This window comes from Streptomyces sp. NPDC096046 (genome assembly GCF_040303285.1).
Lineage (GTDB): Bacteria > Actinomycetota > Actinomycetes > Streptomycetales > Streptomycetaceae > Streptomyces.
The window spans coordinates 34,151-81,962 of record NZ_JBEOSZ010000036.1 but is presented as its reverse complement, the minus strand read 5'-3'; the positions used below and the strand labels follow the sequence as shown (position 1 = coordinate 81,962).

Below are 47,812 nucleotides of genomic sequence, written 5' to 3'. Positions count from 1 at the left end.
GGTGGCTCCGCCACATGACCGTTCACGGCGCACGCCGATCGCACGCACCGAACGCCGCTCCTTCTTCCACGTAGATCCATCAGAAGCCCCCTAGGCCGGAACCACCCGCAGGGCGGCGGTGACGACCGCACCGGCGCTCCCTCCGACACCTCCACCGGGTACCCTCACGGAGCCCGCTCGCGGGCCGCTTCCCCTGACGTCACGCAGACGACCTGCGCAAACCCCTGGAGACTGACGACGATGGCCGACCGGGTCACGGTGATCGGATGGGACGGTTCGCCGCTGACCGCCGCGGCGAGCGCCGCCCTGGGTGCCGCCACGCTCGTGGCCGGTGCCCCCCACCACCTGGCGCTCCCCGAGGTTCCCGTCGGCGCCGAGCGCATCCGCCTCGGCAGTGTCGCCCTCGCCGCCCGCCGCATCGCCGGCCACCGCGGCACGGCCGTCGTGCTCGCCGACGGCGATCCCGGATTCTTCGGTGTGGTACGCACCCTGCGCGCCCCGGAGTTCGGGCTCGAAGTGGAGGTCGTGCCCGCCGTCTCCTCCGTCGCCGCCGCCTTCGCCCGCGCGGGCATGCCCTGGGACGACGCACAGGTGGTCGTCGCACACCCCCGCACACTGCGCCGCGCGGTGAACGTATGCCGCGCCCACACCAAGGTTTCAGTCCTCACCTCACCCGGCGCCGGCCCGGCCGAACTCGGTCTGCTTCTCGAGGGAGTCCACCGCTCCTTCGTCGTCTGCGAGGAGCTCGGCACCGCGCGCGAACGCGTCTCCGTCGTCACCTCCGACAAGGCCGCCGACCACACTTGGCGCGACCCCAACGTCGTCATCGTCCTCGGCGGCCCGGCCCGGCCCGGCACCGCGGGGGAGGCCGGCGGCTGGATCTCCGGCCGCGACCCGTCCGCCGGACCGCGCGGCTGGACCCTGCCCGCCGACGCCTACGGCGCCGACCTCGGTGAGGGCGAGACCCAACTGCTGCGCGCCTCCCAACTCGCCCACCTGGGGCCCCGCCTCGGCGACCTGGTGTGGGACATCGGCTGCGGCAGCGGCGCCTTCGCCATCGAGGCGGCCCGCGCGGGCGCCGCAGTCCTCGCCGTCGACGGCGACCGGGCCGCCTGCGCCCGCACCGACGCCGCGGCCCGCCGTCTCGGCGTGCAGCTCCAGATCGTGCACGGCACCGCCCCGCACATCCTGGAGAACCTCCCCGAACCGGACGTCGTCCGCGTCGGCGGCGGGGGAGCGGCCGTCGTCTCGGCGGTCGCCGACCGCCGCCCGCAGCGCATCGTCACACACGCCGCCACCCGCGACGCCGCCGAACTCATCGGCCGCGACCTGACCGAGCACGGCTACGGCGTCGAGTGCGCCCTGCTGCAGTCCGTCGAACTCGACACCCGGGCCTGGACGGAGAAGGAACGGAGCGTCGCGTTCCTGCTCAGCGGCGTGCTCCCGCGGCGCGGTGCCTGACCCGGCCGACGTCCCCGTGATCGGGTTGTCGTACCGCGCGCGGTAGGCTGGCCGATCGCTGCACCGCACATGGACGCCCGGCGCTTCGTCGGTCAATGTCCGGAAAACCCGCCCGTTTTGGGGGGTGTGTGGTACGGCAGAACCGGAGGACGCGCAACGTGGCGCAGTCCACAGCGGAACCGTCGCGGATCAAGCTGCCGTGGGGTGGTTCGACCGCGACAATGCCACTGAGGGGCTTTGTCGCCTTTTCCGGACGGACCGTTCGTGCCGCTGGGGACGCACGCTCGTTCTTCACTGCGGGGCGGTCGGTGCGCCGTTCCGGGCGAGCTGGTCGTAGGAGCACTAACCGATGGGCGAGGGGTACGCATGACCGACACCGGCCAGGTCCCGGGCGAGGGACTGCCGGAGAGCGCAGGCATGGTGGAGCAGCCGGGCGCCCCCGCGCACGGTGCGTACACCTACCTCTCCGAAAACACCGTCGAGGACGAAGACCTGCTTCTCCTGCCGGGCGCCCAGGGCGCCTGGGGCAACGAGGTCCCTCCGCCCGCCCCGGAGCCGGTCCTCGAGACCGTGCACCAGCCGGGTCCGCACGAGATCTCCGGCCGCGACAGCGGATCGGTCGACCTCGGAGGCGTCCGCCTGCCCGACCCGCCGCCGATCCCGCCCATCACCCCGCGCCGGCCGCTGCACCTCGGCCCCCCGCTGCCCGACAGCTCCGCCAGCCCGGTCCGCTCCCTCGCCGACCGCGGCCCCGCCGACGCGCCCGTACGACAGCCGGCGTCCTCCCCGGCGGGCCCCGAGTACCTCGACGGTCCCCGCGCCCCGGAGACACCCTCGGCTCCCGCCGCGCCCCGGGGCGCGCAGGTCACGCACCCGGCCCAGGTGAGCGCCGGGGCGGCGCCTGCGGAAACGGTTGTTCCGGCGACGGAACCGATGGGCACCGCCCAGGCGGTCGCGACCCCCGCGACGACGGAGACGAGCCACACGCCGCCGCAGGCTGCGGCCGAGGCCGCCCGTGCCGTGCCCATGGAGGGCATGAGCGTCGGGGAAGACCCGGCAGAGCACCGGACGGCCACGGCCGAGGACGGTCAGGCCGCCCCCGCGGCGGTCGCGGGCGACCCGGTGGGGATGGGCGCGAGGGCGTCGGAGTGTCCGGCCGCCGCGTCTGAGGCCGGACACCTCCCTGCGGCCGAACCCGCCGTCGCGGGTGACCCCGCCGGTGCGAGTACCGGTCCGGACGCGGACCGGACGGCCGCCGCCGCCGAGCACGTCGTGCCCGCTCAGGCACAGGACCCTACGGACACGGGTGCCCTCCCGGCGGAGGCCGCCCCCGGAACCGCCCGGGCGGCCGGGGCCGAACACGCCGTTCCCCGGCAGGGCGTGGTCGGCGAGGGTGACGCCGCCGGTGTCATGGCTGGTGCGGACGCCGTCCAGGGTGCCGAGGCCGGAGCCGTAGCGGCTCCGGGAGCCGAGATGTCGCCGGCCGCGGAGTCGGCGCCGGTGGCGGAGGACACCTCCGAGGCCGCCGGCACTTACGGGCCGGAGGCGGCAGGCGAACAGGTTCAGTCGGCCGGGCCTGTGGCCGTAGGCGAACATGCTCAGTCGGCCGGGCCTGTCGCCGCAGCCGAACAGGTCCCGTCGGCCGCCGCCGAGCAGGCCGAGGCCCCGGCTCCCGCCCCGGAGGCCGGCCGGGTTCCCGAAGCGGTCCCGTTCCCGGAGGCCGCCTCCGGTCCGGAGCATGCCGTCGGGAATCCGTCCGAGGCCGCCGGTGCGCAGGCCACCGCCCCGGTACCGGACGGAGCGGTTTCGGACGCCGTCGCTCACCCGCCGGTGGCTGCCCCCGAGGCCGTTGCGCAGACGCCGGCGGCGGACGCTGCCCCCGAGGCTGCCGGACCGGTTCCTGGTGCTACCGCTCCCGTGGCTGCCGCACCGGTTCCGGCGGCGACCGCCGAGGCTGCCGCACCGGTTCCGGACGCCACCGCCGTGGCTGCCGCACCGGTTCCGGCGGCGACCGCCGAGGCTGCCGCACCGGTTCCGGCGGCGACCGCCGTGGCTGCCGCACCGGCTCCGGCGGCGACCGCCGCCGTGGCCGCCGCACCGACCCCGGATGCCACCTCCGCCGCCCCCGTGGCCGCCGCACCGGTCCCGGAAGCCACCGCCGTCGCCGCACCGGCCCCGCACGCCGCCCCTGACGCTGCCGTACAGGTTCCGCAGGCCGCCGCCCCGGAGGCGCAGGCCCCCGTACCGGCCCCGGGCCTGACCGCTCCCGAGGCGGGCGCACCGATCGGTCACGCCACCGCCTCCGTCGCCCCCGAGGCTGCCGCACCCGCGCAGGCCCTCCCCGCTGAAGAGCACGCTCCCCAGACCCCGGCGGCATCCGACGGCGTGCCGACCGCACGGCAGCCAGAGGTGACGGCCCCTCAGTCCCCTGCTCCCGGCGTCGAAGCACCTGGCCAGATCACCGCCGCACCGGCCTCTGTGCCGGAGGCGGACGGCCGGGAAGTGGCTGCTCCCTCCGCCGAGGCAGCCACCCCGGCCCCGGCCCCGGTTGCCGACACCACCCCGCCCGCCGACACCACCCCGCCCGCCGACGCGCCCGCTCCCGACGGGCCAGAGACCGCCTCGCAAGCCCCCGCCCCGGCTCAGCCCCCCGCGGCGCCGGCCCCTGACGAGGCCCTGGCCCCCGGCGAGCCCTCGGCCCCAGGCGATGCCCCGGCCCCCGTACCCCCTCAGGCACCGGAGGCGTCCGTGACCGATCCCGCCGCCGGCGCAGCGGTCCCGGCTGACGACCCCGAGGCGATCGCGGCCGCCCCCGCCGCCGGACCCGTGACGCCCGACCCGGCACCCGGCACCCCGGCACCCGCCGAGGACGTCACCGTCGTACCCCCGGCCCCCGCCGCTGCTCCGGTCGCGGAAGAGTCGGCCGGGCAGCCCGTGCAAGGCCCGCAGCAGTCCCTGCCCACGCCGCCCGAGACGCTGGAGCCCTCCGCACCCATGACCACCGTCCCGGCACCCCCCGACGGGGACGCCGAACTCGCACAGAACGCCGACGACCTGGACACCCGGGCCGCCGAACAGGAAGACCTGGCCGACCAGGAACGCCGAGAAGAGAGCGCGGCCGCAGTGGCAGAAGCCCGACAGTCCACCGGCCCCGCCGCCCCCGGCTACGACCCCGCCGAGCGCGAGGCCGTCCTGAAGGTCATGCGCGAACGCCGCGACATCCGCAACGGCTTCCGCAGCGACCCGATCCCGCACGAGGTGCTCCTGCGCGTCCTGGAGGCCGCCCACCACGCGCCCTCCGTGGGCCACTCGCAGCCGTGGGACTTCGTCGTCATCCGCTCCGCCGACACCCGGCGGGCGATGCACGAACTGGCCATGCGCCAGCGTGACGCCTACGCGAAGTCCCTCCCCAAGGGCCGGGCGAAGCAGTTCAAGGAACTGAAGATCGAGGCCATCCTCGACACCCCGGTGAACATCGTCGTCACCGCCGACCCGACCCGCGGTGGCCGCCACACCCTCGGCCGCCACACCCAGCCCCAGATGGCCCCGTACTCCGCCGCCCTGGCCGTGGAGAACCTCTGGCTCGCCGCCCGCGCCGAAGGCCTCGGCGTCGGCTGGGTCAGCTTCTTCGACGAGCGCGAGATGGTCCGTGCCCTCGGCCTGCCCGAGCACCTCGAGATCATCGCCTACCTGTGCGTCGGCTACGTCGACGAATTCCCGGACGAGCCCGAGCTGTTGCAGGCCGGCTGGTCCAAGCGCCGCCCGCTGTCCTGGGTCGTGCACGAAGAGACATACGGCCGCCGTGCCCTGCCCGGAGAGGAACCCCACGACCTGCTCGCCGAGACCGTCGCGCAGATTCGCCCGCTGGACGCCAAGGCGCTCGGCGAGGCGTGGGAGCGCCAGAAGCGTATGACCAAACCGGCCGGTGCGCTGGGCATGCTGGAGATCATCTCCGCGCAGTTGTCCGGCCTGTCCCGCCAGTGCCCGCCGCCCATCCCGGAGCCCGCCGCCGTCGCCGTCTTCGCGGGCGACCACGGTGTGCACGCACAGGGCGTCACCCCCTGGCCGCAGGAGGTCACGGCCCAGATGGTGGCCAACTTCCTCGGCGGAGGTGCCGTCTGCAACGCCTTCGCCACCCAGGTCGGCGCCGAGGTCTGCATCGTGGACGTGGGCGTCGCCGCCGACCTGCCGGCCACCCCGGGCCTGCTGCCCCGCAAGATCCGCGGCGGTACGTCCGACATGACGACCGGGCCGGCGATGACCCGCGAGGAGGCCAGGCAGGCCATCGAGGTCGGCATCGAAACCGCCCGCGACCTGGTCGCCGCCGGTAACAAGGCCCTGCTGACCGGTGAGATGGGTATCGCGAACACCACCGCGTCCGCCGCCCTGATCGCCGTCTTCACGGGTGCGGACCCGGCCGAGGTCACGGGCCGGGGCACCGGCATCAACGACGAGACCCTCGCCCGCAAGACCGAGGTGGTGCGCCGGGCCCTGGAACTCCACCAGCCGGACCCGGCCGATCCGATCGGCGTGCTCGCCGCGATCGGCGGCTTCGAGCACGCGGCCATCGTCGGCCTCCTCCTCGGCGGCGCCTCCCTGCGGACGCCGGTCATCCTGGACGGTGTCAGCGCCGGGGCCGCCGCCCTGGTCGCCCGCGCGATCGCCCCGGAGGTCCTGGCCGCGTGCATCGCGGGCCACCGCAGCGCCGAGCCGGGTCATGTAGCGGCCCTCAACAAGCTGGGCCTGCGGCCCCTGGTCGACCTCGACCTCCGCCTCGGCGAGGGCACCGGCGCCCTGCTCGCCCTCCCGCTGGTGCAGAGCACGGCCCGGGCGATGCACGAGGTGGCGACGTTCGACTCGGCGGGAGTGACGGAGAAGTAGGGCTTTTCGTCGTCCGCGTGGGCCGGCGGGCGGGCGTTCCGCAGGACGGGGCGCCCGCCCGTCGCCCGCCCACCGGCGCGGGGTCCCGGTGCCCAGCCGGCGGACCACCCGAGCCGCCCTCCCTCCTGCCCAGTAAAATCCGCACGTCAGGGCACTGAACACCGCCGTAACAGGAGCCGCACCTCATGGCCGAACACCCCGCCTACCCCGTAGGCCTCCGCCTCACCGGCCGCCGCGTGGTCGTCCTCGGCGGCGGCCAGGTCGCCCAGCGCCGCCTTCCGGCCCTGATCGCGGCGGGCGCGGACGTCCTCCTCGTGTCCCCCGAGGCCACCCCCTCCGTCGAGGCGATGGCGGACGCCGGCGAGATCACCTGGGAGCGGCGCCCGTACGCGGAGGGTGACCTCGCGGACGCCTGGTACGCCCTGATCGCCACCAACGATGCCGAGGCCAACTCCGCGGCCTCGGCCGAGGCGGAGCGCCACCGCGTGTGGTGCGTCCGCTCCGACGACGCCGACCGGGCGACGGCCTGGACCCCGGCCACCGGTCACAGCGAGGGCGTCACGGTCGCCGTCCTCACCACCGACGCCAAGGGCCGCGACCCCCGCCACACCGCCGCCATCCGCGACGCGGTCGTCGAGGGCCTGCGCGACGGCACCCTCGTCGCCCCGCACCACCGCACCCGCACCCCCGGGGTGACCCTGGTCGGCGGCGGCCCCGGCGACCCGGACCTGATCACCGTGCGCGGCCGTCGGCTGCTCGCCGAGGCCGACGTGGTCATCACCGATCACCTCGGCCCGCGCGACCTGCTCGCCGAACTGTCCCCGGGCGTCGAGGTGATCGACGCGGCGAAGCTGCCCTTCGGCAGGTTCATGGCCCAGGAAGCGATCAACGACGCCCTGATCGAGCACGCGCGCAAGGGCAAGTCGGTCGTCCGGCTCAAGGGCGGCGACCCCTTTGTCTACGGGCGCGGCATGGAGGAGGTCCAGGCGCTGGCCGAGGCCGGCATCCCGTGCACGGTCGTGCCCGGCATCTCCAGCTCCATCTCCGTCCCGGGCGCCGCCGGCATCCCGGTCACCCACCGGGGCGTCGCCCACGAGTTCACCGTGGTCAGCGGCCACATCGCCCCCGACGACGAGCGCTCCCTGGTCGACTGGCCGTCCCTGGCCAAGCTGACCGGCACCCTGGTGATCCTCATGGGCGTCAGCACGATCGGCAAGGTCGCCGAGACGCTCATCGCGCACGGCAAGTCCCCGGACGCGCCGGTCGCCCTGGTCCAGGAAGGCACGACGGCCGGCCAGCGCCGCGTCGACGCCACCCTCGCGACGGTCGCCGAGACCGTACGGAGCGAGGACGTGAAGCCCCCGGCCGTCATCGTCATCGGCGATGTCGTCAAGGTCGGCCCCGAGACTCCCGCACCCCGCAAGTAACCCCGGGTAACACAACCTGTACCCAGCCGTTGGCACCGCACCCAGGACAAGGCAGTATCACCCTGTGGCCGATCTCATCACCGTCGAGGATCCCGACGACCCGCGTCTGCGCGACTACACCGGCCTGACCGACGTGGAACTGCGCCGCAAGCGCGAACCCGCCGAGGGCCTGTTCATCGCCGAGGGCGAGAAGGTCATCAGAAGGGCCAAGGAAGCCGGCTACGAGATGCGCTCCATGCTGCTCTCGGCCAAGTGGGTCGACGTCATGCGCGACGTCATCGACGAACTCCCGGCCCCGGTCTACGCCGTCAGCCCGGAGCTCGTCGAGCAGGTCACGGGCTACCACGTGCACCGCGGCGCACTCGCCTCCATGCAGCGCAAACCCCTGCCCACGGCCGCCGGTCTCCTCGGAGCCGCCCGCCGCGTCGTCGTCATGGAGTCGGTCAACGACCACACCAACATCGGCGCGATCTTCCGCTCCGCCGCCGCCCTCGGCATGGACGCCGTCCTGCTCTCGCCGGACTGCGCCGACCCCTTGTACCGCCGCAGCGTGAAGGTCTCCATGGGTGCGGTCTTCTCCGTGCCGTATGCCCGTCTGGACACCTGGCCCAAGGGCCTGGAGTCGGTCCGCGAGGCAGGCTTCACCCTCCTCGCCCTCACCCCCGACGAGAAGGCCCGGCCCCTCGACGAGGCAGCGCCGCACACCATGGACCGCGTGGCCCTCATGCTCGGCGCCGAGGGCGACGGCCTGTCCACCCAGGCCCTGGTCGCCGCCGACGAGTGGGTCCGCATCCCCATGTCCCACGGCGTCGACTCCCTCAACGTGGGCGCGGCGGCGGCCGTGGCCTTCTACGCCGTGGCCACCGGCCGGCCACAGGTTTAAGGGGCCCGTGTGGAGCAGCGCGAGGCCGTCGTCGCCGTCCTGCTGCGCGGTGATCGCCTCCTCGCCGTGCGGCGCGGACCGGCGGTCGTCCGCCCCGGCTACTGGCAGCCCGTCAGTGGCAAGGTCGAGCCGGGGGAGAGCCAGGAGCAGGCGGTCGTCCGGGAGGTGCGCGAGGAGGTCGGCCTCACCGTCGTGCCGGAGGCGAAGGTCTGGGAGTCGGAAACCGACGACCGCCGCTTCCGTCTCCACTGGTGGACCGCCCGCGCGGACACCGGCGAGGTGGTCCCCGACCCGCGCGAGGTCGCCGAGACCCGCTGGGTCACCCCCCGGGAGTTCCTCGCCCTGGATCCGGTCTTCGACGGCGACCGCGCCTTCTTCGAACAGATCCTGCCGCAGCTGTAACCCCCCACTGACCAGCCGACCCTCACCCCACGCCGGAGGCTTGCGGTTGGAAGTCCTGCGGCCGGTGTCCTGCGGCATGGAGTCCCATGGTCTGAAGCCGCGCGGCACGGAGTCCTGCGGCCGGTGTCCTGCGGCATGGAGTCCCATGGTCCGAAGCCGCGCGGCACGGAGTCCTGCGGTCGGAGCCCTGCGGCACGGAGTCCCACGGTCTGAAGCCCTAAGGGGTCCTTTCACTATGAGCGTCCGATCAGGGCACGTGGTCTGGTGCCGTGCATCGCAAGGCGCCGAGAAGCCCTCGTAGCGGAGCTACTAGGGCGTTTCGGCAACGCGGCGAGGTGCGGTGCCAGGCCGCGCGACCCGGACGGGCATAGTGAAAGGACCCCTAAGTGCCGTCGCCCTGCCGGACGTGCTCCTGTCGTACGACGCCCCCGTCGCCGCCGAGCCCCCGGGCCGGGCCCTGGCAGCCCTGGACCAGGGCGATGCCGACCGCCACCAGCAGCGTCACCACGACGAACACGAACAGCCGCTGCCGCAGCAGCCGCGGATTGGCGGGCCGTAGCCCGGTCCCCGTGTTCCTCGGCCCCTGACGCCCGGTGCCGCTGTGTGGAGCGGGCCGGCTGCCGCCGGCGGATCGCGTGCCCTCGCGCCCGGTGGGCGTCGGCCGCGACCCGGACCGCGACGGGGCGCCGCCGCGCGCGGCGCCGGGCCCGCGCATCGGGGCCCTGCCACGGCTTCCGCCACCCGTCGACCGGTTCCCGCCCCGCGTACCGGCCCCGCCCTGGGAGGGCGTACCGTCCGGCGACGGATGGCCGTCCCGGGACGGCGCGGAACCCCGCGGCGGGGGAGTGCCCCGGCCCCGCTGCGCCCCGGACGCGCCCGCGCCCTGCTGCCCCTGCGGACGGCGGGTCCGCTCGGGGTAGGTGTCGGCGGGCCGCTCGGTCTCGGCGCCGCGTGGCGCGGGCGGCCGGGCCCCGGCGAGGTCCTGCGACTCCCGGGCCGCGATCTCCTTGAGGCGCAGCGACAGTTGCAGAGTGCTGGGTCGCTCCTCGGGGTCCTTCGCCAGGCACGCCCGGACGAGCGGAGCCAGCGCGTCGGGCACGCCGTGCAGCTGCGGCTCCTCGTGCACGACGCGGTACAGCATCACCTCTGAACTGCCGTGCCCGAACGGCGAGTCGCCCATCGAGGCGTACGCGAGCGTGGCACCGAGCGAGAACACATCGGTGGCCGGCGTGACGGCGGCCCCCCGCACCTGCTCCGGCGCGAGGAAGCCCGGCGAGCCGACGGCCGTGCCGACGTGGGTGAGCGTCGAGGCGCCGGTGGCCCAGGCGATGCCGAAGTCGATGATCCGCGGCCCCTTCGGAGACAGCAGGATGTTGGACGGCTTCAGGTCCCGGTGCACCACCCCGGCCTCGTGCACGGCCACCAGGCCCTCCGACAGGGCGGCACCGACGGCCGCGACATCGGCGGCGCCGAGTGGCCCCTCGGCCGCGACCTTGTCGTGCAGGGAAGGGCCGGGCACGTACTGGGTGGCGAACCAGGGGCGGTCCGCGTCGAGGTCGGCGGCCACCAGCCGGGCGGTGCAGCCGCCGCGGATCCGCCGGGCCGCCGAGACCTCGCGTGCGAATCGGGAGCGGAACTCCTGATCCTCCGCCAGGTCGGGCCGGATGACCTTGAGTGCGACCCGTTGCCCCTTCTTGTCGGAGCCCAGGTAGACCACGCCCATCCCGCCCGCGCCGAGCCGTCTGTGAAGCCTGAACGAGCCGACGACGCGCGGGTCCTCGCGCCTCAGGCGCATCATCGCCATGTTCATCCCCGCTGCCCGGTCCTGTGACGAGCCACAGCTTACGTTTCCGCGGCCGCCCGCGCGCAGAGGCCGCGCCCTCTCAGGGTGATGGATTGTCAGTGGTGAGTGGGAGACTTGAAAGGTGGTCAGGGAGGGCGCGAAGAGGCGGACGTCGCGCAGTGGATGCTTCCAACCGCTCGTCGCAGAAGGGGGATTGATCCTGTGAAGGGTGATCGTGTGGAGATAGTCGTGGATGCGGGGGACACGACGCGCACGTACGAGGTGGTGGCGAGCAGGGCGGGCCGCAGGGTGGAGACGGCCATACGCCGAGGTGTCGTGGAAGTGAGCGAAGTCACGCGTAGCGGGACGGTCGTGCGTACCGCCCGCTTCATGGCGAATCGGGTGCTGGCCCTGGTGGAACAGCCGATTCCGCGGGAGGAAAGCCCGGGCAAAGCGGAATGAGCCGGGCGTCCCGTGGGGGAAGACCCTGAGACCCGCGTCCCCGTCTCCACCCAGGGGAGTACATCGCAGGTGACGCCTCATCCTCCGGGAGGCCCGGCAATCGGTACGAGGGCATGACGCCAGGGAAGGGCCGGACGCCTAGATTTGAGGTCAAGCGGCGGGTGCAGCACTCGTCCCCCGAGGTCAGACGCCCGCCGCTGCAAACGACAACGGAGAACGGTCAGGAGAGGGACCATGGCCCAGACGGCTCCGCGGACGCTGTTCCGCGAAGAGGGACGCAAGGTGTACGCCGCCGCGTTCCGCCGCCGGCAGGGCCGTCGCCACCCGGTGGTGGCGACGCTGATGGCCCTTCCGCTGGCGGTCCTGCTCCTCCTCGTCTTCGACGGGTGGGAGACAGTGGCCATACAGGCGTCGTCCGTGGGCGAGATGCTGGGGCGCTGAGCGGCGACCCCAGGCCCGGAAGAGCGGTCCGGGCGGGGACATCCCACCCATGAAACCCCGTGGGGACGGGGGTGCGGCGGACGGCAAAAAATGCCGGCGCAGCTGGGGAGCTGCGCCGGCATTGCTTTTGTCCGGCAGGTGCCAGGTGCCAGGTGCCAGGTGCCAGGTGCCAGGTGCCGGGTGCCGGGTGCCGGGTGCCAGGTGCCAGGTGCCAGGCATCCGGAACAGGCGGTTCCCTGCGGCCGAGTCCCCGTCCGCGCGTACTCTCACTCGGTGAACTCCGCCCCCGGCCCGCTCCTGGCCGACCTCACCGCCAAGGCCCGAGCCACCGCCCACGCACGCGCGTCGGCCTGCCCCTGTGGCGCGGCGACGCTGGCCGACCGCCCCGACGGCCTGGTGGTACGGCACGCGGACACCGTCGCGAAGGCCCACCCCCCGGGCACCGACCCGGCCGAACTCGCCGGCCGCCTCACCCTCGCCGGCCGGCACCCCGGCATCCTCCTGCCTCCGCTGGACCCGGTCCCGGTCGCCCTGCACGGCCGCCTGGTGACGTTCTGGCCGTACGGCGCCCCGGTGGATCCCGAGGATCCCGACGCCGCACCCTGGGAAGCCGCCGCCGCACTCCTCGCCCGCCTCCACCGCACCCCGGCGCCGCGGAACCCGCCCATGATGCGCGGCCCGGCCAAGGCGGCCCAGGCCGTCGCCCGGCTCCGCGAGGCCGGCCCGCACCCCGCGGCCGCCTCCGTCCTGCGTGCCTGGGCCACTCTCCCGCCCTGGGCCCGGGCCGAGGCGCCGATGCCACGGACCGGCACTCTCTGCCACGGCGACCTCCACCTCGGCCAGCTCGTACGCCACCCCGCCCCGGCGGGCCCCTGGCTGCTGATCGACGTGGACGACCTCGGCGTCGGCTCCCCCGCCTGGGACCTCGCCCGCCCCGCCGCCTGGTACGCCTGCGGTCTGCTCCCGCCCGACGTGTGGGCCCGCATCCTCGCCGCCTACCGGGAGGCGGGTGGCCCCGCCGTCCCGGCCGAGGGCGACCCCTGGCCCGCTCTGGACGTCCCGGCCCGTGCCCTCACCGCGCAGACCGCGGCCCGGGCCGTCGCCAAGGCGGTCGCGGCCGGCCGGCCACTGGACGAGGTGGAACAGTCGCTCGTGGACGCCTGTGACCGAATGGCCGCCGTCCCGCCGCAGTTGGCGCAGGAGCACGCGAAGTAGGGTGCAACCGACCACAGCGGGACAGAGTCTGTCCTTGCGAGATGTGAAGCAGGACCGACCGGCGAGGAGTTGAACGACCATGCAGTGTCCCAAGTGCCGTGCGCCGATGCACACGTACAACCGCAACGGTGTCCAGATCGAGCAGTGCAGCGGCTGCCGCGGGATCTTTCTCGACTATGGCGAGCTGGAGTCGCTGACCCGTCTGGAGGCCCAGTGGTCCCAGTCCGCCCCGCCGCCCCCACAGGCCTACCCGGCCCCACAGGCCCCACAGGCCTACCCGGCCCCACCGGCCCCCGCCTGGGGCGCTCCGCAGGGCCATCACCACGGTCACCAAGGCCATCATGGTCACCACCGCAACAAGAGCTTCGGGCGCATGCTGTTCTCGTCCTGATCCGCGACATCACAGGAGCCCCCGGCCGCGAACGGCCGGGGGCTCCTGTGTGCTGTGGACGATACTGGGATTGAACCAGTGACCTCTTCCGTGTCAGGGAAGCGCTCTCCCGCTGAGCTAATCGTCCTCGGGACCATGACCACTGAGAGCAGCGGAGCATGGGCATAACGTGCGCGATACTGGGATTGAACCAGTGACCTCTTCCGTGTCAGGGAAGCGCTCTCCCGCTGAGCTAATCGCGCGGGTCGGGATCCTCGAAAGATCCAGTGGACGATACTGGGATTGAACCAGTGACCTCTTCCGTGTCAGGGAAGCGCTCTCCCGCTGAGCTAATCGTCCTTGGAGGTGGAGACGGGATTTGAACCCGTGTAGACGGCTTTGCAGGCCGTTGCCTCGCCTCTCGGCCACTCCACCAGGAGTGCAGGGGGCCGGGAAGCCCCCTCTTCCTTCGAGCGGACGACGAGGTTCGAACTCGCGACCTCAACCTTGGCAAGGTTGCGCTCTACCAACTGAGCTACGTCCGCCTGTCGTTTCGGCCCGCTCCCGCGGCCCGGCGACGTGTTGAACTCTAGCGGATTCCCGTGCCAGGACAAAAACGCGTTTGCGCAGCGTGCTGCGCTTGCCCTGCTCAGGCACGTCACAGGGGCGCCCGGGGAGACATCCCCCGGTCACGCGAGGGACACCGGCCATAGACTCGACCGCGTGCTCGACCTCCCTCCTCTCGCCCGTTTCGGCGACCGTGTCGCCACCGGGCTCCTCGATGTCACCGACGACCCCGAGGCCCTGGAGTCCAGCGGCTTCTGGGCCGTCTGCGCCGACTTCGAGGGGCGTCTGACCTGCGCGCGCTTCGCGGAGGTACGGACGGCGGACGTGCCCGCCGCCGTACCCGGCGCATGGTGCGGACCGGCCGCCGGTGACTGGACGTCCTCGCTCGACCGCGCCGCGTACACGGCCGCGGTGCGGCGGATCCGCGACCACATCGCGGCCGGCGAGGTCTACCAGGCGAACCTGTGCCGGGTGCTGTCCGCGCCCGTCCTTCCCGGCGCCGACGTGGACGCCCTCACCGCACTGCTGGCCCGCGGCAACCCGGCCCCGTACGCAGGAACGATCCGCCTGCCCGGGCACGGCGTGGAGATCGCCACCGCGTCCCCGGAACTCTTCCTGCGGCGCGCGGGCCGGATCGTCGAGTCCGGGCCGATCAAGGGCACCGGCAGGACCGAGGCGGACCTGCTGGAGAAGGACTACGCGGAGAACGTGATGATCGTGGACCTCGTCCGCAACGACATCGGGCGGGTGTGCGCCACGGGCAGTGTGACGGTGCCCGATCTGTGTGCCGTCGAGAAGCACCCCGGGCTGGTCCACCTCGTCTCGACGGTCCGGGGCGAGCTGGCGGACGGGGCAGGCTGGGCCGAGCTGCTCGGCGCCGCCTTCCCGCCCGGCTCGGTCACCGGCGCGCCCAAGTCCAGCGCCCTGCGGATCATCGACGCCCTGGAGACGGCGCCCAGAGGGCCGTACTGCGGCGGGGTCGGCTGGGTCGACGCCGACCGAGGGACCGGTGAGCTGGCCGTCGGTATCCGCACCTTCTGGATCGACCGGGCCGACGGCGAGCTGCGGTTCGGCACCGGCGCCGGCATCACCTGGGGCTCCGACCCCGAGGGGGAGTGGCTGGAGACCGAGCTGAAGGCGGCCCGGCTGCTCGCGATAGCGTCGGGCACGTACGCGGTGAGTGGAGAGGACCTGAGGTGAAGATCTGGCTCGACGGTGGCTTGCAGGACATCGAGTCCGCCCGTGTCTCCGTCTTCGACCACGGGCTGACCGTGGGCGACGGCGTCTTCGAGACGGTCAAGGCGGTGGACGGCCGGCCGTTCGCGCTCACCCGGCACCTCGACCGGCTCACCCGCTCCGCGCGCGGCCTCGGTCTGCCCGACCCGGACCACGACCAGGTGCGCCGCGCCTGCGCCGCCGTCCTCGACGCCAACCCCGCGCCGCTCGGCCGCCTCCGCATCACCTACACCGGAGGCCACGGCCCGCTCGGCTCCGACCGCGGTGAGCACGGCCCGACCCTCGTCGTCGCCCTCGGTGAGACGACCCGCCGCCCCGACTCCACCGCCGCGGTCACGGTCCCCTGGACCCGCAACGAGCGCGGCGCGTTGACCGGCCTGAAGACCACCTCGTACGCCGAGAACGTCGTCGCCCTCGCCCGCGCCCGTGAACAGGGCGCCTCCGAGGCCCTGTTCGGCAACACGGCAGGGCGGCTGTGCGAGGGCACCGGCTCCAACGTGTTCGTCGTCCTCGACGGCGAGATCCACACGCCGCCGCTCGCCTCCGGCTGCCTCGCGGGCATCACGCGCGCGCTGACGGCCGAATGGACCGGCGCGAAGGAGACCGATCTGCCGCTGGATGTCCTGGAGCGGGCCGACGAGATCTTCCTGACGTCCACCCTGCGGGACGTGCAGGCCGTGCACCGTGTCGACGGCCGTGAGCTGCCCGGTGCGCCGGGCCCGGTGACCGCCAAGGCGATGCGGATCTTCGAGGAGCGGTCCGGGAACGACCTCGACCCCTGACGGTCCGCGGATAATTTGGCTGACCAGGGCCGTGGTTGCGGGTAGAACACCCCTGATGACCACGACCCTGCGGCCGACCGAGCCGCTACAGCAGAACGCCGACGGGACACGCTCACGCCGCTACCAGGTGTGCGTGAACAGCCGTCCCGTGGGGGCGATACACCTCGGCACGCATCCCGTGTTCGGTGACGCGGTGGCCCGGATCATGAAGCTGCGCATCGACGAACCGGACCGCAGGCGGGGCCGGGGCACGGTGGCCGCCCTCGCCGCGGAGGAGGTGGCGCGCGGCTGGGGATGCCGGCGCATCGAGGCGACGGTACCCGCCGAGTCCGCGGCGGGGTTCCGGCTCGCCACCACCCTCGGCTACGTCGTCCGCAACCGCGGCATGGAGAAGCCGCTCGGCGACACCCCGCCGGACCTGGCGGAGGGCAGCCGTGCCCGGCCCATGACCGAGGCGGAGTTCGGCCCCTGGCTGGAGAAGGGCAAGGAGGACTACGCGCGCAGCTGGGCCGAGCGGGGCGTTCCGGAGGCCGAGGCCCGGGCGAAGTCGGAGCGTGACCACGCCACGCTCCTGCCCGACGGGCTCGCCACCCCCGGCATGCTCATCAGCGTCGTCGAGCACCTGGGCACACCGGTGGGCACGCTGTGGCTGGCGCTGCGCGAGGACAACGCCTTCGTCTTCGATGTGGAGGTCGACGCCGCCCACCGGGGGAGGGGGCACGGCCGCACCCTCATGCTGCTGGCGGAAGCACAGACGATCGCCGAGGGCAGGCGGACCCTCGGCCTCAACGTCTTCACCGGCAACACCCCGGCCGAACGGCTCTACGCGTCGCTCGGCTACGAGACGACGCGGTACGCCGTGTACAAGCCGCTGTAGCGACCCGCTGCCGGACGCCGGGCGCGAGCGGTCAGTGCTCCCGCCCGGCCAGCAGCCGGTCCGCGATCTCCTCGATCCGCCGGCGCAGCCCCTCCTGGCTCTTGCCGCCGTCGAGCCGCTCACCGCCGATGACGTACGTCGGGGTGCCGGTCACCCCGATCGCCTTGCCCTCGGCCTGATCGGCGTCCACGATCAGGATGTGCCGGCCGTCGACCAGCGCGGTGTCGAACTCCTCGGCGTCCAGGTTCAGTTCGCGGGCCACCTCGACCAGGAAGGGCTCTCCCGCACGGGCCAGCTCCTCGACCCGGCCCAGCAGAGCCTCGACATACGGCCATCCCCGGCCCTGCTCCCACGCCTCCTCCGCGGCCTGGGCGGCCGCGAAGGCGTGCTTGTTCTTCTCCAGGGGGAAGTGCCGCAGCCGCAGTTCCAGACGCTCGCCGTAGCGGTCGCGCAGCGCACGGAGATCGCCCAGCGCGGTGCGGCAGTCCGGGCACTGGAGATCGCACCAGATCTCCAGGACGGGGGCGGCGGAACGGTCGGGGGAGGAGTCGCTCATGCCCACATTCTCCCAGCAGCCGCGACCGGGGACGCGGCCCGCACCGGCACCTGCGGAGGAGGCGACCCGGAGATCTCCCTGATGTGGGGCCGGAGCATGGCCCGCCGGGGACCGGCGGGTGCAGGATGGAAGGGACAGAAGTGCCCGTCCCGACCGCGCCACACCTGGAGGACCGGATGATTGCCGAGACCGTCTGTTCCGCCGTGTCCGCGGCAGGCCTGGGCATTGCGGCGATCACGGCGTACCGCAAGCGCTATCTCGCGGCGGTCCGTATCGCGGCCTACGCGCTCGTCCCGATCGGCCTGGTGATGACGGGGGTCGTCGAGTGGCTGGCCGACACCGCGTTCAGCCCGACGGCCTGGGCCGGGTTCGGGGTCCTCGGCGTCGCGTGGGTGCTCTTCATGACCACCCGGGCCGTGGAGCGCCGCCGCGGCGGGACCCGCAAGGAGCGCAGGGCGGCGGCCCGCGCGGCGGACCGGCCGGAGGCGGCCCCTCCGGCGGCCTCGGCGCCCAGCCTGGGCCAGGGCTCCCGTCCGGCGAACCGGCCCGCTCCCGCGTCCCGGGGCGAGGACGACTTCAGCGACATCGAGGCCATCCTGAAGAAGCACGGCATCTGACCGGTCGCCGAGGCCGGATTCCCGGCGCTCGCCACACCCAGCGCCGGGGTCGCCGCCGCGCCCGGGACTGCATCGTCACGCGCCAAGGGCCCATCGTCACAGAGGGTCCGCCGGTGCGCGGAAGTGATCACAACCCGAACCGGACCTCACGGAATCGGTGCACTCCCGCACGCGAGGAGGGCGCTGATCGCGCCAGGCGGGGTGATTGGGTCATCATCGCCCCGAGATGCTGGACACGACGGAACAGAGCGACCCCGCACCGCCGCGGGACGGGGCACCTCCCCCGCGGGACGAGTCACGTCCCCGGCAGGACGAGCCGCGCGGTTGCCTCTTCGCCCTATCCCAGCCACCGCTGATGATCTTCCTGGCGGTGATCGGGAGTCTGCTGCTCATGGCCTCGTTGCACGATCTGCTGCTGCTGTGAGCCTGACCCGCGGTCCCCGGCGTCACCCGCCGGGGCCCGCGTCGACGTCGTGCCGAACCCGACGGCCCGGCGACGGCCGTCAGCCCGCCGCCTCCTTGCGGCGCGCCCGGTACGCGGCCACATGCAGGCGGTTCCCGCAGGTGCGGCTGTCGCAGTAGCGCCGCGAGCGGTTGCGGGACAGATCGACGAAGGCACGCCGGCAGTCGGGCGCCTCGCACCGCCGCAGCCTCTCCTGCTCCCCGGCGACCACGAAGAACGCCAGCGCCATCCCGCAGTCGGCGGCCAGATGGTCGGCGACGGAGGCGCCGGGTGCGAAATAGTGCACATGCCAGTCGTAGCCGTCGTGGTCCGTGAGCCGGGGCGTGGTGCCCGCGGCCGCGACCAGCTCGTTGATCTGGCCGGCGGCGGCCCGGGCGTCGGGAGCGGCGAAGACGGCGGCGAAGCGTCCGCGGATCTTGCGCACCGCGGAGAGGTCGAACTCCGACAGCACCCCGACGTCGCTGATCTCGTGGTTGCGCACGAAGTCCCCGAGGGCCGCCACATCCGGCAGCCCGTCCGCCGTGTCGTCCTCCGGTGCGGTGTTCACCAGATCGACCACGGTGTCGAGGGCGCACCGGGTGTCGTGGGTGATCAGCACGATTCGCTCCCTGGCCTGAGGGTCGGGCGGGCGCCCGCCGATGCTGGCCGATGGTAACGGCTCCACCACCGCCGGACCGCCTCATGCCCGCACATGGCTTCGAATAGAACGTCGCCGGGCCCGCCGGGGTTCCCGAGGGGCGACAGGGGGAGCGCGCAGCCGGAGGCCGCATGCGAAGCCACGAGAAAGGCAACCGTGGGGGCGGTCGCGGCGGCGGCGGGGAAGTGCCCCGGCACACGAACCGGCGCCGAGCCGCGGAGGCCGCGGCGCCGGCGCCGGTGTCATCCCGTGTGCGGTTGTCCGAGCCCGAGCCGTCTCCCCGAGTCGACGGCGCCGGGCGGCTTTGTGAGCGCCTCGCCCTAGCTTTCCGCCAGGATGTGCGAGAGCTCCTGATCGAGGTCGAAGTGCCGGTGTTCCGTGCCGGGCGGCACGGCGGCGTCCGTCCGCTTCAGGAAGGACTCCAGGGCCCGTGCCGGGGCCTCCAGCAGGGCCTCGCCCTCCGGAGAGCTCAGGGCGATGCACACGACGCCCTGACCGTGACTGCGCGACGGCCAGACGCGGACGTCGCCGGTGCCCGTAGGGCGATGAAGTCCCTCGGCGAGCAGGTCACGGGCGAACACCCACTCGACGGTTTCCTCGGCTCCGGTGTGGAAGGTGGCGTGCACGGCGTAGGGGTCGGCCGTGTCGTACCGCAGGCCTGCGGGGACAGGCAGGGAGGACTCGCTCGACACAACGAGGCGCAGGTGCAGCTCGCAGCTGACCGTGGTGTTCATAAGCGCCAGGGCCTTTCGCTCAGTGTGCGCTCGGGGATTCGCACGTCGGCGAAATCGACATGCCACCTACGGTGTCGTTGTAAACCCCTCTGAGTGTTTTGCGTGCCTTTACGTAACTCTTCCGGCCGAGAGATCGTTCGCGTGGTGCGTCCATTCCGGTGATCGGTTTCGCTCGGGTAGTGTTCGGCCGTATGAATACGGGGAGTAACGAGCCGGGCGAGGTGGCCGTGGCGTCGGACGAGACGGGGACGAACGAAGTGCACGGCGAGCCGCACCGAGGCCTTGGCTCCCGGGCGCCGGAATTCGTCAAGGCCCGCCGCGCGCTGCACCTGAGCTGGCAGGTCGGCGTTTTCATCATCGGTCTCGCGGTGGTCGTGACCGGCATCATCATGCTGCCCCTGCCGGGGCCGGGCTGGGTCGTGATCTTCGGCGGCATGGCGATCTGGGCGACGGAGTTCGTCTGGGCCCAGCTGGTGCTCCGCTGGACCAAGCGGAAGGTCACCGAAGCGGCCCAGCGCGCCCTCGATCCCAAAGTGCGGCGCCGCAACATCATCCTGACGTCCGTCGGGCTGGTGATCGTGGGCGTGCTCGTCGGCGTCTACCTGTGGAAGTTCGGCATCGCGATGCCGTGGAAGATCAAGGACCAGTGAGCGTCACAGGCACCCCCTGACATGGGGTAATGTTCTTCCTGCGTCCGGGCGATTAGCTCAGTGGGAGAGCGCTTCGTTCACACCGAAGAGGTCACTGGTTCGAACCCAGTATCGCCCACCCGGACCGGCGGCCCACCTGCGATCAGCAGGTGGGCCGCCGGCGTTTCACCTTCACCGGGCAGGGCATCGCCTCGCTCGGGCAGGGTGCCGGACGGTGACTCTCGCCGTCGGCGTCGCCCGCCCGGCGGCGTGGGCCGGACACCCCACCGCCGAGCCGCTCCCGCCGCGGCCGACTCCGTCCGGCGGATCGCACGCGCTGTCGGTTCCGCGGGTGGACGGGCTGTGGCCACAGACGCGGTGCGGCGGCCGGCCCGCCCCCTCTCGTGCCGCCCGGCACGCTCCCGAACTCCCGCCTCGACGCGCAAGGGCCGCTCCTCGCCGCTCGCCGCACAGGCGAATCCCGAGCACGACCGGTACGCGGGCGTCCACCCGGCATGCCGAGAGCACGCACCGGATGCCGCAGCCCCGCCCTCCGGACGGACGCCGTGCCGGTGAGGACACCCTCGGGCTCCTGCCTCGCGGACCCCTCGCACCGCAGAGGTTTCCGCCGCGCGGGCACGACCTCCCGTCCCGGGCCGGGCCCATGTGGCCCCCTGCCCGGCGGGCTACCGGCGCCGACGCCGTCTGCCGTGGCGCTCACACCGCCGGCCCCCGCCGTAGGCACCTCGCCGTCGGCCCCGCACATCAGGCCCCATCTCGCCCAGCGACCTCCGGCGCCTCCAGGTGCTTCCACCCCCCACCCCGAACACGCCCCGACGCCACCCGGGTCCACCCGGCCCCTCACCCCCGGCTCCGCGTCCACCGCCCACCGTCGCCCTTCGCCCGGGCGAGAAGCCCGCACGACGGGCCCTTCGCCGTCCGGCGCTTCGACCGCACCGCCGTCACCAGCGACGTCGGCCGAGCCCCGCACCCGTCCCGCCTCCGCCACTCGGTCCGTCTCCCGCCCCCTCGGTAAGAAAATCTTGTCCGAATCATTGACGCACTCTCAGCCCCTCCGTAACTTGTGCCAGCAAGCGCTTACTTGAAACGATTCATGCGAGCGGCACGACGTGCGGGGAGGTCCAACCGTGGTGAACGGCAGGAATGTTGAGAGACGTACGATCCTGAAGGCGGCCGGGGCTACGGCGGCCACCCTGGGGCTGGCCGCGACGACCGGTTGCGGCGGTGACGGAGGGACCTCCGCGGACGGGACGGTGACGATCCGTTACGCGTGGTGGGGTGCGGAGGACCGCGCCGAGAGAATCAACAAGACGATCGAGCTCTTCCACAAGAAGTACCCGAAGATCAAGGTGAAAACGGACTTCCAGCAATATCCCGACTTCTGGAAGAAGTTCAACACCCAGGCCTCGGGCGGAAATCCGCCGGACGTCTTCCAGAATGCCGTGGGGTTCCTGCGCAAATACGACGCGAAGAACGTGCTGCTCGATCTCAGCGAGCAGGTCAAGGCCGGCAACCTCCGGATGGAGGGATTCCGCGCGGGTCTGGAGAAGTTCGGCGAGATCGACGGCAAACTCCTCGGCGTTCCGGTCGGTTCCAACTCGATGGCCCTCGTCATCGACAAGCCCGTGTACACCCGCGCCGGTGTCAAGCCGGAGCAGGGCTGGACCTGGGACGACTTCGACGCGGCGATGAAGAAGATCCGTGACAAGACGGGCCGCGCCGGCGACAGCGGCATGTACGGCGTCATGTACCTCTACGACCTGTACCTGCGTCAGAACGGCAAGGCGTTCTTCACGGAGGAGGGTCTCGGCTTCACCGAGTCGGATCTGTCGGACTGGTGGACGAAGGCCAAGAAGGGTGTGGAGGACGGCCGCTACGCCGACGCCAAGAAGGTCGTCCAGATCAAGCCCAAGTCGGCGCTCGCCGCGGAGCTCTGCGGTGGCGAGTTCACTTGGGACAACTTCACGGTCCGCTACACCTCCGAGGGCAAGAGCGAGTACGCCCTCGCTCCCATCCCGACCACGGACGGCAAGAAGACCGGCCAGTACCTCGGCTCGCTCATGCTGAGCGCCTCCAAGCGCACCCAGCACCCCAAGGAGGTCGCCCAGTTCATCGACTTCATGGTGCACGACCCCGAGGTCGCCAAGATCATGGGCTACGACCGGGGCGTGCCCGCGACGCAGGCCCAGTACGACGCGTACAAGCCGACCGACGAGGTCAACAAGGCGATAGCCGCCTACGAGGAGTCCCTCGTCGAGGCGGGTGTCCTGGAGCCGATCACCCCGCACCCGAACGGGGCGGACATCTGTGAGTCCGCGTTTCTGCGCATCGCCGAGGAACTCGCCCTGGGCAAGCGGTCGGTGGACGAGGCCGTCAAGCAGTTCTTCACCGAGTCGAAGACGGCTCTCGGCACCTGATGGGAACCACCGTGACACACGCCCCTGCGACGGAGGGCCTGACCCAGGACTCCGAGCCGCGGCACGGTCCGGTGCAGCCCGCGCGCCCCGCCGCCCTCAAGCGGCGGCGGCGCCGGGAGAACCTGGCCGGCTATCTCTTCATGTCTCCGTGGATCGCCGGGTTCCTGCTGCTCACCGCGGGCCCGATGGTCGCCTCGCTCTACTTCGCGTTCACCGACTACAACCTGTTCGACGCGCCCAGGTGGATCGGCCTCGACAACTTCACCGAGATGTTCGGCGATCCCCGCTGGCGCCACTCGGTGGAGGTGACGGTCTGGTACGTCGTCGTCGGAACGCCGCTCAAGCTGCTCGCGGCCCTGGGTGTGGCGCTGCTGCTCGCCCAGAGCCGGCGCGGGCAGGCCTTCTACCGGGCCGCCTTCTACGCGCCGTCGCTGATCGGCGCGAGCGTCTCCATCGCGATCGTCTGGAAGGCGATCTTCTCGGACGACGCGATCGTCGACCGTACCCAGAAGATGTTCGGGATCGACGTCGGCGGCTGGACCGGCGACCCGGACATGATCATCTACAGCCTGGTGGCGCTCACCGTCTGGCAGTTCGGCGCGCCGATGGTCATCTTCCTGGCCGGCCTCAAGCAGGTCCCGCGTGAGCTGTACGAGGCGGCCGAGGTCGACGGGGCGGGCAAGCTGCGGCGGTTCTGGAACATCACGCTCCCGATGATCTCCCCGGTGCTCTTCTTCAACGTCCTGCTGGAGACGATCCACTCCTTCCAGATCTTCAGCTCGGCGTACATCGTCGGCGGCGGCGCCGGAGGCAACGCCTGCGGTCCGGCCGACGGTTCGATGGTCTACACCTGCTACCTCTACGTCCAGGGTTTCGAGAACAGCCGGATGGGTCTGGCCTCCGCGATGGCCTGGATGCTGCTCGTCGCGGTGGCCCTGGTGACGGCGGTGCTGTTCTGGTCCCAGAAGCGCTGGGTGCACTACGAGGAGGGCGCCCGATGAGCTCCCCCAATCTCTCGACTCCGCTCGATCAGGGGGCACCCCCATCGGCCACCGATATCAAGCCCTCCGTCGGAGGCGGGGCGCTCCGTCACAAGCTGCCCGGCTCCCTCGCCTGGCACCTCGGGTCGCTGCTGATCCTCGCGGTGATCCTCTACCCGGTGATCTGGGTCATCGGCGGGTCCTTCAAGAAGAGCGAGGAGATCGTCGGCAGTCTGGACCTTCTCCCGGCCGACCCGGTCATAGCCAACTACAAGAGCCTCGCCGACGGCATCGCCGACATCCCGATCTCCACGTTCTTCTTCAACTCGCTGTTCCTCGCGGTCGGTTCCGTCATCGGGATCCTGGTGTCCTGTTCGCTGACGGCCTACGCCTTTGCGAGGATCCGCTTCGCCGGCCGCAATCTGCTCTTCACGTTGATGATCGGCACGCTCCTGCTGCCGTACCACGTGCTGCTGATCCCGCAGTACGTGCTGTTCCGCAACATGGAGATGATCAACACCTACACGCCGCTGCTGCTCGGGAAGTACCTGGCCATCGAGGCGTTCTTCGTCTTCCTGATGGTGCAGTTCATGCGCAACATGCCCAAGGAACTCGACGAGGCGGCCCGCCTCGACGGCTGCGGGCACTTCCGGATCTACTGGTCGATCGTGCTGCCGCTGAGCCGTCCGGCCCTGATCACCAGCGCGATCTTCACCTTCATCAACTCCTGGAACGACTTCATGGGCCCGCTGATCTACCTCAACGAGCCCGACAAGTACACGGTCTCGCTCGGCCTGAAGATGTTCGTCGACCAGGAGGGACTGGCCAACTACGGCGGCATGATCGCCATGTCGCTGGTCGCGCTGCTGCCGGTCCTGGCCTTCTTCCTCGCCTTCCAGCGGTATTTGATCGACGGCATGGCGACCTCCGGTCTGAAGGGCTGAGGTGAGCATGGCTGGGACCCGAGTGAAGGCACGGGGGGAGTCGGTCTTCGCCGAGCGGTTCGGTGTGTTCGCCGAGTGTCTGCTGACGGGGGTGTGGATCGCGGTGGCTTCGCTGGGGGTCGTCACGTATCCCGCCGCCTTCGCCGCCGGGGCACGGCACCTGCGGCGCCGTACCGCTCACGAGGGCGGTGGCCGGCGGGAGTTCGTCGCCGACTTCCGCACGGCCGTGCGCGGCGGGTGGCTCGCCGGGCTCGCCGGGTGGGCGGCGGTGGCCGCGGTCTGGGTGGACGTCCAGGCGGTCCGTGCGGGGATTCCCGGCGGGCCGCTGGTCGGGGCCGTCGGAGTGCTCGCGCTGATCGGCCTCGTCGTGGCGGGGCTGCGCGCGGCGGCGGTCTGGGAGCCGGGCGCCCGCTGGCGGACCCTGCTCGCGTCCGCCTGGCGCCGGACGGTCCTCGACCCGGCCGGGTCCTTCCTGATCATCGCCGGGCTGGCCGTGGTGGCCGTGTCCGCCTGGTTCACCGCGCCGCTGGCGGTCCCCGTCCTCGGGGCCGTCGCGGCGGCGGCCGTCGCCGTGGAGGAGCGGTACCGGCACCGCTGACCGGCGGTGCCCTCGTCCAGGCCGGCGTCCAGGACGCCGTGCCTCTCACTGTCATGCCCCTGACCAGCGCACGGATGTGCTTCCCGCACGGACAAGGAAAGGCAGCCTCTCTATGTCTCCCATCCCCCGTAGGAACCTCCTCAAGGCGGCCGCCGTCGCCGGAGCCGCCGCCCAGTTCAGCTGGGCCCTGGGGACACAGGACGCGCAGGCCGTCCCCAGAGCCGAGCCGGCCGACGCCGACCCGGTGACCCTCGACTGGCTGGAGGACGGTGGCCTCGGCGCGGCGCCGGGCTCCACCGTCGGTGTCCCGTGGCCCAAGGGCGCCTACCAGAAGGACCAGACCTTCGTGCTGACGGACGCCGGCGGCAAGGCCGTATCCGTGCAGTCCTGGCCGATCGCCTACTGGCCCGACGGGTCCCTCAAGTGGACCGCGCACGCCGTCGCGTCGGGGGACGGAAAGCTCACCCTCGCCGCCGGAACACCCGCCGCACCCGAGAAGAAGGTGACCGTCGAGAAGCGCGGCGGCACCATCGGCATCTCGACCGGCGTCATCACCGCGAAGCTCGGCACGTCCGGCTCCACGATCGTCAAGTCCGTCACCCGGGGCTCCACCGAGATCGCGAAGAACGGCCGGCTCGTGCTGATCCGCCAGCCCGAGATCGAGGACGAGGACCAGGGCGCGGTCAAGACCGAGCGCTTCGACGGCGCGATCTCCAGGGTCGAGGTCGAGCAGGCGGGTCCGGTCCGCGCGGTCGTGCGCATCGACGGCAAGCACCGCAAGGGCGGCCGCAGCTGGCTGCCCTTCTCGATCAGGCTCTACTTCTACGCGGGCGCCGACTCCTTTCGCATGGTGCACACCATCACCTACGACGGCAAGCAGGAGCCGGGCAAGGCCAGTGGCGACTTCGTCCGCGGCCTCGGAGTCCGCTTCACCGTGCCCCTGCGCGACGAGTCGTACGACCGTCACATCCGCATCGGCGGCGACGGCACCGGAATGCTCCGCGAGGCCGTCAAGGGCATCACCGGACTGCGGCGGGACCCGGGCGCGGCCGTGCAGGCGGCCCAGTTCGAGGGCAAGAAGCTGCCCGATCCCGCCACCTGGGACCAGCGGGTGACGACCCGGCTGCAGTACATCCCCGAATGGGGCGACTACACCCTCTCCCAGCTCTCCGCCGACGGGTTCACGCTGCGCAAGCGCACCAAGAAGGGCCACGGCTGGGTCGCCGCGGGCGGTGGCCGGCGCGCCTCCGGCTTCGGCTACGTCGGCGGGGCGAGCGGCGGGTTCTCCTTCGGACTGCGCGACTTCTGGGAGAAGTTCCCCGCCCAGCTCGACATCCGGGACGCCCACACCGACGAGGCCGAGGTCACTCTCTGGCTCTGGTCGCCCGAGGCGCAGCCCATGGACATGCGCTTCTACCACGACGGCATGGGCCAGGACACCCACCCCGAACAGCTCGAAGGCCTCAACATCACCTACGAGGACTACGAGCCGGAGTTCGGCACCCCGTACGGCATCGCCCGCACCTCCGAACTCCTCTTCTGGGCGAACGCGTCGACCCCGAGCCCGGACCGGCTCGCCGAGCAGGTCGAAGCCGTCCGCGTGCTGCCGCAGCTGGCCGCCCCGCCCAAGCAGCTCATCAAGGCCAAGGTCTTCGGGCCGAACCTGTACTCCGAGCCCGACCGCTCCACCCCGGCCAAGGCGAAGATCGAGGACCACCTCGACTTCCTCTTCACCTACTACAAGGACCAGGTGGAACAGCGCCGCTGGTACGGCTTCTGGGACTACGGCGACATCATGCACACCTACGACACGTTCCGGCACCAGTGGCGGTACGACATCGGCGGCTACGCCTGGGACAACTCCGAGCTGTCGCCGGACCTGTGGCTCTGGTTCGCCTACCTGCGCTCCGGCCGCGCCGACATCTTCCGCTTCGCGGAGGCGATGACCCGGCACACCGGCGAGGTCGACGTCTACCACCTGGGCCAATGGGCGGGCCTGGGCACCCGGCACGGCGTGCAGCACTTCGCCGACAGTGCCAAGCAGCAGCGCATCGCCAACACCACCTACCGGCGCTACTACTACTTCCTCACGGCGGACGAACGCGTCGGCGACCTGATGCACGCCAACGTCGACTCCGACGAGACGTTCCTCGCCCTCGACCCGCTCCGCAAGATCCGCACCGAGCCGTACACCCCCGACCGGCACGCCCTGTCGATCGGCTTCGGCACCGACTGGAGCGGCCTGGTCTCCGCGTGGCTGACCGAGTGGGAACGCAAGGGCCCCAAGTGGGAGAAGGCCAAGGCGCGTGTGCTGTCCACCATGGAGACCATCGCCGCCCAGCCCAACGGCTTCGTCCAGGGCAGCGGCCTGTACGACCTCGACACGGGCAGGTTCGCCGTCGCCGGGACGGCCAAGGTGGAGGTCTCGCACCTCTCGGCCGTCTTCGGCCTCAACGAGCTGTGCGCCGAGCTCATCGACCTCGTCGACATGCCGAAGTTCAACGAGGCGTACCTCGACTACTGCCGCTACTTCAACGCCACCAAGGCCGAACAGGCGGCCCGGTACGGCTCCCACTTCGGCAACCTGCTGCTCTTCCAGGGCCACTCGCGCCTCGACGCGTACGCGGCCGTCAAGACCGGCGACGAGAAGCTCGCCAAGCGGGCGTGGGAGAAGTTCTACAACTCCGACGGCTACAAGGAGTCCGCGCCCTGGCGGACGGAGAAGCTGAGCGGCCCGGCCGCACTCGTGCCGGGCAGTGAGGCCACCTGGGTGTCCACGAACGACACCGCGCTGTACGGCCTCGCCGCCATCGAGAATCTGGCACTGCTGGGGGACAGGATGCCGTAGCGGGAAGCCGGACGAGCGGTTCCCGCGGCGACGCCGTAGCGGGAACCGCTCGCCCTAGTCGATGATCTGGTGGAAGAACAGGACGGCCGGGCCCACCACTCCGCCCCCGACGCTCACCGCGACCGGCCACCCGTTGCCGGCCAGCGCCGCCAGGACAGTGGCACCGATGCCGACCAGGGCTGCCAGCAGGAAGACGATCGCGGCGCGCTGGCTGAGGAGCGGTCCGTCCCGGCCGGGTCCCCGACGGTCGGTCTGTGCCACTCGGTGCTCCCTATCCGACGCCGTGGACGGTCTCGTGCGCTCGTCGCCGCGGGGGAGTGTCCCGTCCGCCGGGGCCCGGCACCGGCACGTCCCACGGATCCTGCGCGGGACGCAGGAGTTCGAAGCGGACCGTGCCGTCACCGCTCGTGCGGACCCCGTGCACGGCCGGTTCGGGCAGGCTGTTGTAGTGGAAGGGAGTCGAGAAGTAGTAGGCGCCGGTGTCCGGGACGGTGATGAGGTCGCCGGGTTCCAGGAGCGGCAACGCGCGGTCACGGGCCAGCAGGTCCCCGGCGAAGCAGGCGGGCCCCGCGACGTCCTGGCGGACCGGTCCGCCGCGCTTGGCCGTGCCGCTCTTGTCGTGCGCCTCGATCCGCAGGGGCCACGCGTCGGGGTTGAACACCGTCCGGGTGGCCACCTGCACCCCGGCGTGGGTGACCGCGATCGGCCGGCCGCCCATGCTCTTCGTGTACTCGACGTACGCGGCGGTGAACCCGTTCTTCGCGAGGACGGAACGCCCGAACTCGGTGACGATCTCGTACCCGCCGGAGAACAGTGCGGGCGCCTGGGCGCGCAGCTGCTGGACGTACGTGCCGAAGGTGGGCGTGGTCTCGTCGTCGGCGAAGTTGACGGGGAGCCCGCCGCCGATGTCGATGCCGACGACCTGGCGCCGGCCGAGTGAGGCGTTGACCTCCTCGGCGAACGCCACGGCCTGCGCGACCCCGCCGGCCATGAGGTCGAGCGGGCAGCCCTGCGAACCGGCGTGGGTGTGCACCCAGGTCAGCCACGGGTGGTCGTGGTAGGCGCGCAGCAGACGCCGCCGGCTTCCCGGGTCCGCCAGGGGGACGCCGAACTTGGAGGTGCTCGTCGCCGTGCTCATCGCGGCGATGCTGCCGCCGCCGAGCTGGGAGTTGACGCGCACCCCGATCCGCGACGCCGGCACGCGCCCGCCCAGCGCCCGGTCGATCCTGGCCAGTTCCTGGTAGTTGTCGGCGTTGACGGTCACCCCCAGGCCGAGGGCGTGCCGCAGTTCGGCCTCCGTCTTGGCCGGAGAGTCGAAGACGATCCGATCCGGCGCGAACCCGGCGGCCAGCGCACGGGCCAGTTCACCCGCGGTGGCCACCTCGCAGCCCATGCCGAGCCGCCGCAGCTCCGCCAGCACCGGCACCAGGCAGTTCGCCTTGGCGGCGAACGCGTGCAGCACACGCGGCGGGGCGGGAAAGGCGCGGTGCAGGGACGCGACGGTCGCCGCGACGCCGTCGAGGTCGACGAAGGCGGCCAGCGGGGCCTGCCCGGCGTCCAGCAGTCCCTGCCGCACCGCTTCCTGGAGGATCCGTTCGCGCCGCTCGGCGGCGGGGTTCAGTCCGGTCATGGTGAGCCTTCCGATGTCGTACGCGCAACGCCCGGGTCCGCCCCAGGGTGGAGTACCAGGCTGCTGTCCGCGCCCGGAGGGCGTCTTCGTCGAGTCGTCAAAGACGCGGGCCCCGCCCACCGCAGCGGGGTGCGACAACGCCCGTGTCGGGCAGGGGCGTTGTGCGGTACGACGAAGGAGCGGTCCTTCGATGGTGGCCGCGGCCAAGGCGACGCGCGCACGAGGGCATGGCGACGCGCGCACGAGGGCATGGCGCACGCGCACGAGGCCGCCTCGTGCCGGTCGCTCAGGGCCGTGCGCCGTCGGAGTCCCGGCCCAGACGCAACTGCACCTGGGCGAGCAGCCGGGCGTCGGGACTCTCCAGGTCCAGCCCCGACACCTGCGTGATCCTGCGCAACCGGTAGCGCAGGCTGTTGGAATGCACGCCCAGCGCCCGCGAGGCGGCCGACACGTCACCGAAGTGGTCGAGGTAGGCGCGCAGGGTCTCCACCAGGCAGCTGCCGCTGTGATCGGCGTCGAACTCCCTCAGCCGGGCCACCGAGGTACCCGGTGGCAGCGCCACTTCCCGCAGGGCGTCGACGACCTGGAGGATTCCCACGGTGTCGGCGACGTCCCCGCTCCGCGCGACCGTGCGCGGCCCGGGGGCCGCGATGAGCGCCTGCAGGGTTTGCTCGGCCGACCGACGTGATGCGGGCGCCCCTGCCAGGCCGGGGACCACCTGGCCCAGCCCCACCTTCACCGCCGGGCCGATCGTCGTCGACAGCTGATCGGCCAGTGCTTCCCCGAGCCGCCGCACCTGACCGTCCGCCCGCCCCGGGTCGTGCTCCAGCCCGGTCAGCAGCACCAGGGTCCTGCCGCCCGCCGGGACCACCACGACACGGTGGCCCAGCGCCGCGCAGTGCAGGGTGAGCAGCCCGTACAGCCCGGACGGGGCTTCGTCCTCGTAGCGGCCGGAGCCGGTTCCGACCGCCAGGACGGCACAGGGCTGCCGGGGCGGCAGCGAGGCCCGCTCCGCGAGCACCTCGACGGATCCACGGTCCTCCAGCAGCGCCCGGGCCGCATCCTCCACCAGGCGGCCGTCCGAGCGGTGGGTGCGGTGATGCAGCAGGTGGGCGGCGGCGGCCCGGGCGGCGGCGCGCAGCGTCTCCGCCGCGTTGGGCGCGAGCGGGCGGCCGGCGACCGCCGCCACCCAGAGGGACCCCAGCGCCTCTCCGCCCGCCCGCACGGCGCCGACCAGACGCTCAGGATCCTGGCCGTGGGCGGGTCGGTGCAGCACATCGCCCGCACCCCACAGGGCCTGGAAGAACCCCGCCTCCCGCATGGCCGCCACCCGCCAGGGCGGCACCCGACGGCCGAGGATGGTCAGCCGGCGCATCTCGTCCACGTTCTCCTCGGTGGAGGAGTACGCCAGCACCCGCGACTCCGTGTCCTCGATGGTCACCGAGCCTCCCACCAGGGCCGCCACCGCGTCGGCCAGCGAGTCCAGATCGCCCAGACGCACGCCGCCGGTCGCCGGCACCGGGTGGACACCCGCCGCGGCCAGCCCCGCCCTCAGCACCCCCACCAGCTGCGCCCAGGTGCACCAGGCGGTGCGGAAGAGCACCGCCGTGCCGCTCTCCTCCGCGGCTGCCCGCAACGCCCGCGCGGTGGGCTCCGGCCGCCCCGGGCCGAACACCACACCCGCCGCACCGGCCTCACCGGCCCGGCGCACCACGTCGACGGCGTGCGCCGAGCGCGGGTCGACACCGACGGCGAGCAGTAACTCCCGCGGTCTGATCACGGGTTCCAGCGCGTCCAGCACATGGACACCGGTGACGCTCGTCCGCAGTCCCTCGGGGGCCGTGTGCAACTCCACGGCTCCCGCACCCACCACCGAGAGCAGGCGCTCCAGGGTCCCCTGTTCCTCGGCGCCGCCCCCGCCCGGTGATTCCCCCAGGTCCGTCAAGATGCCTCCCCGTCCCCCCGCCCGACCGTGCCGCCGACGGCCGATCGGAGAACGTATGACATCACGCGCCTTGTCCGCAGTCGAGAGGCCCCGACGGCACACAAAGGGACCAATGGAACCCAGACGAGACGAGGGCTAGTTCATCCTCCCCAGCACCTCCCTGACCCGCCGGACGTCGCGGATCCGCTGTTCGTACGTCGCCCCGAGCGCGAGCAGCAGGAGCCCGGCGAGGGCGGGAGGCGCCCAGCGGGGCAGGGCTCCCGTCACCTGGACGACGTAGGGGGCGAGTTCGTGGAGGGTGACCAGGGCCAGTACCGAGCCGCCGAGCACCAGCGGTGCCCGGAGACGGTGGCGGGCACCCAGCAGGGTGACCAGCAGCGCGGCGCCGCCGAGCAGGAGAGGACGCGTCCAGTGCTGATCGGCCCAGGCCGCGACCAGGCTCGGCAGGAGGGTGGCCGCGAGCCCGGGGCCGTACGCCGCCCAGGAGGACACCCCCGGATCCCGGCGCCGGCGCAACGCTCCGACGAGCAGCGCCGGGACGGTCACCGGGAGCGTGTACGCCTCGGGCGTGCCGACGTCCCAGGCGGCCATGCGCACCCAGGCGGCCAGCACGAACAGGGCCGTGGCCGCGTAGCCCACGGGACGGCGCTCGGCGCGCAGGGCCGTGCCCGCGGCGATCACCCCGCACAGGGCCAGCACCAGGGCGAGCGTCGGTGGATCGGTGACGGCGAGAGCCACGGCGAACAGCCCGAGGGCGGCTCCCACGGCCTCGACGGGCACCGTCGCCTGCAACGCGCCGAGCCGCGGCGCCAGCAGGGCGGCAGCGGCGGGAACCAGCAGGACCAGCAGGGCGATGCGCGTCGGCGGCCAGTCCGCGGCGGCACCGGACGCCGAGGCCAGCGCGGCGCCGTACACGAGAGCCGCCGGAGCCGTGAAGGGCGCGACGCCCGTGCGCCACGAGGCCGCGGCGAACAGCACCGTCAGCACGGACAGCGCGACGAGGGTCGCGGACTGGGAGGCGAGGGAGACCAGGGCGAGGCCGGCGGCCGTGACCAGGGCCAGGACGAGGGCCATGACCCGCGCGGCCGACGCCGTGATCCGGCACGCGTACAGCGCGGTCGCCGTCAGCGCGCCCAGGACCAGCATCCCCGCGGGGTAGGGAACCTCGAAAACCGCCGGAAGCGTCAGGGCCGCCGCCCACAGCAGCCCCAGGGAACCGAGCAGGGCCCGCCCACGCCACGGCTCCGCGCGCACCGCCAGGGCGAGCACGGCGGCGACCGCCACCAGCACGAGGGGAGCGACGGTCGCGCCGTACGGCCAGGGCACCTCCACGGTCACTGCCGCACGGGCGTCGGCGGGAGCACCGCTCCACACCCGGCCCAGCCGGCCCGCCGGGCCCAGCAGCACCACGGCGACGACGGGCAGCGCCCACAGCACGGCCAGCGTCTGTACGGCACCGGAGGCCCAGGCGAAGCCCCGCCGCACGGCGTCGGGCAGCCGTTCCCTGCGCACCGCCGCCAACAGGCCGATGCCGACGGCCAGATGAGCCGCCACCGCCCACTGCGACGGCACGCCCGAACGCGCCACCCCACCGAGCGCGGCCACCACGAGCAGCCCGGACGTGGTCGCGAGACCGAGCGCGTGCCGTGTGCCCGGCCCCCGCAAGGCCGCGGCCAGGGCGATCGCCGCGGCGAGAAGCAGCAGCGCCCCGGCGCGGGCGGCCGCACCGGGACCGCCGGCGCTCAAGGACAGCCAGCCGGCGCCCAGTACGCCCCAGCCGCCCATGCCGCACGCACCGACGACGGCGGTGATCCGCACGGCACCGGCCGGCAACCGCACCACCGCCACCGCGTCGAACCCGGCCGTCACCAGCAGCGCGGCCGTGATCACGTACGCACTCGCGTCGGCGGCCAGGGCCCCCAGCAGCAACGGCGACTGGGCCGCCGCCAAGGCGCAGGGCAGCGGCAGACGCAGCGCGGCCGTGGCCGGCAGCAGGCCGTACGCCGCCCAGACCGCCGCCAGGACCGCCGACGCGGCGGCCGCGTACCCGGTGCCGTCCGTCCCGGAGAGGGCCGCCGCGTGCAGCGCGTAGGCGTCCAGGACGGTCAGGGCCAGCCCGAGGCCCGCCACCGACTCGGCCGTCGAGCGCAGCCCCCGCTTCAGCAGGGCCGCGGGTGCGGCGAGCGTGGCCAGCGTGACCGCGCCGAGGACCAGGGCCCGCCCAGCGATCCCCATCTGCCCCCAGCTGACCAGCGTGAACACCGCTGCCGCGAGCGTGAGCAGGACACCGCCGAGGACCAGCAGCGCGTTCTGCACGCTGGGCGCGGCCGTCTCCGGACGGGACGGTGTGGCGGCCGGCGGACGTGCCGAGGCCTGGGCCCGCGGCTGCTGCGTCTGGTGCAGGGCCGCGACCAGCCAGGCGCGACGGTTCAGCAACTGGGCACGCCGGGCGTCCAGTTGCCAGAGCTCGGCGTCGAGGAGCCGCAATTCCTCGGCCGGTGGCGGAAGGTGGGTCATGCACGGCAGTGTGCTCCGCGTCACCTCGCACGGCATGAGTGCGGATACTCAGGCGCGTACTCACCCGGTCCACGCCGCGAGTGGGCAGACTGCCCGCATGGACTGGAACCACTACCGCTTCCGCAGCCTCTGGCCCCTCCCCGCACCCCCCGCCACCGTCTTCCACGTGCTGGAACGCCCCGAGGACTACCCGCGCTGGTGGCGGCAGGTGCGGGAGGTGACCCGGCTCGACGGCACCACCGGGGTGATCCGCATCCGCTCCGTCCTGCCGTACGACATGACCTTCACGGCGCGGGAGGTGCGGCGCGACCCCGCGGCCGGGGTGCTGGAGACCGCCCTGACCGGAGACATCGAGGGCTGGGCACGCTGGACGGTCACGCCGCACGCAACGGGCAGTCTGGCGCGGTACGACCAGGTGGTCAGCGTGCGCAAGCCGCTGCTGCGGCGGTTCGCCGTCCCGGGGCGGCCCGTCTTCCGCGCCAACCACGCGCTGATGATGCGGTCCGGGCGGCGCGGACTGTGCGGGTACCTCCGAGCGGTTTGAAGGAAGCGTGCCCGGGCCTGTATGGTTCAGTGCGTTCCCGGGCGATTAGCTCAGTGGGAGAGCGCTTCGTTCACACCGAAGAGGTCACTGGTTCGAACCCAGTATCGCCCACCGGAAACAGCCGGTCCGTCTCAGACGGACCGGTTTCTTCATGCCCTCGCGGGCCCCGTACGGGTGCTCAGGCCGCCGCGGGCAGGTCCGGACGCAGCGGCCACGCCGGGTCGACCGCCTCGTCCACACCGCTGCGCGCGAACCACGCCTGCAGACCCCGTGCCTGGGCCGCGTGCCACACCGCCTGGAGGGTGTGCAGTTCACCCGGGGCGAGCCGCTCCAGCCGGGACGCGAACCGGCGGCCCACCGCCCGGGTGACCTCCAGCGCCGCCACGGCGTCCGCCGCCGCGTCGTGCGCGCCCTCCAGGGCGACGCCGTAGTGCGCGCACAGGTCGGTCAGGGTGCGGCGCCCCTTGCGGTAGCGGTCCAGATGCTTGTCCAGGACCCGCGGGTCGAGCACGGACAGCGGCGCCGACTCGAACCAGCGGCCGAGCGCCGAGGCGCGGTGACGGCGCAACTCCCGGTCCAGCAGGGTCAGATCGAACGGCGCGTTCATCACCACGACCGGCCGCCCCGCGTGCGCCTGCTCGGCCAGCGCCTGGGCTATCTCGTACATCACCGGCGCCGGCCACCGGCCGTTGCGCTGCAGGTGCTCCTCCGTCAGCCCGTGCACCGCCGTCGCCTCGGCGGGCACCGGCACCCCCGGGTTCACCAGCCAGCGGCTCACCCGCGGCCGGATGCCCGGGGCATCCTGGACGACGACGGCGGCCGACACGATCCGGTCGGTCTCGACGTCCACGCCCGTCGTCTCCGTGTCGAAGGCGGCCAGCGGCCCCTCGTACCAGCACGTCGTCATAGCCACACAACCCCTCGTTCACCTTCGGCAGTTGACGCACCGTCCGCTGCCCGATCCGGTGATACCCGGGCTGTTTGCGCCGTACGCCGGAAGGAGACAACAGGAGTACGGGTCGACGCAGTTCAGCGGCCCGCAGCGGGGAAACACTTGTTCTGGAAGGCTGTTGGCCATGGCCATAGCGCAGCCCGAACGGGGCGGGCTGCTGCCCGAGCGCACGGCTCCCTCCCGCGGCACACTCGCCGTCACCGCCTGCATGGAGACCTTGCAGGTCGGTTATCTGCACGCCGTCGCGGCAGCCGCCGGCTGCTCGCTGTCCCAGCCCTTTCCCGACAACGGCATCGACTGGCACGTCAGCCACAGCGCACCCGGGCACACGGTCGACGACGAGGTCACCGTCAAGGTGCAGCTCAAGGCCACCTACCAGGTGCCGCCCGGCCCACCGGGCCGCACCTTCTCCTTCACGCTCGACAACGACCACCTGGCGAAGCTCGCCCGCACACCCGTGTCGGTGCACAAGATCCTGGTGGTGATGCTGGTACCGCGCACCCAGGACGACTGGCTGCGCGCCGGCCACGACCGGCTCGACCTCAGGCACTGCTGCTACTGGACCAACCTCGCCGGACAGCCCATCACCGGCCGCCGCCGCACCACCGTGCGCATACCGACCGCGCGCATCTTCGACGACCGGGCCCTGTGCGAGATCATGACGCGGGTCGGGACGGGAGGGAAACCGTGACGCACCGCCCGACCGAGGAGCCACTGAGGCCCGTGCGGCCCCACCCCGTGGACACTCCCTGGAGCGGCTCTCCGCCCGAGCCCGTCGACGTCGACCCGGCCGTGCTCAGCGCCCTGCTGCGGCGGCACGGCTGGCAGCGACGCGGCGGCGCCCCGGGGCGCTACGGCCGCTGGACGCCGCCCGGCCCCGGTGGCAGCGGCACCAGCCTCCTGGTTCCCGAGAGCCGGGCCTTCCCCGACAGCGACGACCTGCTCGGCGAGGCCCTGCTCGCGCTGTCCCGCAGCGGCACGCCGTCGGCCCGCGAGGTCCTCGTCTCCCTCGCCGTGCCCAGCGACGAGATCCGCTGGTGGCAGGACGTCCCCGCCGGACCCGCCGGCACCGCGCCCTGGACCGTCGAGGACCGGCTGCGCGGCGCCGCCGGCAGGATGCTGCTCGCCGCGGCCCTCGCCACCCGCGCCCGGGCCGGATACCACGGTGCCCGCCACCGCCGCTCCGCCGCCGCGGCCCTGCGCCACGTCCTCGTCGGCTCCGCCGCCGGCGGCCGGCTCACCGCCTTCGTGCCTGTCGCCGCCCGTCCCCTCGCCGTCCGTCTTCACCAGGCCCTCTTCGCCGCCCGCGAGGCCATCGACTACCAGCGCGCCACCGGTGGCATGGACGCCTTCGACGCGGCGGTCGAGGCCGGGGTGAGCCACGAACTCACCGAGGCCCTCGTCGCCCTCGTCCGGGGTACCGAGGGAGCCCGGATCGCCGTCGAGTGGGCGCCGGCGGCCGGGGTGCCCGAGGGCTGCGCGCCCTGCGCCGAACCCGTCGAGTTCTCACCCGGCGACCTGGCCGTGCTGCGCGAGGCGGGCGCCCGCTACCTGCGGGAGGAACCCGCAGTGCCGGTGCGGATCACGGGAGCCGTGGTCCGGCTGCGCCGGTCCGGGCCGCGCGGCGAGGGCACCGTACGGCTGCGGGTGCTCGCCGGGGCCGATGTGCCGAACGTCCGCATCACCCTCGACGAGGAGGCGTACCGGATCGCCGGGCACGCCCACCTCGTCGGGCTCCCCGTGCGGGTGCAGGGCCGCCTGGAGAGCCGGGGCGGGTTCCGCCGCCTCACCGGCGCCCACGGCGTCGTCCCCGTCCAGGTCGACGACGCCGAGCGGGACCGGCTGATGAAGGAGCTGCACGAGAACCTCGACTTCTTCGAAGAGGCCTGCGGAGGTGACTGCGGGGACTGATTTCGCGAAGGGCGGTCCCGGGTCGGTACGATCCTTACTCGTGCGCGCGCTCCGGTATGGCGCCCGCAGCCCCCTTCAGTCAGGAGAGACCGGTGTCAGACGTCCGTGTGATCATCCAGCGCGATTCCGAGCGGGAAGAACGCGTGGTGACGACGGGCACTACGGCCGCCGAGCTCTTCGCCGGTGAGCGCTCGATCATCGCCGCCCGCGTGGCCGGCGAGCTCAGGGACCTGTCGTACGCCCTGTCCGAGGGCGACGAGGTCGAGGGCGTCGAGATCTCCTCCGAGGACGGCCTGAACATTCTGCGCCACTCCACCGCGCACGTCATGGCGCAGGCGGTGCAGGAGCTCTTCCCCGAGGCCAAGCTCGGCATCGGTCCGCCCGTCAAGGACGGCTTCTACTACGACTTCGACGTCGAGAAGCCGTTCACGCCCGAGGATCTCAAGGCCATCGAGAAGAAGATGCAGGAGATCCAGAAGCGCGGGCAGAGGTTCTCCCGCCGGGTCGTCACCGACGAGGCCGCCCGCGAGGAGCTGGCCGGCGAGCCCTACAAGCTGGAGCTGATCGGCCTCAAGGGCTCCGCCTCGTCCGACGACGGCGCGGACGTCGAGGTCGGCGCCGGTGAGCTGACGATCTACGACAACCTGGACGCCAAGACCGGCGACCTGTGCTGGAAGGACCTCTGCCGAGGCCCCCACCTGCCGTCGACCCGTGCCATCCCGGCGTTCAAGCTGATGCGCAACGCGGCCGCCTACTGGCGCGGCAGCGAGAAGAACCCCATGCTCCAGCGCATCTACGGCACCGCCTGGCCCACCAAGGACGAGCTGAAGGCGCACCTGGAGTTCCTCGCCGAGGCCGAGAAGCGCGACCACCGCAAGCTGGGCAGCGAGCTCGACCTGTTCTCCGTCCCGGAGCAGATCGGCTCCGGCCTCGCCGTCTTCCACCCCAAGGGCGGCATCATCCGCCGGGTCATGGAGGACTACTCGCGACGCCGCCACGAGGAAGAGGGCTACGAGTTCGTCTACACCCCGCACGCCACCAAGGGGAAGCTCTTCGAGACCTCGGGCCACCTGGACTGGTACGCCGACGGCATGTACCCGCCCATGCAGCTCGACGAGGGCGTGGACTACTACCTCAAGCCCATGAACTGCCCGATGCACAACCTGATCTTCGACGCGCGCGGACGTTCCTACCGTGAACTGCCGTTGCGCCTCTTCGAGTTCGGGACGGTGTACCGGTACGAGAAGTCGGGCGTCGTGCACGGCCTGACCCGGGCCCGCGGCTTCACCCAGGACGACGCGCACATCTACTGCACCCGTGAGCAGATGTCGGAGGAGCTCGACAAGACGCTCACCTTCGTCCTCGGCCTGCTGCGCGACTACGGCCTGACCGACTTCTACCTGGAGCTGTCCACCAAGGACCCGGAGAAGTTCGTCGGCTCCGACGAGGCCTGGGAGGAGGCGACCGAGACGCTGCGCCAGGTCGCCGAGAAGCAGGGCCTGCCCCTGGTGCCCGACCCGGGCGGCGCCGCCTTCTACGGCCCGAAGATCTCCGTCCAGACCAAGGACGCCATCGGCCGCACCTGGCAGATGTCGACCATCCAGCTCGACTTCAATCTGCCGGAGCGCTTCGACCTGGAGTACACGGGTCCGGACGGCGCCAAGCAGCGCCCCGTCATGATCCACCGTGCGCTGTTCGGCTCGATCGAGCGGTTCTTCGCGGTGCTTCTGGAGCACTACGCGGGCGCCTTCCCGGCCTGGCTGGCCCCCGTCCAGGCGGTCGGTATCCCGATCGGCGACGCGCACGTCGACTACCTGGAGAAGTTCGCCGCGGCGGCCAAGAAGAAGGGCCTGCGCGTCGAGGTCGACTCCTCCTCCGACCGCATGCAGAAGAAGATCCGCAACGCCCAGAAGCAGAAGGTGCCCTTCATGGTCATCGCGGGCGACGAGGACATGTCCCACGCGTCCGTGTCCTTCCGCTACCGCGACGGCTCGCAGGAGAACGGCATCCCCTTCGACGAGGCCATCGCGAAGATCCAGAAGGTCGTCGAAGAGCGCGCTCAGGTCTGACGCCACGGTGTACGGGCCCCCGGGGAGACCCCGGGGGCCTTTGCCGTCCCCCCAGCTCGACGCCATATGCTGCACTGCATGACGAGTGAGCCGGAGCAGCAGCTGGGAGTGGGGACGCAGGACGCGTTCCAGCGACTGTGGACGCCCCATCGGATGGCCTACATCCAGGGCGAGAACAAGCCGACCGGCCCGGGCGCCGGCGACGGCTGCCCCTTCTGCTCCATCCCGGCCAAGTCCGACGAGGACGGGCTCGTCGTCCACCGTGGCGAGCAGGTCTACGCGGTGCTCAATCTCTACCCGTACACCGGCGGGCACCTCATGACCGTGCCCTACCGGCACGTCGCCGACTACACGGACCTGACGGCGGGGGAGACCGCCGAGCTCGGCGAACTCACCAAGCAGGCGATGACGGCCCTGCGCACGGCCTCCGGCGCACACGGCTTCAACATCGGCATGAACCAGGGCTCGGTCGCCGGCGCGGGCATCGCCGCGCACCTGCATCAGCACATCGTGCCCCGCTGGGGCGGCGACACCAACTTCATGCCGGTCGTGGGTCACACCCGGGTGCTGCCGCAGTTGCTCGCCGACACGAGGAAGATGCTGGCGGAGGCCTGGCCGACCGCTTGATTCCGGCGGGTGCGGCATCCTCAGCCCGTCCGGCCCTCGAGGACGAGGCCGTTCAGGCCGACGGGGGGCTGGGGGCGCAGGCCCCCAGGGCTCCCAGCCACCGCCGGCCCGCGGCTGATCGGCTCGACCGCCGCAGGCCTACGCGTCGTAGACGTCGGCCTTCTTCGGCGCAGCGTCCTGAACCGCCCCGCTGAGCGCCGCGGACCTGGACCCGAACTTCTCCACGTCCACCCCGTTCTCCCGCAGCACCTTCAGCGCCGCCGCGTGCACCACCCGCAGCACGGGCGTGGCCGCGCGCAGCGCGTCGTCGGCCATGAAGCGATGCCGCCACGGCTGGTCGGCCCACGCGTGCCGCAGACCGAACGGCTCCGGCAGCGTCAGGCTGCCCCCGAGCCAGTTCAGCAGCGGCGGATACCAGGTCAGCGGGGCGCGCGCGGCGAGCCGGACCACCTCGTCGGCATCGATCAGCGGCATCTTCACGGTGCGCGTCTCCCAGAAGCGGAAGGCCTTCTGGACCGTCTTCTCCTTGGCCGCCGGCTTCTCGTTGAACAGCGGGTTGACCGGCCCCAGCGCGTGCCCGGTGACCTCGATGCGCAGGGTGTCGTGCAGCACGGTCACCGTGATCAGCATCGTGATCACCAGGTGGCCGTCCCACAGGGTCCACTGCACGCCCAGGTAGTGCCGGTCACCGCTGCCGAACTGCTGCTTGTTGCAGATGTCCTGGACGGCGTGCGTCCGCACCGTGTACGCGTCGACGTCCGTGCCGCTCGGCCGGGACACCTCCGTCGCCTTCTCGCCGATCGGCGTGACCACCCAGTGCGTGATGGACGGCTTGGGGAAGCCGCCGGTGTTGATGGACGTGCGCTCCAGCATGCGCAGACCGCCCTGGATCGCCACGATGACGTCCCAGCTGCGGAAGGGGTGGAACTCCTTGCCCGGCTCGGCGGAGACCAGCTCCTCGGCCAGCTGCCAGCTGCCCCACCGCGTGCCCATGCCGAGTATGCCCTTGGGGCCCGCGTAGAAGACCGAGTTGGACCGCTGCTCGGCGGCGAGGCGGGCCAGTTCCTTGCGGACCTGCTCGGCCGCGTCACCGGGGTTGCCGGGAACGGCCTCGGGGATCTTGGCGCCCACGCCGCCGCCCGACAGCATGCTCGACCAGCGGTCCCGCAGGTCACGCGCGGTCCGCTCACAGATCTGCTTGGCCCAGAACCAGCCGACGACCGGCATGATCACCGCCGCGCGTCCGTACAGGGCCCAGAAACCCGTGAACGGCATGCGGATCAGGAACAGCACGGCCAGCGCGCCCACGGCGAGCAGCAGCGTGGTGGCGAGGGCGCCGGCCCGCTTGTCCTCGCGCCTGGTCATGGTGGAGCGCAGCGTGAAGACCAGCAGCCACACGAGGAAGCCCGGCAGGAAGAGCACCCCGCAGATCACCGTGATCGCCGAGAGCCAGTTGTCGCGGTCGCGGCGGATGCGGTGGGCCGCCAGACAGTGCTCCACGACCACTTGGGGCTCGATGCCGAAGGACTGGATGACCGGCTTGCGCCCGGCGCCCAGCATCCGGTCGATCACCGCGCGGGAGAAGGCCTCGCCGAACCTGGGGCGGAAGATCTTCGCCCAGGAGCGCGGCGGGGTCACCTTGGACTGGTGCCACTCGTTGTCGGCGTTCAGGATCTTGGTGACCTCGTCGTCCCGGTACGCCGCCGCGGCCAGCGCGTAGGTCGCCGCTGTCTGGCCGCTCGCACCCGCCAAGGGCACCTGGGCCCCCGGGCTGAAGTCGAATCCGTCCGTCACTGCCGCCCCCATCGCTGCCGCATCCGCATCTGCGGCCTTCCCGACTTCCGCGCTCCGCACACCTGTTGATCAGGTCATCAGCGTATCCGTCCGCACCGGCGCGCGGGGGCGGGTGGCCCGTCAAGCCGCCCACCCCCGCGCAGGGGAGCCCCCACAAGGGCACTTGGTGGCGCCCGGCGCCACCTACGAGGCCTTGCGCTCCTCTTCACGCACCCGGTCCGCGACCTGCTGCGGCATCGGCTCGTGCCGCGCGTACCGGCGGCTGAACCCCGCGGTGCCGTGCGCCATCGACCTGAGGTCGATCGCGTACCGGCCGATCTCGATCTCGGGCACCTCGGCCCGGATCAGCGTGCGTCCGCCGGGTGTCTGCTCGGTACCGAGCACCCGGCCGCGCCGCCCCGACAGATCGCTCATCACGGCGCCCACGAAGTCGTCGCCGACCAGCACCGACACCTCGGCCACCGGCTCCAGCAGATGGATCTTCGCGCCGGCCGCGGCCTCCCGCAGGGCGAGCGCGCCGGCCGTCTGGAACGCGGCGTCGGAGGAGTCCACCGAGTGCGCCTTGCCGTCCAGGAGGGTCACCCGGACGTCGATGAGCGGGTACCCGGCCGCGACGCCCCTGGCGGCCTGGGCCCGTATGCCCTTCTCCACCGACGGGATGAACTGCCGGGGCACCGCGCCGCCCACGACCTTGTCGACGAACTCGATGCCGGAGCCGCCGGGCAGCGGCTCGACCTCGATCTCGCAGATGCCGAACTGCCCGTGCCCGCCGGACTGTTTGACGTGCCTGCCCCGGCCCGCCGCCTTGGTCGCGAACGTCTCGCGCAGGGACACCCGGTGGGGGACGACGTCGACCTGGACGCCGTACCGGCTGCGCAGCCGCTCCAGGGCGACGTCGGCGTGCGCCTCGCCCAGGCACCACAGGACCACCTGGTGGGTGTCCTGGTTCTGTTCGAGCCGCATCGTCGGGTCCTCGGCCACCAGCCGGGCCAGGCCCTGGGACAGCTTGTCCTCGTCCGGTTTGCTGTGTGCCTGGATGGCCAGCGGCAGCAACGGGTCGGGCATCTGCCACGGCTCCATCAGCAGCGGGTCGTCCTTGGCGGACAGGGTGTCGCCGGTCTCGGCACGGCTCAGTCTGGCCACGCAGGCCAGGTCGCCCGCGATGACGTGCGACACCGGGCGCTGCTGTTTGCCGAACGGCGTGGACAGGGCGCCGATCCGCTCGTCGACGTCGTGGTCCTCGTGCCCGCGGTCGGCCAGCCCGTGCCCGGAGACGTGGACCGTCTGGTCGGCGCGCAGGGTGCCGGAGAACAGCCGGATCAGCGACAGCCGTCCCACGTAAGGGTCCGAGGACGTCTTCACGACCTCCGCGACCAACGGAGCGTCCGGATCGCAGGGCGTGAGCTCGCGCGGCGTGCCGTCGATGGTCGTGACCCGCACCGTCTCGTGCTCCAGCGGCGTCGGGAAGCCCCGCGTGATCAGCTCCAGCAGTTCCACGGTGCCGAGCCCCTGCCGGGCGCCCTCGCCCGCCGGGGCGGCGGCCAGCACGGGGAAGAAGACCCCGCGCGCGACGGCCCGCTCCAGGTCCTCGATGAGTGTCTTGACGTCGATCGGCTCCCCGCCGAGGTAGCGGTCCATGAGGGTCTCGTCCTCGCTCTCGGCGATGATCCCCTCGATGAGCCGGTTGCGGGCCTCCTCGATCAGCGGCAGCTGGTCCTCGCCCGGCTCGGACTCCTTGCGCTCGCCGGCCGAGTAGTCGAACAGCTTCTGCGACAGCAGCCCGATCAGACCGGTCACGGGCGCGTGCCCGTCGGGAGTCTGGGGGCCGTGCAGCGGCAGGTAGAGCGGCAGGACCGCGTCGGGGTCGTCCGCGCCGAAGGCCTCCGCGCAGTTCCGGATCATCTCCTCGAAGTCGGAACGCGCCGACTCCAGGTGCGTGACGACGATGGCCCGGGGCATGCCCACGGCCGCGCACTCCTCCCACACCACGCGGGTCGAGCCGTCCACGCCGTCCGAGGCCGAGACGACGAAGAGGGCCGCGTCCGCCGCGCGCAGACCGGCCCTGAGCTCTCCGACGAAGTCGGCGTATCCGGGGGTGTCGAGCAGATTGACCTTGATGCCGTCCCACTCGACCGGTACCAGGGACAGCTGGACCGAGCGCTGTTGCCGGTGCTCGATGTCGTCGTAGTCGGAGACGGTGCCGCCGTCCTCCACACGGCCCGCCCGGTTCACCGCCCCCGCCGTGAGTGCGAGGGCCTCCACCAAAGTGGTCTTGCCCGAGCCGGAGTGGCCGACCAGCACCACATTCCGTACGGACTGAGGGTGGTCGGCCGCTCGTGCCCTGCCGGCGGCCCCAGGGTGTGTCTGTGCCTTGTCGCCCATGATTCTGCCTCCCGTGCACGGTGAGGTCACTGTGGGCGCGGACATGCCGCCCGCGTACGGTGGCGGCTCCGGCGACGCCCGCGGTTCTTCGAGCTTTCCACTCCGGTCACGGTGCGTCCATACGAACGACGTGATCCCGCCTCCCACCAGCGACGCGCCGGTTTCACCGGAGGGGTCCCGGTGCCCGCCCCTCGCCCACGCGCGCGCGTGACTACGATGGGCCAGCCGGTGGTCAGCAGGGGCCATGCGGCGCCACCGACCCTCGGGAAGGCCATGCTGAACAAGTACGCGCGTGCATTCTTCACGCGTGTCCTCACACCGTTCGCCGCGTTTCTGATCCGCCGGGGCGTGAGCCCCGACACCGTCACGCTCATCGGCACCGCCGGTGTGGTCGCGGGCGCGCTGGTCTTCTACCCCATGGGCGAGTTCTTCTGGGGCACGGTCGTGATCACGCTCTTCGTGTTCTCCGACCTCGTCGACGGCAACATGGCCCGCCAGCTCGGCCGCTCCAGCCGCTGGGGCGCCTTCCTGGACTCCACGCTCGACCGGGTCGCCGACGGCGCGATCTTCGGCGGCTTCATCCTCTGGTACGCCGGCGGGGGCGACGACCTCGTCCTGTGCGCCGTCTCGATCTTCTGCCTGGCCAGTGGCCAGGTGGTGTCCTACACCAAGGCCCGGGGCGAGTCGATCGGCCTGCCGGTCGCGGTCAACGGGCTCGTCGAGCGGGCCGAGCGGCTGGTGATCTCGCTGGTCGCCGCAGGGCTGGCGGGCCTGCACGCCTTCGGTGTGCCGGGCATCCAGTACCTGCTGCCCGTCGCCCTGTGGATCGTCGCCGTGGGCAGCCTGGTGACGCTGATCCAGCGGGTCGTCACCGTCCGCCGGGAGTCCGCGGAGGCCGAGGCCGCGCAGGACGGCCAGGACACCCAGGACCATGGGGACGAGCAGCGGAACGCCTCTCACGGGAGCGAGGCGGCCACGTGAGCACCCATGACCGGCTGACGGACGCCCTGTACGGCCTCGGCTGGAGCACGGTCCGCAAGCTCCCCGAGCCGGTCGCCGTACGGCTCGGCCGGACCATCGCCGACCTGGCCTGGAAACAGCGCGGCAAGGGCGTACAGCGCCTGGAGAGCAACTACGCGCGCGTGGTGCCCGGCGCGAGCCCCGAGCGCCTCGCCGAGCTGTCCCGCGCGGGCATGCGCTCCTACCTGCGCTACTGGATGGAGTCGTTCCGGCTGCCCGCCTGGAGCCCCGAGCGCATCAGGGCGGGCGTCGACGTCAAGGACCTGCACTACCTGCAGGAGGGCATGGCGGCGGGCAAGGGCGTCATCCTCGCCCTGCCCCACCTGGCCAACTGGGACCTCGCCGGCGCCTGGGCCACCACCAAGCTGGGCATCCCCTTCACGACGGTCGCCGAGCGCCTGAAGCCCGAGACGCTCTACGACCGGTTCGTCGCCTACCGCGAGGGCCTCGGCATGGAGGTCCTGCCGCACAGCGGCGGTACGGCCTTCGGCACCCTGGCCCGGCGGCTGCGCGACGGCGGCCTGGTCTGCCTGGTCGCCGACCGCGACCTGTCGGCCTCGGGCGTCGAGGTGGACTTCTTCGGCGACACGGCCCGGATGCCGGCCGGACCCGCCCTGCTCGCCCAGCAGACCGGCGCGCTGCTGCTGCCCGTCACCCTCCGGTACGACGACTCGCCCGTCATGCGAGGCCTCGTCCACCCGCCCGTCGAGGTTCCCGCAACGGGCACGCGCGCCGAGAAGACGTCCGTGATGACCCAGGCGCTGGCCGACGCCTTCGCCGCCGGGATCGCCGACCGTCCGGAGGACTGGCACATGCTGCAGCGCCTGTGGCTCGCGGACCTCGATCCAGCGAAGGGATCCATGTGAGGATCGGCATCGTCTGCCCGTACTCCTGGGATGTGCCGGGAGGCGTCCAGTTCCACATCCGCGACCTCGCCGAGTACTTCCTCCGCCTCGGCCACGAGGTCTCCGTCCTCGCCCCGGCCGACGACGACACTCCGCTGCCGCCGTACGTGGTCTCGGCCGGGCGCGCGGTGCCGGTGCCGTACAACGGCTCGGTGGCCCGGCTCAACTTCGGCTTCCTGAGCGCCGCCCGGGTGCGCCGCTGGCTGCACGAAGGCGCCTTCGACGTGATCCACATCCACGAGCCGACCTCGCCCTCGCTGGGCCTGCTGACCTGCTGGGCCGCCCGGGGGCCGATCGTGGCCACGTTCCACACCTCCAACCCGCGCTCCCGCGCGATGATCGCCGCGTACTCGATCCTCCAGGCCGCCCTCGAGAAGATCAGCGCCCGGATCGCCGTGAGCGAGTACGCCCGCCGCACCCTGGTCGAGCATCTCGGCGGGGACGCCGTCGTGATCCCCAACGGTGTCGACGTCGACTTCTTCGCCGAGGCCGAGCCCAAGGCCGAGTGGCAGGGCGACACCATCGGCTTCATAGGGCGCATCGACGAGCCCCGCAAGGGACTCCCCGTGCTGATGAAGGCCCTGCCGAAGATCCTCGCCGCGCACCCCGGGACCCGGCTGCTGGTGGCCGGACGCGGCGACGAGGAAGAGGCGGTGGAGTCCCTGCCCGCCGAGCTGCGTTCCCGCGTCGAGTTCCTCGGCATGATCAGCGATGAGGACAAGGCCCGCTTCCTGCGCAGCGTCGCCCTGTACGTCGCGCCCAACACCGGCGGCGAGAGCTTCGGCATCATCCTGGTCGAGGCCATGTCCGCCGGAGCCCCGGTTCTCGCCTCCGACCTGGACGCCTTCGCCCAGGTCCTGGACCGGGGAGCGGCCGGTGAACTGTTCCCCAACGAGGACGCGGACGCCCTGGCCGACGCGGCCGTGCGCCTCCTGAAGGACCCAAAGCGACGAGCGGAGCTGCGCGAGCGGGGGAGCGCCCATGTACGGCGCTTCGACTGGTCGACCGTCGGCGCGGACATCCTGTCCGTCTACGAGACGGTGACGGCCGGTGCGGCGGCGGTCGCCGAGGACGAGCGCACGACCGGGCTGTGGGGGCGGCTGGGGTTCGCCCGGGACTGATCGCCGGGCACGGCGGGTCCGCTTCGCCCCCGCGCGCCTCCACCAGCCCGCGCACCTCCAGCCCGCACACGTTCCCCTCCGTACACCGCGCGTTCCGCACACCGCGCGTTCCGCACACCGCGCGTTCCGCACACCGCGCGTTCCGTACACCGCGCGTTCCGCAC

Annotated in this window: 39 protein-coding genes and 7 tRNA genes; 30 read left to right on the top strand and 16 right to left on the bottom strand. The window is 72.4% G+C overall.

Annotated elements, in window-relative coordinates; translation table 11 throughout:
- The first annotated feature begins 240 nt into the window (after window positions 1–240).
- From cbiE to ABTX62_RS26825, 5 genes are all read left to right on the top strand, one after another.
- Window positions 241–1,461, top strand: a complete 1,221-nt coding sequence (gene cbiE / locus ABTX62_RS26845; RefSeq protein WP_352118608.1) for a precorrin-6y C5,15-methyltransferase (decarboxylating) subunit CbiE — start codon at window positions 241–243, stop codon at window positions 1,459–1,461.
- Window positions 1,462–1,827: 366 nt separating this feature from the next.
- Window positions 1,828–6,342: a nicotinate-nucleotide--dimethylbenzimidazole phosphoribosyltransferase gene (cobT, locus tag ABTX62_RS26840; protein WP_352118607.1), complete on the top strand. Its 4,515-nt coding sequence runs from the start codon at window positions 1,828–1,830 to the stop codon at window positions 6,340–6,342.
- A gap of 185 nt (window positions 6,343–6,527) precedes the next feature.
- Window positions 6,528–7,769 (top strand): uroporphyrinogen-III C-methyltransferase, encoded by a 1,242-nt coding sequence (gene cobA, locus ABTX62_RS26835; protein WP_352118606.1) that lies wholly within the window; start codon window positions 6,528–6,530, stop codon window positions 7,767–7,769.
- 64 nt (window positions 7,770–7,833) lie between these two features.
- A complete protein-coding gene (locus tag ABTX62_RS26830) occupies window positions 7,834–8,652 on the top strand; it encodes a TrmH family RNA methyltransferase (protein WP_352118605.1) in 819 nt (272 codons plus the stop codon).
- A 9-nt stretch (window positions 8,653–8,661) separates the two neighbouring features.
- Window positions 8,662–9,054 carry an NUDIX domain-containing protein gene (locus tag ABTX62_RS26825; protein WP_352118604.1) on the top strand — a complete coding sequence of 131 codons (393 nt, stop codon included), beginning with the start codon at window positions 8,662–8,664 and terminating at the stop codon, window positions 9,052–9,054.
- Window positions 9,055–9,436: 382 nt separating this feature from the next.
- Here the strand turns inward: ABTX62_RS26825 and ABTX62_RS26820 are convergent, their stop codons facing one another.
- Window positions 9,437–10,864 (bottom strand): serine/threonine-protein kinase, encoded by a 1,428-nt coding sequence (locus ABTX62_RS26820; protein ID WP_352118603.1) that lies wholly within the window; start codon window positions 10,862–10,864, stop codon window positions 9,437–9,439.
- 195 nt (window positions 10,865–11,059) lie between these two features.
- Here ABTX62_RS26820 and ABTX62_RS26815 point away from each other — a divergent pair, with 195 nt between their 5' ends.
- The 4 genes from ABTX62_RS26815 (at window position 11,060) to ABTX62_RS26800 (ending at window position 13,346) form a co-directional block, all read left to right on the top strand.
- Entirely contained in the window at window positions 11,060–11,299 is a 240-nt protein-coding gene (locus ABTX62_RS26815) for a DUF8836 family protein (protein ID WP_352118602.1), read from the top strand.
- A 234-nt stretch (window positions 11,300–11,533) separates the two neighbouring features.
- Window positions 11,534–11,740 carry a hypothetical protein gene (locus ABTX62_RS26810; protein WP_283975041.1) on the top strand — a complete coding sequence of 69 codons (207 nt, stop codon included), beginning with the start codon at window positions 11,534–11,536 and terminating at the stop codon, window positions 11,738–11,740.
- Window positions 11,741–12,013: 273 nt separating this feature from the next.
- Window positions 12,014–12,955 carry a phosphotransferase family protein gene (locus ABTX62_RS26805; RefSeq protein WP_352118601.1) on the top strand — a complete coding sequence of 314 codons (942 nt, stop codon included), beginning with the start codon at window positions 12,014–12,016 and terminating at the stop codon, window positions 12,953–12,955.
- Between the two features lie 79 nt (window positions 12,956–13,034).
- Window positions 13,035–13,346 (top strand): TFIIB-type zinc ribbon-containing protein, encoded by a 312-nt coding sequence (locus ABTX62_RS26800; protein ID WP_352118600.1) that lies wholly within the window; start codon window positions 13,035–13,037, stop codon window positions 13,344–13,346.
- A 55-nt stretch (window positions 13,347–13,401) separates the two neighbouring features.
- Here ABTX62_RS26800 and ABTX62_RS26795 read toward each other — a convergent pair.
- The 5 genes from ABTX62_RS26795 to ABTX62_RS26775 form a co-directional block, all read right to left on the bottom strand.
- A tRNA-Val gene (locus tag ABTX62_RS26795) sits at window positions 13,402–13,473 on the bottom strand.
- 43 nt (window positions 13,474–13,516) lie between these two features.
- Window positions 13,517–13,588, bottom strand: a tRNA-Val gene (locus ABTX62_RS26790).
- Window positions 13,589–13,613: 25 nt separating this feature from the next.
- Window positions 13,614–13,685: transfer RNA gene (locus ABTX62_RS26785), tRNA-Val, on the bottom strand.
- 1 nt (window position 13,686) lies between these two features.
- Window positions 13,687–13,760, bottom strand: a tRNA-Cys gene (locus ABTX62_RS26780).
- A 37-nt stretch (window positions 13,761–13,797) separates the two neighbouring features.
- Window positions 13,798–13,870 (bottom strand) — tRNA-Gly (locus ABTX62_RS26775).
- 178 nt (window positions 13,871–14,048) lie between these two features.
- On the opposite strand from ABTX62_RS26775, the gene ABTX62_RS26770 reads away from it, so the two are divergent.
- The 3 genes from ABTX62_RS26770 to ABTX62_RS26760 are packed head-to-tail and all read left to right on the top strand — an operon-like array spanning window position 14,049 to window position 16,787.
- On the top strand, window positions 14,049–15,092 hold the full coding sequence (locus tag ABTX62_RS26770; protein ID WP_352118599.1) for a chorismate-binding protein: 1,044 nt from the start codon (window positions 14,049–14,051) through the stop codon (window positions 15,090–15,092).
- Window positions 15,089–15,910 carry an aminotransferase class IV gene (locus ABTX62_RS26765; protein ID WP_352118598.1) on the top strand — a complete coding sequence of 274 codons (822 nt, stop codon included), beginning with the start codon at window positions 15,089–15,091 and terminating at the stop codon, window positions 15,908–15,910. The genes ABTX62_RS26770 and ABTX62_RS26765 overlap by 4 nt, the downstream gene beginning before the upstream one ends.
- A 55-nt stretch (window positions 15,911–15,965) precedes the next feature.
- Window positions 15,966–16,787, top strand: coding sequence for a GNAT family N-acetyltransferase (locus tag ABTX62_RS26760; protein ID WP_352118597.1), 822 nt, complete (start codon window positions 15,966–15,968; stop codon window positions 16,785–16,787).
- A gap of 31 nt (window positions 16,788–16,818) precedes the next feature.
- Here ABTX62_RS26760 and ABTX62_RS26755 read toward each other — a convergent pair whose 3' ends face one another.
- Window positions 16,819–17,343, bottom strand: a complete 525-nt coding sequence (locus tag ABTX62_RS26755) for a DsbA family protein (RefSeq protein WP_352118596.1) — start codon at window positions 17,341–17,343, stop codon at window positions 16,819–16,821.
- Between the two features lie 176 nt (window positions 17,344–17,519).
- Between ABTX62_RS26755 and ABTX62_RS26750 the strand changes: the two genes are divergently transcribed.
- Both ABTX62_RS26750 and ABTX62_RS26745 read left to right on the top strand, forming a co-directional pair.
- Window positions 17,520–17,960, top strand: coding sequence for a hypothetical protein (locus ABTX62_RS26750; RefSeq protein WP_352118595.1), 441 nt, complete (start codon window positions 17,520–17,522; stop codon window positions 17,958–17,960).
- 226 nt (window positions 17,961–18,186) lie between these two features.
- Window positions 18,187–18,384: a hypothetical protein gene (locus ABTX62_RS26745; RefSeq protein WP_283975022.1), complete on the top strand. Its 198-nt coding sequence runs from the start codon at window positions 18,187–18,189 to the stop codon at window positions 18,382–18,384.
- A 79-nt stretch (window positions 18,385–18,463) separates the two neighbouring features.
- On the opposite strand, the gene ABTX62_RS26740 is transcribed toward ABTX62_RS26745, so the two are convergent.
- The gene (locus tag ABTX62_RS26740) at window positions 18,464–19,021 is read right to left on the bottom strand and encodes a CGNR zinc finger domain-containing protein (protein WP_352118594.1); all 558 of its coding nucleotides are present in this window, start codon (window positions 19,019–19,021) and stop codon (window positions 18,464–18,466) included.
- A 359-nt stretch (window positions 19,022–19,380) separates the two neighbouring features.
- On the bottom strand, window positions 19,381–19,794 hold the full coding sequence (locus tag ABTX62_RS26735; protein WP_004002642.1) for an SsgA family sporulation/cell division regulator: 414 nt from the start codon (window positions 19,792–19,794) through the stop codon (window positions 19,381–19,383).
- 191 nt (window positions 19,795–19,985) lie between these two features.
- On the opposite strand from ABTX62_RS26735, the gene ABTX62_RS26730 reads away from it, so the two are divergent.
- The 7 genes from ABTX62_RS26730 to ABTX62_RS26700 all read left to right on the top strand — a co-directional run bounded on the left by ABTX62_RS26730 (window position 19,986) and on the right by ABTX62_RS26700 (window position 28,231).
- Window positions 19,986–20,444, top strand: a complete 459-nt coding sequence (locus ABTX62_RS26730; protein WP_283975024.1) for a TIGR02611 family protein — start codon at window positions 19,986–19,988, stop codon at window positions 20,442–20,444.
- A 46-nt stretch (window positions 20,445–20,490) separates the two neighbouring features.
- Window positions 20,491–20,562, top strand: a tRNA-Val gene (locus tag ABTX62_RS26725).
- A gap of 1,009 nt (window positions 20,563–21,571) precedes the next feature.
- The gene (locus tag ABTX62_RS26720; protein WP_352118593.1) at window positions 21,572–22,861 is read left to right on the top strand and encodes an ABC transporter substrate-binding protein; all 1,290 of its coding nucleotides are present in this window, start codon (window positions 21,572–21,574) and stop codon (window positions 22,859–22,861) included.
- Window positions 22,861–23,862, top strand: a complete 1,002-nt coding sequence (locus tag ABTX62_RS26715; RefSeq protein WP_352118592.1) for a carbohydrate ABC transporter permease — start codon at window positions 22,861–22,863, stop codon at window positions 23,860–23,862. The genes ABTX62_RS26720 and ABTX62_RS26715 overlap by 1 nt, the downstream gene beginning before the upstream one ends.
- A complete protein-coding gene (locus ABTX62_RS26710) occupies window positions 23,859–24,785 on the top strand; it encodes a carbohydrate ABC transporter permease (protein ID WP_283972605.1) in 927 nt (308 codons plus the stop codon). Before ABTX62_RS26715 ends, ABTX62_RS26710 begins: the two co-directional genes overlap by 4 nt.
- Window positions 24,786–24,792: 7 nt before the next feature.
- On the top strand, window positions 24,793–25,383 hold the full coding sequence (locus ABTX62_RS26705) for a hypothetical protein (protein ID WP_352118591.1): 591 nt from the start codon (window positions 24,793–24,795) through the stop codon (window positions 25,381–25,383).
- Window positions 25,384–25,495: 112 nt separating this feature from the next.
- Window positions 25,496–28,231 (top strand): exo-rhamnogalacturonan lyase family protein, encoded by a 2,736-nt coding sequence (locus tag ABTX62_RS26700; RefSeq protein ID WP_352118590.1) that lies wholly within the window; start codon window positions 25,496–25,498, stop codon window positions 28,229–28,231.
- A gap of 54 nt (window positions 28,232–28,285) precedes the next feature.
- On the opposite strand, the gene ABTX62_RS26695 is transcribed toward ABTX62_RS26700, so the two are convergent.
- The 4 genes from ABTX62_RS26695 to ABTX62_RS26680 all read right to left on the bottom strand — a co-directional run bounded on the left by ABTX62_RS26695 (window position 28,286) and on the right by ABTX62_RS26680 (window position 34,359).
- Complete coding sequence (locus ABTX62_RS26695) at window positions 28,286–28,492, bottom strand: hypothetical protein (RefSeq protein WP_283972602.1); 207 nt, start codon at window positions 28,490–28,492, stop codon at window positions 28,286–28,288.
- A 10-nt stretch (window positions 28,493–28,502) separates the two neighbouring features.
- Window positions 28,503–29,861 carry a type III PLP-dependent enzyme domain-containing protein gene (locus tag ABTX62_RS26690; RefSeq protein ID WP_352118589.1) on the bottom strand — a complete coding sequence of 453 codons (1,359 nt, stop codon included), beginning with the start codon at window positions 29,859–29,861 and terminating at the stop codon, window positions 28,503–28,505.
- Window positions 29,862–30,147: 286 nt separating this feature from the next.
- Window positions 30,148–31,806, bottom strand: coding sequence for a helix-turn-helix domain-containing protein (locus ABTX62_RS26685; protein ID WP_352118588.1), 1,659 nt, complete (start codon window positions 31,804–31,806; stop codon window positions 30,148–30,150).
- A 135-nt stretch (window positions 31,807–31,941) separates the two neighbouring features.
- Complete coding sequence (locus tag ABTX62_RS26680; RefSeq protein WP_502998015.1) at window positions 31,942–34,359, bottom strand: SCO7613 C-terminal domain-containing membrane protein; 2,418 nt, start codon at window positions 34,357–34,359, stop codon at window positions 31,942–31,944.
- A gap of 61 nt (window positions 34,360–34,420) precedes the next feature.
- Here ABTX62_RS26680 and ABTX62_RS26675 point away from each other — a divergent pair, with 61 nt between their 5' ends.
- Together ABTX62_RS26675 and ABTX62_RS26670 are read left to right on the top strand one after the other, a co-directional pair.
- A complete protein-coding gene (locus ABTX62_RS26675) occupies window positions 34,421–34,867 on the top strand; it encodes an SRPBCC family protein (RefSeq protein ID WP_352118586.1) in 447 nt (148 codons plus the stop codon).
- A gap of 39 nt (window positions 34,868–34,906) precedes the next feature.
- A tRNA-Val gene (locus ABTX62_RS26670) sits at window positions 34,907–34,978 on the top strand.
- A gap of 67 nt (window positions 34,979–35,045) precedes the next feature.
- Here the strand turns inward: ABTX62_RS26670 and ABTX62_RS26665 are convergent.
- Window positions 35,046–35,774 carry a 3'-5' exonuclease gene (locus tag ABTX62_RS26665; protein ID WP_352118610.1) on the bottom strand — a complete coding sequence of 243 codons (729 nt, stop codon included), beginning with the start codon at window positions 35,772–35,774 and terminating at the stop codon, window positions 35,046–35,048.
- Between the two features lie 169 nt (window positions 35,775–35,943).
- Between ABTX62_RS26665 and ABTX62_RS26660 the strand changes: the two genes are divergently transcribed.
- The 4 genes from ABTX62_RS26660 (at window position 35,944) to ABTX62_RS26645 (ending at window position 40,426) form a co-directional block, all read left to right on the top strand.
- On the top strand, window positions 35,944–36,510 hold the full coding sequence (locus ABTX62_RS26660) for a DUF4365 domain-containing protein (protein WP_352118585.1): 567 nt from the start codon (window positions 35,944–35,946) through the stop codon (window positions 36,508–36,510).
- Entirely contained in the window at window positions 36,507–37,730 is a 1,224-nt protein-coding gene (locus tag ABTX62_RS26655) for a hypothetical protein (protein WP_352118584.1), read from the top strand. The genes ABTX62_RS26660 and ABTX62_RS26655 overlap by 4 nt, the downstream gene beginning before the upstream one ends.
- 92 nt (window positions 37,731–37,822) lie before the next feature.
- A complete protein-coding gene (gene thrS, locus ABTX62_RS26650; RefSeq protein WP_352118583.1) occupies window positions 37,823–39,799 on the top strand; it encodes a threonine--tRNA ligase in 1,977 nt (658 codons plus the stop codon).
- Between the two features lie 66 nt (window positions 39,800–39,865).
- Window positions 39,866–40,426 (top strand): HIT family protein, encoded by a 561-nt coding sequence (locus ABTX62_RS26645; RefSeq protein WP_352118582.1) that lies wholly within the window; start codon window positions 39,866–39,868, stop codon window positions 40,424–40,426.
- 138 nt (window positions 40,427–40,564) lie between these two features.
- On the opposite strand, the gene ABTX62_RS26640 is transcribed toward ABTX62_RS26645, so the two are convergent.
- Both ABTX62_RS26640 and ABTX62_RS26635 read right to left on the bottom strand, forming a co-directional pair.
- A complete protein-coding gene (locus ABTX62_RS26640; RefSeq protein ID WP_352118581.1) occupies window positions 40,565–42,232 on the bottom strand; it encodes an AbeC-like domain-containing protein in 1,668 nt (555 codons plus the stop codon).
- 171 nt (window positions 42,233–42,403) lie between these two features.
- Window positions 42,404–44,602, bottom strand: a complete 2,199-nt coding sequence (locus ABTX62_RS26635; protein WP_352118580.1) for an elongation factor G-like protein EF-G2 — start codon at window positions 44,600–44,602, stop codon at window positions 42,404–42,406.
- 216 nt (window positions 44,603–44,818) lie between these two features.
- Here ABTX62_RS26635 and pgsA point away from each other — a divergent pair, with 216 nt between their 5' ends.
- Genes pgsA through ABTX62_RS26620 form a run of 3 tightly spaced genes read left to right on the top strand, consistent with a single transcriptional unit; the run spans window position 44,819 to window position 47,648 of the window.
- Window positions 44,819–45,583 (top strand): phosphatidylinositol phosphate synthase, encoded by a 765-nt coding sequence (gene pgsA, locus ABTX62_RS26630; protein WP_352118609.1) that lies wholly within the window; start codon window positions 44,819–44,821, stop codon window positions 45,581–45,583.
- Window positions 45,580–46,488, top strand: a complete 909-nt coding sequence (locus tag ABTX62_RS26625; RefSeq protein ID WP_352118579.1) for a phosphatidylinositol mannoside acyltransferase — start codon at window positions 45,580–45,582, stop codon at window positions 46,486–46,488. The genes pgsA and ABTX62_RS26625 overlap by 4 nt, the downstream gene beginning before the upstream one ends.
- The gene (locus ABTX62_RS26620) at window positions 46,485–47,648 is read left to right on the top strand and encodes a glycosyltransferase family 4 protein (RefSeq protein WP_352118578.1); all 1,164 of its coding nucleotides are present in this window, start codon (window positions 46,485–46,487) and stop codon (window positions 47,646–47,648) included. The genes ABTX62_RS26625 and ABTX62_RS26620 overlap by 4 nt, the downstream gene beginning before the upstream one ends.
- Window positions 47,649–47,812: the final 164 nt, after the last annotated feature.

What these genes read in the sequence shown, in the direction of transcription:
- cbiE (WP_352118608.1), top strand. Translation starts at nt 241, where the DNA reads ATGGCCGACCGGGTCACGGTGATCGGATGGGACGGTTCGCCGCTGACC.
- ABTX62_RS26735 (WP_004002642.1), bottom strand. Translation starts at nt 19,794, where the DNA reads ATGAACACCACGGTCAGCTGCGAGCTGCACCTGCGCCTCGTTGTGTCG.
- ABTX62_RS26690 (WP_352118589.1), bottom strand. Translation starts at nt 29,861, where the DNA reads ATGACCGGACTGAACCCCGCCGCCGAGCGGCGCGAACGGATCCTCCAG.
- ABTX62_RS26660 (WP_352118585.1), top strand. Translation starts at nt 35,944, where the DNA reads ATGGCCATAGCGCAGCCCGAACGGGGCGGGCTGCTGCCCGAGCGCACG.
- ABTX62_RS26760 (WP_352118597.1), top strand. Translation starts at nt 15,966, where the DNA reads ATGACCACGACCCTGCGGCCGACCGAGCCGCTACAGCAGAACGCCGAC.
- ABTX62_RS26810 (WP_283975041.1), top strand. Translation starts at nt 11,534, where the DNA reads ATGGCCCAGACGGCTCCGCGGACGCTGTTCCGCGAAGAGGGACGCAAG.
- ABTX62_RS26675 (WP_352118586.1), top strand. Translation starts at nt 34,421, where the DNA reads ATGGACTGGAACCACTACCGCTTCCGCAGCCTCTGGCCCCTCCCCGCA.
- ABTX62_RS26680 (WP_502998015.1), bottom strand. Translation starts at nt 34,359, where the DNA reads ATGCCGTGCGAGGTGACGCGGAGCACACTGCCGTGCATGACCCACCTT.
- ABTX62_RS26710 (WP_283972605.1), top strand. Translation starts at nt 23,859, where the DNA reads ATGAGCTCCCCCAATCTCTCGACTCCGCTCGATCAGGGGGCACCCCCA.
- ABTX62_RS26745 (WP_283975022.1), top strand. Translation starts at nt 18,187, where the DNA reads ATGCTGGACACGACGGAACAGAGCGACCCCGCACCGCCGCGGGACGGG.
- ABTX62_RS26665 (WP_352118610.1), bottom strand. Translation starts at nt 35,774, where the DNA reads ATGACGACGTGCTGGTACGAGGGGCCGCTGGCCGCCTTCGACACGGAG.
- ABTX62_RS26730 (WP_283975024.1), top strand. Translation starts at nt 19,986, where the DNA reads ATGAATACGGGGAGTAACGAGCCGGGCGAGGTGGCCGTGGCGTCGGAC.
- ABTX62_RS26800 (WP_352118600.1), top strand. Translation starts at nt 13,035, where the DNA reads ATGCAGTGTCCCAAGTGCCGTGCGCCGATGCACACGTACAACCGCAAC.
- ABTX62_RS26715 (WP_352118592.1), top strand. Translation starts at nt 22,861, where the DNA reads ATGGGAACCACCGTGACACACGCCCCTGCGACGGAGGGCCTGACCCAG.
- ABTX62_RS26635 (WP_352118580.1), bottom strand. Translation starts at nt 44,602, where the DNA reads ATGGGCGACAAGGCACAGACACACCCTGGGGCCGCCGGCAGGGCACGA.
- ABTX62_RS26645 (WP_352118582.1), top strand. Translation starts at nt 39,866, where the DNA reads ATGCTGCACTGCATGACGAGTGAGCCGGAGCAGCAGCTGGGAGTGGGG.
- ABTX62_RS26820 (WP_352118603.1), bottom strand. Translation starts at nt 10,864, where the DNA reads ATGAACATGGCGATGATGCGCCTGAGGCGCGAGGACCCGCGCGTCGTC.
- pgsA (WP_352118609.1), top strand. Translation starts at nt 44,819, where the DNA reads ATGGGCCAGCCGGTGGTCAGCAGGGGCCATGCGGCGCCACCGACCCTC.
- ABTX62_RS26750 (WP_352118595.1), top strand. Translation starts at nt 17,520, where the DNA reads ATGATTGCCGAGACCGTCTGTTCCGCCGTGTCCGCGGCAGGCCTGGGC.
- cobA (WP_352118606.1), top strand. Translation starts at nt 6,528, where the DNA reads ATGGCCGAACACCCCGCCTACCCCGTAGGCCTCCGCCTCACCGGCCGC.
- ABTX62_RS26755 (WP_352118596.1), bottom strand. Translation starts at nt 17,343, where the DNA reads ATGAGCGACTCCTCCCCCGACCGTTCCGCCGCCCCCGTCCTGGAGATC.
- ABTX62_RS26700 (WP_352118590.1), top strand. Translation starts at nt 25,496, where the DNA reads ATGTCTCCCATCCCCCGTAGGAACCTCCTCAAGGCGGCCGCCGTCGCC.
- ABTX62_RS26705 (WP_352118591.1), top strand. Translation starts at nt 24,793, where the DNA reads ATGGCTGGGACCCGAGTGAAGGCACGGGGGGAGTCGGTCTTCGCCGAG.
- cobT (WP_352118607.1), top strand. Translation starts at nt 1,828, where the DNA reads ATGACCGACACCGGCCAGGTCCCGGGCGAGGGACTGCCGGAGAGCGCA.
- ABTX62_RS26640 (WP_352118581.1), bottom strand. Translation starts at nt 42,232, where the DNA reads ATGGGGGCGGCAGTGACGGACGGATTCGACTTCAGCCCGGGGGCCCAG.